53 protein-coding genes and 2 pseudogenes (1 of these 55 cut by a window edge) are annotated in these 56,836 nt (G+C 57.6%); 28 read left to right on the plus strand and 27 right to left on the minus strand.

The window, feature by feature from the left end:
• Complete coding sequence (locus tag FIU93_RS30210; RefSeq protein WP_008188257.1) at nt 1-1,110, minus strand: nucleotidyl transferase AbiEii/AbiGii toxin family protein; 1,110 nt, start codon at nt 1,108-1,110, stop codon at nt 1-3.
• The gene (locus tag FIU93_RS30215; protein WP_040450220.1) at nt 1,091-1,834 is read right to left on the minus strand and encodes a DUF6088 family protein; all 744 of its coding nucleotides are present in this window, start codon (nt 1,832-1,834) and stop codon (nt 1,091-1,093) included. Before FIU93_RS30215 ends, FIU93_RS30210 begins: the two co-directional genes overlap by 20 nt.
• 385 nt (nt 1,835-2,219) lie before the next feature.
• Here FIU93_RS30215 and FIU93_RS30220 point away from each other — a divergent pair, with 385 nt between their 5' ends.
• Complete coding sequence (locus FIU93_RS30220) at nt 2,220-2,885, plus strand: hypothetical protein (protein WP_040450216.1); 666 nt, start codon at nt 2,220-2,222, stop codon at nt 2,883-2,885.
• A gap of 109 nt (nt 2,886-2,994) precedes the next feature.
• Here the strand turns inward: FIU93_RS30220 and FIU93_RS30225 are convergent, their stop codons facing one another.
• The 4 genes from FIU93_RS30225 to FIU93_RS30240 are packed head-to-tail and all read right to left on the minus strand — an operon-like array spanning nt 2,995 to nt 6,698.
• A complete protein-coding gene (locus FIU93_RS30225; protein WP_040450214.1) occupies nt 2,995-3,609 on the minus strand; it encodes a hypothetical protein in 615 nt (204 codons plus the stop codon).
• Nucleotides 3,584-4,768 (minus strand): XRE family transcriptional regulator, encoded by a 1,185-nt coding sequence (locus FIU93_RS30230; protein ID WP_040450211.1) that lies wholly within the window; start codon nt 4,766-4,768, stop codon nt 3,584-3,586. The genes FIU93_RS30225 and FIU93_RS30230 overlap by 26 nt, the downstream gene beginning before the upstream one ends.
• A complete protein-coding gene (locus FIU93_RS30235; protein ID WP_008188380.1) occupies nt 4,765-6,138 on the minus strand; it encodes a 7-cyano-7-deazaguanine synthase in 1,374 nt (457 codons plus the stop codon). Before FIU93_RS30235 ends, FIU93_RS30230 begins: the two co-directional genes overlap by 4 nt.
• Nucleotides 6,135-6,698 carry a hypothetical protein gene (locus FIU93_RS30240; protein ID WP_008188235.1) on the minus strand — a complete coding sequence of 188 codons (564 nt, stop codon included), beginning with the start codon at nt 6,696-6,698 and terminating at the stop codon, nt 6,135-6,137. The genes FIU93_RS30235 and FIU93_RS30240 overlap by 4 nt, the downstream gene beginning before the upstream one ends.
• A gap of 392 nt (nt 6,699-7,090) precedes the next feature.
• Between FIU93_RS30240 and FIU93_RS30245 the strand changes: the two genes are divergently transcribed.
• The 4 genes from FIU93_RS30245 (at nt 7,091) to FIU93_RS30260 (ending at nt 14,393) form a co-directional block, all read left to right on the plus strand.
• The gene (locus tag FIU93_RS30245) at nt 7,091-7,984 is read left to right on the plus strand and encodes a DUF3991 and toprim domain-containing protein (protein WP_008188297.1); all 894 of its coding nucleotides are present in this window, start codon (nt 7,091-7,093) and stop codon (nt 7,982-7,984) included.
• Nucleotides 7,985-8,194: 210 nt separating this feature from the next.
• Nucleotides 8,195-8,791, plus strand: a complete 597-nt coding sequence (locus FIU93_RS30250; RefSeq protein ID WP_040450207.1) for a DUF1419 domain-containing protein — start codon at nt 8,195-8,197, stop codon at nt 8,789-8,791.
• Nucleotides 8,792-8,799: 8 nt separating this feature from the next.
• The gene (locus tag FIU93_RS30255; protein ID WP_008188328.1) at nt 8,800-9,198 is read left to right on the plus strand and encodes a DUF3085 domain-containing protein; all 399 of its coding nucleotides are present in this window, start codon (nt 8,800-8,802) and stop codon (nt 9,196-9,198) included.
• A gap of 86 nt (nt 9,199-9,284) precedes the next feature.
• Nucleotides 9,285-14,393 carry an N-6 DNA methylase gene (locus tag FIU93_RS30260; protein WP_008188315.1) on the plus strand — a complete coding sequence of 1,703 codons (5,109 nt, stop codon included), beginning with the start codon at nt 9,285-9,287 and terminating at the stop codon, nt 14,391-14,393.
• A gap of 11 nt (nt 14,394-14,404) precedes the next feature.
• Here FIU93_RS30260 and FIU93_RS30265 read toward each other — a convergent pair whose 3' ends face one another.
• Together FIU93_RS30265 and FIU93_RS30270 are read right to left on the minus strand one after the other, a co-directional pair.
• Nucleotides 14,405-14,902 (minus strand): RES family NAD+ phosphorylase, encoded by a 498-nt coding sequence (locus FIU93_RS30265; RefSeq protein WP_008188376.1) that lies wholly within the window; start codon nt 14,900-14,902, stop codon nt 14,405-14,407.
• A gap of 5 nt (nt 14,903-14,907) precedes the next feature.
• On the minus strand, nt 14,908-15,258 hold the full coding sequence (locus FIU93_RS30270; protein ID WP_008188369.1) for an antitoxin Xre/MbcA/ParS toxin-binding domain-containing protein: 351 nt from the start codon (nt 15,256-15,258) through the stop codon (nt 14,908-14,910).
• Nucleotides 15,259-15,672: 414 nt separating this feature from the next.
• Here FIU93_RS30270 and FIU93_RS30275 point away from each other — a divergent pair, with 414 nt between their 5' ends.
• The 10 genes and pseudogenes from FIU93_RS30275 (at nt 15,673) to FIU93_RS30320 (ending at nt 23,593) form a co-directional block, all read left to right on the plus strand.
• A complete protein-coding gene (locus FIU93_RS30275) occupies nt 15,673-17,358 on the plus strand; it encodes a ParB/RepB/Spo0J family partition protein (RefSeq protein WP_134853285.1) in 1,686 nt (561 codons plus the stop codon).
• Between the two features lie 87 nt (nt 17,359-17,445).
• Nucleotides 17,446-17,919, plus strand: a complete 474-nt coding sequence (locus FIU93_RS30280; RefSeq protein WP_134853284.1) for a hypothetical protein — start codon at nt 17,446-17,448, stop codon at nt 17,917-17,919.
• Between the two features lie 26 nt (nt 17,920-17,945).
• Nucleotides 17,946-18,790, plus strand: a pseudogene (locus tag FIU93_RS31820) (hypothetical protein).
• Nucleotides 18,787-19,125, plus strand: coding sequence for a hypothetical protein (locus FIU93_RS30290; protein WP_134853288.1), 339 nt, complete (start codon nt 18,787-18,789; stop codon nt 19,123-19,125). Before FIU93_RS31820 ends, FIU93_RS30290 begins: the two are co-directional and overlap by 4 nt.
• 357 nt (nt 19,126-19,482) lie before the next feature.
• Entirely contained in the window at nt 19,483-20,070 is a 588-nt protein-coding gene (locus FIU93_RS30295; RefSeq protein ID WP_008188348.1) for a hypothetical protein, read from the plus strand.
• Between the two features lie 109 nt (nt 20,071-20,179).
• On the plus strand, nt 20,180-20,446 hold the full coding sequence (locus FIU93_RS30300; RefSeq protein WP_040450280.1) for a type II toxin-antitoxin system prevent-host-death family antitoxin: 267 nt from the start codon (nt 20,180-20,182) through the stop codon (nt 20,444-20,446).
• Entirely contained in the window at nt 20,409-20,834 is a 426-nt protein-coding gene (locus tag FIU93_RS30305; protein WP_286202354.1) for a hypothetical protein, read from the plus strand. Before FIU93_RS30300 ends, FIU93_RS30305 begins: the two co-directional genes overlap by 38 nt.
• A 331-nt stretch (nt 20,835-21,165) precedes the next feature.
• On the plus strand, nt 21,166-21,351 hold the full coding sequence (locus FIU93_RS30310) for a hypothetical protein (RefSeq protein WP_008188323.1): 186 nt from the start codon (nt 21,166-21,168) through the stop codon (nt 21,349-21,351).
• Nucleotides 21,352-21,622: 271 nt separating this feature from the next.
• Nucleotides 21,623-22,552 carry a zincin-like metallopeptidase domain-containing protein gene (locus FIU93_RS30315; protein WP_008188246.1) on the plus strand — a complete coding sequence of 310 codons (930 nt, stop codon included), beginning with the start codon at nt 21,623-21,625 and terminating at the stop codon, nt 22,550-22,552.
• Nucleotides 22,553-23,275: 723 nt separating this feature from the next.
• On the plus strand, nt 23,276-23,593 hold the full coding sequence (locus FIU93_RS30320) for a DUF736 domain-containing protein (protein WP_040450317.1): 318 nt from the start codon (nt 23,276-23,278) through the stop codon (nt 23,591-23,593).
• 88 nt (nt 23,594-23,681) lie between these two features.
• On the opposite strand, the gene FIU93_RS30325 is transcribed toward FIU93_RS30320, so the two are convergent.
• Nucleotides 23,682-23,942 carry a WGR domain-containing protein gene (locus tag FIU93_RS30325; protein WP_040450275.1) on the minus strand — a complete coding sequence of 87 codons (261 nt, stop codon included), beginning with the start codon at nt 23,940-23,942 and terminating at the stop codon, nt 23,682-23,684.
• A gap of 363 nt (nt 23,943-24,305) precedes the next feature.
• Here FIU93_RS30325 and FIU93_RS31540 point away from each other — a divergent pair, with 363 nt between their 5' ends.
• On the plus strand, nt 24,306-24,470 hold the full coding sequence (locus tag FIU93_RS31540; RefSeq protein ID WP_167579045.1) for a hypothetical protein: 165 nt from the start codon (nt 24,306-24,308) through the stop codon (nt 24,468-24,470).
• Nucleotides 24,471-24,633: 163 nt separating this feature from the next.
• Here FIU93_RS31540 and traG read toward each other — a convergent pair whose 3' ends face one another.
• From traG to FIU93_RS30340, 3 genes are read right to left on the minus strand one after another with little or no spacing between them, the layout of a single operon-like run.
• Nucleotides 24,634-26,553, minus strand: a complete 1,920-nt coding sequence (gene traG / locus FIU93_RS30330; protein ID WP_152508011.1) for a Ti-type conjugative transfer system protein TraG — start codon at nt 26,551-26,553, stop codon at nt 24,634-24,636.
• Entirely contained in the window at nt 26,474-26,734 is a 261-nt protein-coding gene (gene traD / locus FIU93_RS30335) for a conjugal transfer protein TraD (RefSeq protein ID WP_008188337.1), read from the minus strand. Before traD ends, traG begins: the two co-directional genes overlap by 80 nt.
• Before the next feature lie 43 nt (nt 26,735-26,777).
• Nucleotides 26,778-27,029, minus strand: coding sequence for a TraC family protein (locus FIU93_RS30340; RefSeq protein ID WP_081450445.1), 252 nt, complete (start codon nt 27,027-27,029; stop codon nt 26,778-26,780).
• A 629-nt stretch (nt 27,030-27,658) separates the two neighbouring features.
• On the opposite strand from FIU93_RS30340, the gene traA reads away from it, so the two are divergent.
• The 5 genes from traA to FIU93_RS30365 are packed head-to-tail and all read left to right on the plus strand — an operon-like array spanning nt 27,659 to nt 33,745.
• A complete protein-coding gene (gene traA, locus FIU93_RS30345; RefSeq protein WP_152508012.1) occupies nt 27,659-31,036 on the plus strand; it encodes a Ti-type conjugative transfer relaxase TraA in 3,378 nt (1,125 codons plus the stop codon).
• On the plus strand, nt 31,036-31,590 hold the full coding sequence (traF, locus tag FIU93_RS30350; protein ID WP_077294863.1) for a conjugative transfer signal peptidase TraF: 555 nt from the start codon (nt 31,036-31,038) through the stop codon (nt 31,588-31,590). The genes traA and traF overlap by 1 nt, the downstream gene beginning before the upstream one ends.
• Nucleotides 31,511-32,749, plus strand: coding sequence for a conjugal transfer protein TraB (locus FIU93_RS30355; RefSeq protein WP_077294757.1), 1,239 nt, complete (start codon nt 31,511-31,513; stop codon nt 32,747-32,749). The genes traF and FIU93_RS30355 overlap by 80 nt, the downstream gene beginning before the upstream one ends.
• A gap of 4 nt (nt 32,750-32,753) precedes the next feature.
• Entirely contained in the window at nt 32,754-33,380 is a 627-nt protein-coding gene (locus FIU93_RS30360; protein WP_062492152.1) for a TraH family protein, read from the plus strand.
• Complete coding sequence (locus FIU93_RS30365) at nt 33,377-33,745, plus strand: thermonuclease family protein (RefSeq protein ID WP_062492154.1); 369 nt, start codon at nt 33,377-33,379, stop codon at nt 33,743-33,745. Before FIU93_RS30360 ends, FIU93_RS30365 begins: the two co-directional genes overlap by 4 nt.
• Here the strand turns inward: FIU93_RS30365 and FIU93_RS30370 are convergent.
• The 4 genes from FIU93_RS30370 to FIU93_RS30385 all read right to left on the minus strand — a co-directional run bounded on the left by FIU93_RS30370 (nt 33,742) and on the right by FIU93_RS30385 (nt 38,072).
• Complete coding sequence (locus FIU93_RS30370) at nt 33,742-33,966, minus strand: helix-turn-helix transcriptional regulator (protein WP_062492156.1); 225 nt, start codon at nt 33,964-33,966, stop codon at nt 33,742-33,744. The genes FIU93_RS30365 and FIU93_RS30370 overlap by 4 nt on opposite strands.
• Nucleotides 33,967-34,280: 314 nt before the next feature.
• Nucleotides 34,281-34,997 (minus strand): hypothetical protein, encoded by a 717-nt coding sequence (locus FIU93_RS30375; RefSeq protein WP_152508014.1) that lies wholly within the window; start codon nt 34,995-34,997, stop codon nt 34,281-34,283.
• Entirely contained in the window at nt 34,998-37,850 is a 2,853-nt protein-coding gene (locus tag FIU93_RS30380; RefSeq protein WP_209171745.1) for an N-6 DNA methylase, read from the minus strand.
• A gap of 27 nt (nt 37,851-37,877) precedes the next feature.
• Nucleotides 37,878-38,072 carry a hypothetical protein gene (locus tag FIU93_RS30385; RefSeq protein ID WP_062492162.1) on the minus strand — a complete coding sequence of 65 codons (195 nt, stop codon included), beginning with the start codon at nt 38,070-38,072 and terminating at the stop codon, nt 37,878-37,880.
• Between the two features lie 596 nt (nt 38,073-38,668).
• Between FIU93_RS30385 and FIU93_RS30390 the strand changes: the two genes are divergently transcribed.
• The 4 genes from FIU93_RS30390 (at nt 38,669) to FIU93_RS30405 (ending at nt 42,288) form a co-directional block, all read left to right on the plus strand.
• Complete coding sequence (locus tag FIU93_RS30390) at nt 38,669-39,631, plus strand: radical SAM protein (RefSeq protein WP_088665295.1); 963 nt, start codon at nt 38,669-38,671, stop codon at nt 39,629-39,631.
• Nucleotides 39,628-40,212, plus strand: coding sequence for a 3'-5' exonuclease (locus tag FIU93_RS30395; protein WP_062492232.1), 585 nt, complete (start codon nt 39,628-39,630; stop codon nt 40,210-40,212). Before FIU93_RS30390 ends, FIU93_RS30395 begins: the two co-directional genes overlap by 4 nt.
• Nucleotides 40,209-40,793, plus strand: a complete 585-nt coding sequence (locus tag FIU93_RS30400; RefSeq protein ID WP_152508015.1) for an AAA family ATPase — start codon at nt 40,209-40,211, stop codon at nt 40,791-40,793. Before FIU93_RS30395 ends, FIU93_RS30400 begins: the two co-directional genes overlap by 4 nt.
• A 64-nt stretch (nt 40,794-40,857) precedes the next feature.
• Entirely contained in the window at nt 40,858-42,288 is a 1,431-nt protein-coding gene (locus tag FIU93_RS30405; protein WP_062492166.1) for an HD domain-containing protein, read from the plus strand.
• A 367-nt stretch (nt 42,289-42,655) separates the two neighbouring features.
• Here FIU93_RS30405 and FIU93_RS30410 read toward each other — a convergent pair whose 3' ends face one another.
• The 4 genes from FIU93_RS30410 to FIU93_RS30425 form a co-directional block, all read right to left on the minus strand.
• Complete coding sequence (locus tag FIU93_RS30410) at nt 42,656-43,501, minus strand: DUF1194 domain-containing protein (protein ID WP_152508016.1); 846 nt, start codon at nt 43,499-43,501, stop codon at nt 42,656-42,658.
• 27 nt (nt 43,502-43,528) lie between these two features.
• Nucleotides 43,529-43,909, minus strand: coding sequence for a YkvA family protein (locus FIU93_RS30415; protein WP_152508017.1), 381 nt, complete (start codon nt 43,907-43,909; stop codon nt 43,529-43,531).
• Between the two features lie 341 nt (nt 43,910-44,250).
• Nucleotides 44,251-45,675 carry an ISNCY family transposase gene (locus FIU93_RS30420; RefSeq protein ID WP_152508018.1) on the minus strand — a complete coding sequence of 475 codons (1,425 nt, stop codon included), beginning with the start codon at nt 45,673-45,675 and terminating at the stop codon, nt 44,251-44,253.
• Nucleotides 45,676-45,857: 182 nt separating this feature from the next.
• Complete coding sequence (locus FIU93_RS30425) at nt 45,858-46,853, minus strand: IS30 family transposase (RefSeq protein WP_077294751.1); 996 nt, start codon at nt 46,851-46,853, stop codon at nt 45,858-45,860.
• Between the two features lie 426 nt (nt 46,854-47,279).
• Here FIU93_RS30425 and FIU93_RS30430 point away from each other — a divergent pair.
• The 3 genes and pseudogenes from FIU93_RS30430 (at nt 47,280) to FIU93_RS30440 (ending at nt 51,335) form a co-directional block, all read left to right on the plus strand.
• Nucleotides 47,280-48,195: pseudogene (locus tag FIU93_RS30430) on the plus strand (DMT family transporter).
• A gap of 688 nt (nt 48,196-48,883) precedes the next feature.
• Nucleotides 48,884-50,668, plus strand: coding sequence for a HAMP domain-containing methyl-accepting chemotaxis protein (locus FIU93_RS30435; RefSeq protein ID WP_152508019.1), 1,785 nt, complete (start codon nt 48,884-48,886; stop codon nt 50,666-50,668).
• A gap of 187 nt (nt 50,669-50,855) precedes the next feature.
• Nucleotides 50,856-51,335: a hypothetical protein gene (locus tag FIU93_RS30440; protein WP_152508020.1), complete on the plus strand. Its 480-nt coding sequence runs from the start codon at nt 50,856-50,858 to the stop codon at nt 51,333-51,335.
• A 285-nt stretch (nt 51,336-51,620) separates the two neighbouring features.
• On the opposite strand, the gene trbI is transcribed toward FIU93_RS30440, so the two are convergent.
• The 7 genes from trbI to trbJ all read right to left on the minus strand — a co-directional run.
• Nucleotides 51,621-52,964, minus strand: a complete 1,344-nt coding sequence (trbI, locus tag FIU93_RS30445; RefSeq protein WP_152508021.1) for an IncP-type conjugal transfer protein TrbI — start codon at nt 52,962-52,964, stop codon at nt 51,621-51,623.
• 12 nt (nt 52,965-52,976) lie between these two features.
• Complete coding sequence (locus FIU93_RS30450; RefSeq protein WP_209171762.1) at nt 52,977-53,441, minus strand: conjugal transfer protein TrbH; 465 nt, start codon at nt 53,439-53,441, stop codon at nt 52,977-52,979.
• Nucleotides 53,442-53,443: 2 nt separating this feature from the next.
• On the minus strand, nt 53,444-54,241 hold the full coding sequence (trbG, locus tag FIU93_RS30455; RefSeq protein ID WP_228866879.1) for a P-type conjugative transfer protein TrbG: 798 nt from the start codon (nt 54,239-54,241) through the stop codon (nt 53,444-53,446).
• A 65-nt stretch (nt 54,242-54,306) separates the two neighbouring features.
• Complete coding sequence (trbF, locus tag FIU93_RS30460; protein WP_062492203.1) at nt 54,307-54,969, minus strand: conjugal transfer protein TrbF; 663 nt, start codon at nt 54,967-54,969, stop codon at nt 54,307-54,309.
• 15 nt (nt 54,970-54,984) lie between these two features.
• The gene (gene trbL, locus FIU93_RS30465) at nt 54,985-56,202 is read right to left on the minus strand and encodes a P-type conjugative transfer protein TrbL (protein ID WP_152508024.1); all 1,218 of its coding nucleotides are present in this window, start codon (nt 56,200-56,202) and stop codon (nt 54,985-54,987) included.
• 20 nt (nt 56,203-56,222) lie between these two features.
• Nucleotides 56,223-56,465 (minus strand): hypothetical protein, encoded by a 243-nt coding sequence (locus FIU93_RS30470; RefSeq protein ID WP_152508025.1) that lies wholly within the window; start codon nt 56,463-56,465, stop codon nt 56,223-56,225.
• 4 nt (nt 56,466-56,469) lie between these two features.
• Nucleotides 56,470-56,836, minus strand: partial view of a P-type conjugative transfer protein TrbJ gene (gene trbJ, locus FIU93_RS30475; protein WP_152508026.1) — the end only. The gene runs 428 nt beyond the window's last position; 367 of the gene's 795 nt are visible here — the last part of the coding sequence; its start codon lies off the right edge, out of view — the gene reads right to left on this strand; the stop codon is at nt 56,470-56,472.

A 56,836-nucleotide genomic window follows, 5' to 3' on the forward strand; every position in this document is an offset into this window, starting at 1 on the left:
CTAATGACTTTCTTTGCCTTGCCTATCGTTGATGAAGTTTTCCAGTTGTTCAATACTGACCATGACTTCTTCAAACTTTGGCGGTGTACCGAATATCATGGCCGACATTCGTTCATAGTCGGCCTCCAGTTTCTTACGCATCTCCTCTGTCGGCATCAGGCGGTACGAGCCCGGTTCCGCCCGTTCGTATCGGTGATCAGGCGCACGAAACATGAGCTGCTTGTGCTGACGGCATGCTTCGGCCAGATCACGCATTGAGGCTGTCTTCTCGCCGTATTCCGAATGCCGCCAAATCTGGTGGACGTCATAGTAGTGCCGGGAATAGCGATTGAGATCAGGAACCGGTCGGCCGGGATCATTATCTGCGGCGCGTTTTTCCGTCATTTCCGTCAAGGCGTGCAGGATCAGCACCTTTTCCCAGAAGGTGCGTTCCGGCTTTACCGTCGTCACGCCACCAAATTTGAGATCTGCACCATTTGGGAGTTCGTCTGCCACATAAGGGACTATCTCACGCGCTTCGACAGGAACGGGGTCGGGTCGGGCGCCGCCCTCTATACGTACTGCGGCTTGGACATAGCCCTCTCCGGATCCAAATGCACTGTCATAGCCGACCACCAGGACATCGAGTGCATCCTTGTTCCGATAAGGATCGAAGCCAAATTCAACGGAGAAATGACCAGTTCTTCCTGACAGTTCCTCGACGGTTGCTATCTCTTTCAGCATCTGATCGCGGAGCGTTCCCGAGATGTATTTGCGGGCCGCTTCGTCGACCTCCTCGGCGAGGGCCTTTTGCTGTTTGGTGATGGAGGGCAGTGCGGCGATGTCCGTCTCGAGCGGGACATTGAGGTCGCCTTTGAATATTCCGATATCGATGTCTTCGGAGAACCGCCTAATAAGCCCATATGCCTTGCTCAGGCTGGTGCCGCCCTTGAAATAGAGATGCACCGGGTCGTTCTTGCGCCGGTTGAACAGGAAATCGAGAACCCAGCAAACATAGAGGTCTTTCTCAACATTTTCGGCGCGTGTTTCCAGTTTGGCTGCGACCGCCGAAAAGAGGGCTTGGCGTTCATCGGTACTCGAGCCGAGGATTTCAGCGAAGGCCTTCTGCATGTGCCCCCGTCGTATCAGATGGCTGCGATGCGTCGTTCGAGTTTTCGTCGGTCGACAGTGTTCGCGTGATTTTTTCGATTACCGGGTACATCCAAGCGGAAACAGCTTGGATATTCTGATTTAGGTCTTGAACAATTGCGTCGCGCTCCGGAGCGCTTGAGAGCCGTCGGACAATCCCGTTGACGGCCGCATCCAGGCTCGTGCGATCGTCGCGAAACCATGACAAAGCCTGAACCACGCGCATGGCCGGCCGTCCGGCCCAGAAAGCTGTCTTGGCGGAGATCCGCTTGAAGTCGAGTTTGTAGACGATAGGTTCTTTCGCGTTCGGGTCTCCAGTGTTGGCGACGATTTCGATCGTCCTTGGGTAGGTGTCGGCATAAATCGTGCTTCGGGCCGGGACTGCCGTCGTCAGCCCCAAATCGTTGGCCGCCGTCATTCCATCGACGAGGACCCGCAGCTTGTCGCGCCGCGCGATTGCATCGACAAATGATGCGATCGAAGGGAACACCATCTTGCCAGTTAGTTTGCTTGTGGTCGGCTTGTCATAGAGGCCTCGACACGGGCGCCGGATATCTCCACTTTTGGCCAACCGTTGCAGGGCCTTCTCGATCCCGTTCGGACTTGCAATGTCTAGGAAGTCTGCTCGCGACCACACCCCAGCGGGGGCACCCGCTGCGATACGCGCGTGAACGCGGTTAAGTGTGTCGGACGTGGGGTTAGGCATTGGATTCCCTCATTGAGTGACCGAAGATTATATACAAATTTTGGTCAGTAGCAACTCCAAGCATGCATGCGACCAAAGTTTCTATATAAATTTTGGTCAGTGCCAACGAGGTCGACCTAATACGGCTTCACGCGTGCAACCTGACAAGAGCTCCTAAAAAATTTTCACCGCGTCATCGCGTACCTTGCGGCATTCCTCCAGATTGCGATTCGAACCGCCATGGCTTATATTTCCGACTCGGAGCCGATCGCCAGGGCTGCAAGCGACCCAAAAGGCGGCAGTGAATTCGATTTGAAAACCTGAACGGCAACCATTCAGCCGGCGCAGGGTGTTCATGAAGCGCTTGCGACCACCCCTCACAGACGCCGGTGAGAAATGGATTGTCATGTCTATCCAAAAAGAATGCGCAGACCGTCTGCGCGAGACCTATCGCAACCTGACCGGATCCAAACTGAAATCCGGCCACGCCCATGAACTCGTTGCTGCTTATTTCGGCTACGGGACCGCGGCAGCGCTTCAAGCCGAAGTCGAATATCCAGTCGAAGCCATAGAGGCTGCAGCGGTTCTTATTCCCGACCTCGCTCTGATGGGCCGACGGCAAAGTGAGCTCAATCAGGTCCCCACCGATCTTCAACCCGTCGACGACCTTGCAAAGGAAATCACCGCATACTTGGTCGATGAGGGTTATTTCTCCGGCAAGGTCTGGCACGCTAGAGACCTCAGCGACGAGATTAACTCCTATGTCATGGAAGACCCGATGCTCATCGAGGATGCACTGTCGGGAGAGATTGCTTCGACGAATGCCTATTTCGATGAGCTCTATATCGATGAAGTCGTGGTCGACGTCACGGACGACGCCTTTGTTGCTACGCTCACTGGTTCATTGAACGGAGAGCAGGACCAGGATCGGGTTTTCCACGGAGACAAGATAAACTTCACCAGCACTATGACGATGTATCGGATTGCGGCCCGCATCGCGTACCAAGAGCCGGACTTCGAGACAGGTGGAAGCGTCGACGACTCAATGTATTATGAAGACGACCCGGCTTAAAGGTCAGGTAGAGGGATCGTGTTGTTGTTTTTGATCCCTATTCACCAAGCTCTGGCCTGTGCGACTTGGTTTCAAAAATGGCAGCGGTGTTGCTGCGCTCTGCGTTACCCTACGAGGCCGCCCGTGCTGTGCGCGGCAAGCTGAGGCAAGAGGCGGCGTTCGATGCGCCGATCAGCCCTACGACTTTGTCGATATGCTCAGGCGGAACCCGCATACGCGCACCTTGCAAGGCAGCAATGATCGCTTCGATCTGTCTTTGGCGTCCGAGCACCGCTTCAGTGAAGCTGTCCGTCAGCAGCTCTGCCGTGGAAACGACCGGCAAAGACCCGAAGCGCGAGGCGCAGATTTTCCGCGCCTTCCGCTCGTCGATCATCGCTATTCCGTTCATCTGGACGGCACAGGCGATCGTCGCCGCCTCTCCGTCATCAAGCGTCATCGCAGCCGAGCCGCTGATCAGAGTTTCGTAAATCGCAAGCCCTGCCGCGTCGAGGGCGGCGCCGCCGACTACTCCGGCGTCTACAAGAGCCTTCAACCGTTCTTCGTCTTTGTGGCCGTTACGCGAACCGTGACGCAGTTCCGCACGAACATTGCCCGTGACGGCAAAAGGGGACGGAACGGCACCCAGTATCGCGGCGGCACAATCCGTAGCGTTGAGATTTATAACAACGCTTGCATCAATCACGATCGTTCGCGGGGCCTTAGTAAGGAAGCTTGACAAGCTCATTGGCCTCGCTTTCCTCGTTTTCGACTCCGTCCAGCAGCTCCCGTACCTCATGGCGATCGAGCTTGAGAAGGCGCGCTAGCTGCCCTTCGCTATAGAAGCCGCGCTTCCACGCTTCGCGCGCGAGCAGCGCCAGCCGCGGCGGCACCGCCCCTTGTGCTTCAAGAAGACTGCTGCCGCGGACAGGAAGTTCCCCCAGCACTTGACGCGCCTGCTCGTCGGTGATCCCGCCATTGGCCTGAAACCAGTCCCAGGTGCCGTGCTTGGCAATCCTCAATTCTTCAAGCCTGCGAACAATGGCCTCACGGGCGACCCCGAAGGCGCTTGCCAAAAGGATTATGTGCCGGCGCGTGAGATGGCTTTGTCCGGCAGTGATTTCAGCAAAGCGTTGTCTCACCGCCCGTGCAGGAGTGACGAAGCAACGTCCGAAATGGTCTGCATAGCGCTCTTCTCGGGAGTGCGGTACTTCGCCTTCCGTTAGGATCTCTGGTTGCCGTCTTGCCGAGTTGAAATGACCGAGTTCGTGAGCGCCGGTTTGAATGATGCGACCGACCGGATGAGCGGCATTGAGTAGCATGCACGCGCCCACTGCCTCGTTATAGGCGAACAGCCCCGAAATCTTCCCGTCCAGAGGCCGGACATAGACCCTTATGCCAAGCTGGAGATCAAGCAACGATACAATATCGAGAACCGGTCCCGCCCCGAGCCCCATCCAGTCACGAAGGTCCTGCGCGTCCTGCTCCGCCTGCTGCCGGACATCGCCCGGCAAGATAGGCCGTTCGGGAGGGTAGTTACGCACACGCTTGATGCCGAGCGCGTTTTCAAGTTCGACTTCGGCGCTGACCAGATCGTTAAGAAGGCCGGCCGCGCGCTCGGCAGCGTCGTCCGCACTTTGGGCAAGCTTGCGGAACCTCGGCACCATATCCAGATGGACGGCTTCCTGCCGGAGGATAGCATTCGCGGAAGTTCCGTAATGCGAACAGAGCTCTTGCAGCTCGTTCGTCTTAATACGGCGCTGTCCCCGTTCGATGGCAACGATAGTCGTGCGCGCAACACAGATTTTTTCGGCAGCGGCAGCCTGCGTTAGTCCGGCGGCCTCGCGCGCGATGCGCAGCCGCTCCCCGATTTCACTGTCTGGCAGGCTTTCTATCATTGCGCTCATAGGCCTGCCCGTACCCACTGCCTGACAAAAGAATTACTTCCCATCGAACGAACGAACTCCTTCCATTCACCGGTATGTTCCGACAGCATCCGCGTCAGAGATTCTTTAGTTTGCTCTTTGCCCAGCCCGAGTGCCGGCCCGAGCAAGGCGGCATGGCGGCGAACGACGGGGAGGCCATCTTTGGACGCCAAGTCGGCCAAATGATCCAAGTGCAAGACACCCGCAATCGCATACTGGCGGTAGGCGGGAGTCATCCTCGTAAAGTCGCGGTCGACGGCCTCATCCAGACTGGCAGCCGTCAAATCAGTGCAGACATAGGCGTCGTCTGCCTCGGTTAGACCGGCCGCGTGGACGCTTAGCCGCCGCAACATACAGGCAGCGCAAACCCCGCATTGACGCCTCTTGCCGTTGACCGAACACCAGCGGTTGCTTCTCCAGCACGACCGCGTCGTATGCCAGTTGCTTCCTTCGGGAAGGGTAGCGAACGACCGCAAGGTTTCCCCTTTCGTGTTCCACAACCGCGGGAAAACGTAGCGGATTTCCTTCCCGAAAAGCGCTTTCAGCAGCCGCTCCATCCTTTGCGTGAACCGCGGATGGTTCCGGTAGTCCGGATAGGCATGAACGACGGGAGCGATGGCTGGTCCAATGGCACCCTGCCCGCTTTCGGGGATGATGATTTCGCTCGCGCCGGACAGATACGCCGCAATGCCACTTATCAGAGCAAACTTGAACCCGCGACTCCGCGCGCTGGCTTCCCTGTTTGGCATATTGCAGGGAACGTCATAGGGAACCATGGTAAAGGGTTCGCGCCGGTTCTTCTTGTCCGGCCGCCCGATATCGTTGCTGCCCACGCGGACGCGCACGAGCTTTGGTCCCAGCCCCGAACCGATCAGCCCCGCTACGGCGCGTGAATCCATTCCGTCGCTGAACGCCATTATCGCTTCGGTCGCCACGGGCAGATTCAGGTAGGCACTTTGCGGGGACGGCGCCGCCTTGGCTCGGGCGACAAACTCGACCGACCAGTAATCGCCCGTCAGGAAGCCCGCAGTATCAAGCAAGGCCTCCGACAGCTCGCTTTCATTCCATCGATCGGGGTCATGGACAGGAATACGCAGCGAAATTCGGCGCGCCCATCCCCTCGGGGGTCGCTTCAATATCCTGTCGCCATATTCGATCGCCGCCGCGACGACCATGGCGTCATAGATGAGGGGCTCCCAGCTTGCGAAAGCATAGGTCTCAAGGGCTTCGGTAGAAAACTCGAAATCCCGCCCGAGATCGAAGGGAACCCAGCCACAGGACGCAGCGCCCCCGCTTTCGACGACTTCGATCGACCTTTCAGGAATCCAGATTTGAGTGGCACCGGAACTCATAGGGGAGGCCCCTCGTCGAGTCCGGTATGTCTGGGCAGGCGCGAGGCGGGCTTGCGCCCTGCACCGGGTGAAGCCAGATCGCTCGCGAGCGCACTGAAAGCAAAACCGCTGCGGGTCGCATCAAGGCGGTCACGAACGAAGCAAGCGCTTCGCGCACTGGCTTCGCGCAGGTAGTGTTCTTCTACGCCGCGGAAGTGATCGCGGGTATGCTGTTCAAGCGCGTTCGTCAATGCCGTCCGGCAGGCGGCATCGCCGAACAGTCCGTCGCACGCGGCCTCGATCGCGCAGTCGATGAAGGCGTTGCCTAAAGCGGAACCGCGGCAGCCTGATCTGAGCGCTTCTATTTCTGCCAGCCGGTCTTCGGCGAAAAGATAGCCCTGACTTCCGGCACCCAACACCTCGCGAACCGCTTCGACCGGAAGCCCTTGTGCGTCTTTGCGCAATGCATGGGTGACGGCCTCGCGCACGTCTTCGGCCGAAAAAATCGACTTGGCGGCCCTTTCGGCTACGTCCCTCCAGCGCTGCAGCATCGGCAGGCTTCTATGCGGTCCATCGCTCATGGTAAATCTCCATGTCAGAAATATAACGAAAAATATCTGACAATGTCAAATTTTGCTGCAGGCGTTTGATTTGTCACTTAGCGTCGCCCTCCGGGCCGGGCTGTTGGCAAAGCTGAAGCCCGCACGCGGTCTTCCCCCATCCGGGCGTCCATCCCTGACGCTGGCAGTAGGTTGCCCCAGGCGCGAACAGGAAAAGTCCCGTGCCGCTTGCGCGCAGCGGCCGGCAAGGGACGCTGTCGCCGCTTCTGGCGACGAAAATGCCGACCCTGCACAACTCCAGCGCACCATCCACGCCCTTGTCCTGCCTTGCCCTTCGCGGCCTCCGGTTTCACCTCCCGAAATGCTAGGGAACGGAAACCCGAACAAAGGACCGCACGGAACGCGGAAAATGAATGGAAAAAGCAGACCTTAAAGAGCTGAAGGAAAAAGTCGCCTGCGGCGCCGTTCTTGAGTCTTCCGGCTTTGCCGTCGACAGGCAGGAAAGTACACGCAGGGCGGTCAAATATCGCCGCGACGGCAACATCATCATTGTCATTCATGAAGGGAGGGGCTGGTTCGATCCCCTGTCCGAGGCCAAGGGCGACGTGTTTCGCCTCGTCGAACATCTCGACGGTCTCCCGTTTGCTGCGGCCCTTCATGTCGTCACAGACCTCGTCGGTTTTAGGCCGGCTGAGCCCGCCTGGATACGCCAGGCCAGGGAGAAGGCGCCGCACCAGACGGGAACGCAACGCTGGCAAAACCGCCGCAAGCCTTGGTGCGGTTCGTCGTCCTGGCGCTATCTGCACGATGCGCGCGGCATCCCCGAACCGATTCTGAGACGAGCCGTTGCGGACGACCTGCTACGCGATGGTCCGCACGGCAGCATGTGGGCCGGTCATACCGACGAGGCCGGTCACGTCACCGGCTGGGAGGAACGGGGGCCGAGGTGGCGCGGGTTCGCGAGCGGTGGCGCCAAGATCCTGTTCCGGTTGGGGCCGGTTGATGCAACGCGTCTCTGCGTCACCGAGGCGGCGATCGACGCCATGAGTCTAGCGGCAATCGAAGACTTGCGACCCGGATCGCTTTACCTAAGCACCGGCGGAGGCTGGTCGCCTTCGACCGAAGCGGCCCTGCACGGGCTTGCCAGCCGCCCCGACGTTCTCCTGGTCGCGGCCACAGACGCCAACAGCCAGGGCGAGACCTTTGCAGAGCGCCTACGGATCCTCGCGGAAGAGAACGGCTGCAACTGGCAGCGGCTCAGACCACCGTCCGACGACTGGAACGCCTGTTTGAAAGAGAAAGAGTGAGAAAGGAAAACGAGAGGAGAATGAAGAAAAACGGCTGCCGCATGCCCGCTGCCTGCGTCAAGGGTGAAGCTCCGCCCGGCTGACGCCGGCCCTTGACCCAGGTCACCGGAGAGGCGGCGCCAAGAAAGGGTCCGGAAGGGCTGAAGAAGATGGTTATACCGACAGGGTGCACCGCGCTCCAGCCCGTGACAGGCCTTGAAGGAGCCCGCCATGACCTCTCCCATCCGCAAGATCTATTTCGGTGTTACCGACCGCCGTCAGATGTTCCGTCTCTTCGACCGTCACGCCCGGCGACCCGATCGCTGGCAGAAGGATGATAGTGCGCTTTACGCCGGCGAATGGTTCGAGATCGCGCAAGACCAGCACGATTATATGCTCGACATCCTGCCGCCGCTCTGGATGCGCGGTGACATGTTCGCCATGCGCGAATTCCTGACCGGCAGCGTCACCAGCGTCTTCTATAACTTGCACATCAACGGCGCGATGCGGTTCTTCCACGCCTATTGCGATCTGTCCGATCCGCGCTCTCCCTATGCCATGCGCGAGGCTATCGCCCTCCGCGAGCGCTGGCCGGTTAAGGCGATGACCCGCGAGGAGCGGCTCGAACATATCTGGAGTGCCACCCATGACGATTATCGCGGATATGCCGGCGAGGGATTTAGCCCTAAGCATCGCGGCAAGCGCACCGTTTTCGTGCACAGTCAGCCTGGGACGCGGTTTCAGCTGCTCGAAAGCCTGAGCGACGCGCAGATTTCGGAAAAGCTGCCCGTTCAACTGCGCCACCTTCCTGCGCTTGCAGCCGCGTGAGGTGCGCCATGTTCACCTTTGCAATTTCCGCAGTCCGCAAGGTCATTGCGCGCGGTGAAGCAGATGCCGCCGCCAATGGCGGTTTCCGCAATCCCTATTTTGGCGATCGATCAAGCGAGCGCGAAAAGCCAGGGTTCTGGCTGGTAGGCGACGAGGGCGTCTACGTCATGTCGAACGGCAAGCTCACCGAGGGAAAAAGACCGCTCGTCGTCTATGCCGGCGAATGCGATCCGAAGGCCAATTCCGACTGGTGGGACTACAAGCGTCAGCATTTTGGCGGCGACGATGGCGTCGAGTTTATCGATGCCGATCTGCTCATTCCAAGTTTTGACCGGAAACCCGAGGCCACTCATCTCGGCATACAGCTTACCGAGAACGACATCTCGTTCTCGCTGATCACCCGCTAACCCCTTTTTAATCCCGCACGGTTCCCACACTGCCGGTTCGCCTGGCGGTGCGGTCTCGTGCGCCCGCAATCCAGGAGAAACCCACCATGGCTGACCACGATCCCTTCAATCTCGACATGTTCGGTAGCTCGCAGAATGCGCTCTCTTCCGGGCTGGGCTTCGGCGTTACCGCCTTTATCGAAAACCCGGTGATCGAACCGGACGAGACTGCCCGACCGACTGCGACCGCTCCGGTCAAGCGGTCCAAAAGCTGGCAGCTGACTGAGCGACAGTCCTCGGAAGCAACTGAGCGCGGCAGCAATTTTCGTCTTCTTGGAAGCCGCGCATTGGCGAAGGGCTGGAAAGCCCGCGCCCGCGACAATCTCGAGGCGATCCGGCTTGCCACGGCGATCGCGGTCGAGGACCGGCCCGCGAGTAGGGAAGAGCAGGCGCGTCTCATCCGTTTCACCGGCTTCGGTGCCTCCGACCTCGCCAACGCCATCTTCACCCGGCGGGGCGAGGACGGTTTTTGTACTGGCTGGGAAGACCTTGGAGAGGGCTTGCAGGAGGCGGTGAGCGACGCCGATTACGCCTCGCTTGCCCGCTGCACGCAATATGCGCATTTCACGCCCGAGTTTATCGTCCGGGCGATGTGGAAGGGACTGGAACGCCTTGGCTGGCGCGGCGGACGCGTGCTTGAACCGGGGATCGGCACGGGGCTTTTCCCGGCATTGATGCCGGAGGCATTCCGTGAGACCTCGTTCGTCACCGGTGTTGAGCTCGATCCGGTGACCTCGCGGATCGCCCGGCTGCTGCAGCCGGTTTCCCGGATCGTCGAGGGCGATTTCGCGCGCACAGATCTGCCGGCGCATTTCGATCTCGTTATCGGCAATCCGCCCTTTTCCGACCGGACTGTACGCTCCGACCGTGCATACCGTTCAATGGGACTGCGGCTGCATGACTATTTCATTGCGCGGTCAATCGATCTTTTGAAACCCGGCGCGCTCGCCGCGTTCGTCACTTCATCGGGCACGATGGACAAAGCGGATGCGACAGCCCGCGAACATATCGCCAGATCGGCCGATCTGATCGCCGCGATCCGCCTGCCCGAAGGCAGCTTCCGGCAAGATGCGGGAACCGACGTCGTCGTCGATATCCTGTTTTTCCGCAAGCGCAAGCCGGGCGAGCCGGAGGGAGAAGCGGCCGGGCCGGATCTGGCCGAGGTTGTTCCCGCCAGCGAGGACGTTGAGGCCATCCGCGTCAATCGCTGGTTCGCCGAGCATCCCGATCACGTGCTCGGCCACCACGCCATCACGTCCAGTCCCTTCGGAGAGACTTATACCTGCCTTCCCAGTGACGGTGACCTTGAGGCTGATCTCGATGCGGCCATCCTTTCTCTTCCGGAAGCCCTCTATGACGGCGAGCCCGACGCGATCGATTTCGATCTCGAGCTTCACCCGGCAGGTATCGATGTCGCCAGACCCGAGCAGTCCCATGTCCGCGAGGGCAGCTTCTTCTTCGACGCCACGAAAGGCCTGATGCAGGTGATCGACGGCAAACCCGCCTCGGTTCCCCTCCGCAAGGGACGGTCGGGTGAAGGGTTCTCGGAAAAGCAGATCAACATCGTCAAAAAGCTGATCCCGATCCGCGATGCGGTGCGTGCTGTGCTGAAAGCCCAGGAGACCGATCAGCCGTGGCGGGACCTTCAGGTGAAGCTGCGCATCGCCTGGTCGAGCTTCGTGCGCGACTTCGGTCCGATCAATCACACCAGGGTCTCGATCGCCGAGAACCATGAGACCGGCGAAACCCGCGAGACGCATCGCCGGCCCAACCTGCAGCCTTTCCTCGACGATCCGGACTGCTGGCTCGTCGCCTCCATCGAGACCTACGATCTCGACACGGATACGGCCAAGCCCGGTCCGATTTTCTCCGAACGGGTGATTGCACCGCGGGTCGCCCCGGTCATCACCAATGCCGCGGATGCGCTCGCCGTCGTCCTCAACGAGCGCGGCCGTGTCGATCTCGACCATATTGCCGAGTTGCTGCATGAAGACCGCACCACTGTGATTGAGGCGCTTGGCAGCGCGATCTATCGGGACCCGGCAGATGGCTCGTGGCAGACCTCCGACGCCTATCTCTCAGGCCCGGTGCGCGACAAGCTGGCGATGGCGCAAGCTGCAGCCGAACTCGACCCGGCTTTCAAACGCAATGTCGAAGCGCTCGAAGCGGTGCAGCCGGTCGATCTCAGCCCGTCTGGCATCACCGCGCGTCTTGGGGCTCCCTGGATCCCCGCCAGTGACGTCGTCGATTTCGTGAAGGAGACGATGGGAGCGGACATCCGCATTCACCACCTGGCCGAACTCGCCTCCTGGACGGTCGATGCCAGGCAGCTCGACTATCGCGCCGAAGGCACCTCCAAATGGGGCACCAAGCGCCGGCACGCCGGTGAGCTGCTGGACGACGCGCTCAACAGCCGGGTGCCGCAGATCTTCGACACGATCAGGGAGGGGGACAGCGAGCGCCGGGTTTTGAATGTCGTCGACACCGAGGCGGCAAAGGAAAAGCTCGCCAGGATCAAAACCGCGTTCCAGACATGGGTCTGGTCCGATCCGGATCGGACCGACCGGCTGGCACGGGTCTATAACGACACCTTCAACAATATCGCTCCCCGATCCTTCAACGGGGACCATCTCCAGCTCCCGGGCGCCTCCGGCGCCTTTTGTCTTTACGGCCACCAGAAACGCGGTATCTGGCGGATCATCTCAGCCGGCTCGACTTATTTGGCCCACGCCGTCGGTGCCGGCAAGACCATGACGGTGGCGGCCGCCATCATGGAACAGCGCCGGCTTGGCCTGATCTCGAAAGCCATGCTGGTCGTGCCCGGTCATTGCCTGGCGCAAGCCGCCCGTGAATTCCTGGCGCTCTATCCGACGGCCCGCATCCTTGTCGCCGACGAGACGAATTTTTCCAAAGACAAGCGTCATCGCTTCCTGTCGCGCGCCGCGACGGCGACCTGGGACGCGATCATCATCACCCATTCGGCCTTCAAGTTCATCGCGGTCCCCGCCGCCTTCGAAAAGCAGATGATCGAGGATGAGCTTGCGCTCTACGAAGACCTGCTCACCCGGGTCGAGAGCGACGACCGGGTGTCGCGCAAGCGCCTGGAGCGGCTGAAGGAAGGCCTGAAGGACCGGCTGGAATCCCTCGGCTCGGTCAAGGACGACCTCCTGACCATCTCCGAGATTGGGATCGATCAGATCATCGTCGACGAGGCGCAGGAGTTCCGGAAACTCTCCTTTGCGACCAACATGTCCACCCTGAAGGGCGTCGATCCGAACGGCTCGCAGCGCGCCTGGGATCTCTATGTCAAATCCCGCTTCATCGAGACGAAGAACCCGGGCCGGGCGCTCGTGCTGGCGTCCGGCACGCCGATCACCAACACCCTTGGCGAGATGTTCTCGGTGCAGCGGTTCCTTGGGTTCGATGCCTTGAAAGAGCGTGGCCTGCACGAATTCGACGCCTGGGCCTCGACCTTCGGGGATGTCGCAACCGAACTCGAACTGCAACCGTCCGGCAAATACAAACCCGTCTCGCGCTTCGCCACCTTCGTCAATGTGCCGGAACTGATCGCGATGTTCCGCTCCTTCGCCGATGTCGTGCTCCCGGCCGACCTGAAGCAGTATGTGAAAATTCCAGCGATTTCGAGGGGCAAGCGCCAGATCATCACCGCCAAGCCGACAGAGTATTTCAAGCTCTACCAGCAGGTCCTCGAGGCGCGGATCTTGGCGATCGAGAAGCGCGAGGGTCCGGCGCAGCCCGGCGATGATATTCTGCTCTCCGTCATCACCGATGGGCGCCATGCTGCCATCGATCTCAGGCTGGTCGATTTCGGCGAGGAGAATGAGCCCGACAACAAGCTCAACAAGCTGATCGAGAACAGCTTCCGCATCTGGAAGGAAACTGGCGACAACACCTATCTCACCCGCGAGGGCAAGACTTTCGATTTGCCCGGCGCGGCGCAGATGATCTTCTCTGACCTTGGCACGATCAACGTCGAGAAAACACGCGGCTTTTCCGCCTATCGCTGGATCCGTGACGAGCTGATCCGGCGCGGAGTTCCCGCCTCCGAAATCGCCTTCATGCAGGATTACAAGAAGACGGAGGCCAAGCAGCGGCTCTTTGCCGACGTCAATGCCGGCAAGGTCCGCTTCCTGATCGGCTCGTCAGAGACGATGGGGACCGGCGTTAATGCGCAATTGCGCCTGAAGGCGCTCCACCATCTCGACGTGCCATGGCTCCCCTCCCAGATCGAGCAGCGCGAGGGCCGCATCGAGCGGCAGGGCAACCAGCATGACGAGATCGATATCTTCGCCTATGCGACCGAAGGCTCGATGGACGCGCAGATGTGGCAGAACAACGAGCGCAAGGCCCGCTTCATCGCCGCAGCCCTTTCCGGCGACACCTCCGTGCGCCGGCTCGAAGATTTGGGCGAGGGGCAGGCCAACCAGTTCGCCATGGCGAAGGCCATCGCATCGGGCGATCAGCGCCTGATGCTGAAGGCGGGACTGGAAGCCGACATCGCCCGGCTTGAGCGTCTGCGCGCCGCGCATCGCGACGATCAATTCGCGGTTCGCCGCCAGGTCCGCAATGCCGAGCGCGACATCGAGCACGATACGCGGCGGATCGCCGAGATCGGCAAGGACATCGAACGCAGGATCCCGACCAGTGGCGATGCTTTCGCTATCACCGTTGGCGGACAATCCTTCACCGAGCGCAAGCCCGCCGGCCGTGCTCTCATGAAGGAAATCATGACCCTCGTGCATCTGCGGGAGGAGGGCGAGACAACCATTGCAAGGATCGGCGGTTTCGACCTGGTCTTCTCCGGCCAGCGTTTGGGTCAGGACGATTTCCGCTATGACGTAACGCTTGTGCGCACTGGCGCGGAGACCGGGATCGATCTTGCTCTGACTGTCACGCCGCTCGGCGCGGTCTCGCGCGTAGAGCACGTGCTTTCCGGTTTCGAGGAGGAGCGGGCGCAATACCGCTTCCGTCTCGACGATGCAAAGCGCCGGCTTGCTTCCTATCAGTCTCGTCAGGGCGGGGAATTCGGCTTCGAAGAGGAACTCGCCGAAAAACGCCGGCAGCTTACGGAGATTGAGAGAAACCTCGCCGATGACGTTGCAACGGTGGCGTTACCCACCGAGCAGGCGGCGTGAAGCAATGGTCCCTAACGCAGTCGATCCTCGTCATCGATCAACTCCAGGCAACAAGATGCGGAGGTCCCCCATTTCCAGAGCACCAGGTTCATGTCACCGGGACCGGCCCCCTTGGCAAAGCTGCGAACGAGCAGCCCATTGTAGCCGGCAGTGACCAGATCGCTCGCAAAGCGCTGGGTCCGTGCTTGTCCCCTGGTCTTCATTTGGTCGCGCCAGGCCGGATCGGCCAGGGCGACCTCATTGAGTCCTACGGCTTCAAGGGCCGCTCGGTCGGTTGTATCGAAGACCATCTCGATCTCTGCGCGGTAGCAGACGAGCGTGGTCGGCTGCAGATCGCCAACCTGATTGGCTTCCCGCAAGGCCGTCAGCACCGATGTCGATGTGTAGAGCGCGGGTACGCCTTTAGGGTTGAACCGGCCGCCATAAAGTGCGGCTCCCCGCCCGGACATCGGTTCACGCGCATAGACCGGATTGAGCGCCCGGTAGAGTTTTCCGGAATAGCTGACCATCGCTCTCAAGCGTAAACGCCGGCGTCGACCGCGTCGATGAAGTCAAGAACCTCCTCGGCGCGGCCTTCCCGCACCAGCTGCATGGCCGTCCGCCCCGAAAATCCGGACAGCGGCTCTGAGCGAAACCAGGCATAAGCCATCAGGGCAGAACCGAAACGCGGCTCTACCTTGTTGACGATCTCAACCATCTCACGCAACCGCCGCTGGGTCTTGTCGGATCGCACCCGATCCTTGCGCTGTACCGCATCCTTGCCGAGACCGACGGTTCGCGCGATTTCCTCGCTGGTCGTACGAAAGGCCTTGGCGATCTTGTTCGGCGCAAACAGCCCGTGATCCGAATAGGCTGCGAGATCCATGATGTTGCTCCACGTAAATGCCGCTGATTTAGTCGCAATATAGCGTCATTATGAGCGTCATTCAATAGAAGTCCAGAATCCTTAGGGGCAAAACAGATCCTCTGTTGCCTGCCCCTTGCACTCAATTTCGAAAACCCCGCAGGCGAAGGAAGAGGAGAGAGGGGGAAGAAAGGAAGGCGACCGGTCACAGATCGGTCGAACTGGTGACGCTTGCGCTCAACCGCGCCGCTCGCAATCCCGGCCCGTCGTCCTGCGCAGGGCTGTCAGCCCCGCTCGCCTTTCCAGGCAGGGATGCTCGGCCGCAGTTGCACCGGCCCGCCCGCTCAGCGGTCCGGGGGATGTCTTCAGGAAGAAGACCAGAAAGGGAGTCGGCGTGGTGCCGGGTCCACTTTAGATCCCGAAAAGGAGCTTCCCATGCATATCATGAAGATCGATCCCCGTGCGCTCAAGGACAATCCCGACGATGCCCGCCGCTCGAAATCGAGCCCGCAGGCCGATGCCCTGATGGTGGCCACGATCAAGGCCGTCGGCATCATCCAGCCGCCGGTGGTCTCACCTGAGACCGACGGTGGCAACAGCTTCATAATTCAGGCCGGTCACCGCCGCACCAGAGGCGCGATCGCCGCCGAACTCGACGAAATCGAGGTGCTCGTAGACGACGCGGCCGAGGACGGCGGTGCCATGCGCTCCATGGTCGAGAATATCGCCCGGGAACCGCTCAATCCCGTCGATCAATGGCGCGCCATCGAGCGCCTGTTCGCGCTCGCTTGGAGCGAGGAAGGCATTGCGGCAGCGCTTTCGCTTCCCGTTCGCCAGATCAAGAAACTCCGGCTTCTCGCGAATGTGCTGCCCGCGATGCTCGACCAGATGGCCAGGGGCGATATGCCAGACGAGCGGCAGCTCAGGACCATCGCGTCGGCCTCGCTTGCCGAACAAAAGCAAGTCTGGAAAGCGCATAAGCCGAAGCGAAACGAGACAACCTCCTGGTGGTCGGTCGCCAACGGTCTTTCCAAGACCCGCATGTATGCCCGTGACGCCAGTTTCGACGATGAGCTTGCGACGGCTTACGGCATCGCCTGGGTGGAGGACCTGTTCGCTCCGGCCGACGAAGACAGCCGCTACACGACGGACGTCGAGGCATTTCTCGGCGCCCAGCAGGAATGGATGACCAACAATCTGCCGAAAGGCGGCATCATCACCGAAGTCAACGGCTGGAACGGACCGGAACTCCCGAAGAAGGCCGAGCGCGTTTATGGAAAGCCGAAGAAGTCCGACCAGACTGCCATGTATCTCGACCGCGATGGCAAGGTGCAGTCAGTGGTCTATCGGATGCCCGAGCCGAAAGCGGTCACCGGAAAACAGTCGAGCGACAAGACGGAGGAGGGTAGTGCCGCTCTGCCGGCGCAGCGCCCGGATGTTACCCAGAAGGGCCAGGACATGATCGGCGACTTCCGCACCGACGCGCTCCACGAGGCGCTCGGCCGCGCACCGATCGAGGACGATACGCTGATGGCGCTGCTCGTCATCGCCTTTGCCGGCAACAATGTCCGCGTCGATACGGGAGCGGGCAATTCCATCTCCTTCCGCAGCAGAATAGCACCCCTTGCAGCCTCTCTCGTCGATGAAACCGGCAAGTTCTCTTTCGACATGGATAGGCTCAGGGTCGCGGTGCGATCGATCCTGATCGAGGTGCTGTCGTGCCGACGCAACATGTCGAACAGCGGCATTGTCTCCCGCATCGCCGGCGACGTCGTTGGTGCCGACAACTTCCTGCCCAACATGGGGACGGAGGATTTTCTCCTGTGCTTGTCACGTCAGGCGCTCGAGGCGGCTTGCGCGGACACCTCGGTTCTCCCGCGCAACAAGGTACGCGACACCCGTGCCGCCCTCGTCGAGCATTTCAAGGAAGCGAGCTTTGTCCATGCGTCCGCACTGTTTGCGCCGGACGCGAATGAACTTGCCGACTGGAAGGCACGCAACGAGATCGGCGAGGATCAGGACGAGGACGCCGGCGACATGGAAGGCTCGAACGACGAGACGGAGGCAAGCGACACCGGCCCGAACGCCGTCCCTGAGGCTTATCTCGAAGCCGCCGAATAGCGGCTCTTTTTCCTTTCCGATGCACTTCGCGCCGCCGGCACCGTCCGGCGGCGTTTTCGTTTCCAATCAATTCAAGAGGAGGACGACATGTCCGCTCAGTCCATTTTCGACCATGCCCCGCTTGGTGCGATCATCCACTTCTCCGACGGCACGCCCCGTCCGCCCGAACGGCACCGCCGTAAACTTCAGGGGTGGGAGCGCAACAACAACACCGGCCGGCTGGTGAAGAAACAGGCCGGCGCCATTGTTGGCAAGACGCTCATACCGGCCAGCTTCACGCTTCATGCCGGGGACTTCGGTAGCAAGGCTGTCGTGGTGCTCCGGGTCTTTCGAACGTTCTCGGTTAATAGCGCTCTCGACTTCTCGGTCATCAAACGGCCCGTAGCCGGTTCGATCCTCGTGCTTGACCGCCCCGGCGACGCCGGCGAACTGGTTCATGTCGCGGAAGACCGGCAAGCGGCCGACGAATGGCTTTCGCGTCACGGCTATCCCAACGCCGTGCTGCACGAAATGACCGTTGATGAAGCCGCCGCCGATCGCGGCGAGGGGAGGGCGGCATGACCTTCCCTCAGTCAGAACCCGATACGATGGTGCTGCCGGAAGTTCAATTTGCCACCGGCGCTGAAGGGTTTCCCGTTGCGCGCGTCGGCGATACTGCTTTCGCCATGTTGCCCGGCCGCGGTGATACGCACTTTCTGGCCACGGCCTGGCGCGTGCACCGGCCGCTCGACGAACTCGGTCGCAATGATTTCTATGGGCATGGCGGAGAGCTTGCCGGCGAGGAGGCCTTCCGCGCCAAGGTGCTCGAACAGGCCGAGCACGCCCGCGAAGAGCTTGCCCTCGGACGCCGGGAGGTCCGCTGCCACGGGAACACTCCATGGGGACCGTCGCAGGGTGCGACGGTCTTCGCCGAGGGACTGGTCTGCCATTCGACCGCCGGTCATGGAGGTTTCCATCTTTCCTCCGAACGCAACGCGAAGGTCGACCGGCGGCTTCGCCGGCCTGGCGGCTGGTACGAGGAAGATGCCGAATGGGCGATTGTCGCACTTGCCTTTCCGCACCTCTTCACCAGCTTTGAGCGACGGAGCGCCGAGCAGACCATGAAAGACAGCTGGCCGGATGCCTGGGAAGCGATTTTCGGCACTGTGCTAGAACCCGGTCAGTCCTTTGAGAAGGATCGGCGTGCGTTTCATGCCCGGCATGCTGGCGACTGGATCGTCATTTCCGCTATCAGGTCGGAGCAGCACGGCGGTTTTGTGGAGGTCATCGCTACTCTCGGCGGCGCGCGAGGGCCAAAGACTGAAAAAGCCGGTTTCTCGTTCCGTCCACCGAATACGAGATCGGCCGTTTCGGTTTCGTCGTCGATCCGGCCCGGCACGATGCATACGACGGCCCTTCGAGCTTCATTGGGTGGAGGCCGAGTTCGCCATGAACCGTTTGCTACTTCTCCGGCGAATGGAAACCGCGCGCCGCCAGACAAAGGCACATCTCGACCTGATCGAGCGCCAGATCGCGGCCCGAGCCGAGCGCATGGCGATCAGCGCCAGGGCCAAGGCAAGATCGCATCCACGTGGACGCTCCCGCTGGACACGGTCCGACGACGTCTTGTTTCGGGAGTATCTGGACCAGCTCAGTTTCGAGCGGCGCGGCGAGATCGATGCCCTCACCCGAAAACTCTCCCGGCAGGAGCGGGCGATCGCAGCCGTCAGGGCGAAGGTCACGATTGAGGGGTCTGGTACCAGAGCCGATACGCAATCCGCATTGTGACGGAATGGGCGTTTGTGGGGGCACCGCTCATTTCCTTCACGATGGGTGCCGGTGGAATGCCACCCCTGCCGGCCTCCCTTCGGTTCTGGACGCGGTCGTAAACCGGCGGCCGGAGCCTTCAAGGCCGCTGACGCGCCGCAGTGCGGCCGCACGCCCCATCCTCGTCAAACCTGTCCCGCGGAACTGTGCGAGGGCTTGATAAGCCCTGCTGGCCCGCTGGACAGGTTCGCTCGTCTAAGGTTCGAGCGGACCTTGATGCCTCCGTCTTTGCGCCGGCTTCTATTGCCCACGCCCGAAGGGAGGGCCGGCAGGGGCCGGCTTGAGCCTTCGGTCCAACGTCGAAGGAAAGGATCTCCCATGTCCAGCAACGCCCGTCCCTCCCGTCAATCCGGCAAGGTCGTCCAGCTCCGCAAGGGTGCAACCCTCGAAATGGTCCGGCACACCTGTCCCGACAGTGCCCAGGCCTCGCTTATCTCCGAAAGCTTCGGTCTTCCCAACATCGACAGCGACGGCATCCGCGAGCTCCACCATCAGATGATCATCGGTACCGCGGACTCCCTCAATGAAGGCCTCGGCAACCGGGCCATGCAGATCCATCTCCAGCGAATTGTCGGATCCTATGTTGGCTCCGCCCACGGCGCTGGCCAGTTCTATTCCAAGGCCGTGACAGAGGCACGCGACGCAACAGCCAAAGGTGCCAATGACATGCGTGACGAAGACCAGGGCGGTCCCGTCGGTTTCGACGGCGCCGCTCAGCGCAAACGCGAGTTCGCTGCCGATATGGGCCTTCAGGCCCATGCGCTCCGCTGCGCGGCCGAAGGTGTCGTGGCGGCCTATGAAGATGTCGTCGGCGAGGCCTGGAAGCCCTTCCAGCGCCAGGTCGAAAATCCCGGCCAGTCCGTCGACCGGAAGGCGGCTGAATTGCAGATGGCGGCGTTTGGGTGATGTTCCAGGGCGGGGCTTTTGCTCCGCCCACTTTCCTGTCTGAATCACGGGTTCAAATTGACAAAACAACGTAAAATACGTATTTTACGTAAAGAGATGGAGCTCTGCGATGAAACAGTACACTTTCTCTGACATGAACCGATCCTCGGGCGAAATCCTCGAAGCGGCGATGATCGAGCCGGTCGTGCTCACCAAGCACGGCAAGGAGAAGCTTTTTGTTCTTTCCGCCCGTGACTATCACCGCATGCGCGGTGAGCCGAGCCCGACGAAGTCCTATTCCCTGCATGATATGCCGGACGATGTCCATGAGGAGCTGATGTCGGGACTAGGAGCCATTCTTGAACCTGTCAAAGACGATGCCAGGGACGATGTTTAAGCAGGGTGACGTTGCCGAATTCCACTATCTGTGGCATCGCGAAGCGGAAAGGGGCGAGGAATCCGGCCGGATTCCTCGCCCTGTATGTGTCGTCATCAAGGCGCCCGGCAACCCCGACGTCGTGTTTCTCTTTCTCTTTACCTCCAAGCAGCCTTTGGACGGCCAACTTGCGCTAAGCGTTCCTGAAATTGAGTGTCGGCGCATTGGCGTTGCATCTCCGTGCTGGGTCATTCTCGACGAGTTCAATCGCGTCGAGATGGACAAGGACTATGACTTTGTTTCCACCGAGCCTATCGGCTCGGTCAGCGCGGCGTTCCTCCGAGAGATTGCCGCGACCATCAAGCAAGCAGCCCAAGCTTCTGCCATCAAGGCCGTGAAGCGGACCTGACTTCGCTTCGAGCGCTCCCGGGCGGCAAGACCACCGTTCTTCAAGGCCTCCCACTTTTCGCTGCGGTTGGAGAGGATGGCTGATTATCCACTTCAGTCGTTGCCAGGATGCGTGCAGCAACAGGCTCATTTCACAGAAGCAATCCAATCCCGCTCTTTTGAGAGATGGCATTCCTGGTGCGGCGCGGACTTCCACGATCAACCCGTAAAGGGTCCGCTAGCGAGCTGCGGCCGCTTGGCTTTGGCCTGCCCGGTGATCGCGTCCGCTAAGCCGCACACTGACGGAGCCATCAAGAGCGGGAATTGGCCCGCTCCAACGATGGAGCCCTCAAATGCAGCACGATCTTTCCCTCGCCCAGAAGCACGCCTGGAACCTCGCCCGCACCCTCATGACTCCGATCGTCCTCTTTAAATCCGGCGGTGAATACGGCGTCCTCCCCGCAGACGAGATCGAAGACGCCGATGTCGAAGTGCTCTTCGAGTACGACCCCTATAGCGGCGGCCACTCCATCCACTGACTACTCATCTGATCCATGATGGCGGCGCCTGGCGCCGCCTTTTCTGCGGCGCGACCGCCCCGACCGTGGCCCGTCCTGGGAAAGTCCGGGCGGAGCCGGCAGCAGCTGCAACGGCGTTGCCGTCCTCCTCTTCGTTCCGGCCCTGCGCCACCCCGCCGCGCTTCGCGCACCGAGGCCCGGCTTGGGTGCAGCTCCTGCCTCCGCGCTCCGCCGTTTCGGACCCCGTGACGGACCGCGATCGGCGCGGTCCTGAATTCCGGAAGTTTGAAAAATGAAGAGAAAAGAGAAAAACCCGCGCGCCGACATCTACGAACGGATCACGGAGAAAATCGTCGCCGATCTTGAGAAGGGAGCCCGCCCTTGGATCAAACCCTGGAGCTGGGGAAGGCTCGAAGGCCGGATCACACGGCCGCTCAGACATACCGGCGAGCCATACACGGGCATCAACGTTCTGCTGCTCTGGTCGGAAAGCCTGGCCCGCGGCTTTGAAGCGCCGCTCTGGATGACATACCGGCAGGCAAGCCAGATCGGCGCGCAGGTCCGCAAGGGCGAAACCGGCGCAACCGTCGTCTATGCTAGCCGGTTCACCAAGACCGAAACGGATTCCCGCGGCGATGAGGTCGAACGCGATATCCCGTTTCTGAAGACGTACACAGTTTTCAACTGCGATCAGATCGATGCGCTTCCGGAACACTATTACCACCGGCCGGAGAAGGTCATCGATCCGGTCGAACGGATCGAGCACGCGGACCGGTTCTTCGCCAACACCGGTGCGATCATCCGCCACGGCGGATCGAAAGCCTTCTACGCACCGGCAAGCGATCACATCCAGATGCCGCCCTTCGAGACGTTCCGGGACGCTGCATCCTACGTCGCGGTCCTCAGCCACGAGCATGTCCACTGGACTGCACCAGAAAGCAGGGTCGGACGCGATCTGTCACGTTACCACAGGGACTGCACCGAACGAGCACGCGAAGAGCTCGTGGCCGAACTCGGAAGCTGTTTCCTCTGCGCCGATCTCGGCATCGTGCCGGAGCTCGAGCCCCGGCCGGATCACGCCAGCTACCTTCAGTCCTGGCTCAAGGTCCTCAAGGATGACAAGCGGGCGATCTTTCAGGCGGCGGCCCATGCGCAGCGCGCGGTGACCTATCTGCACGCACTTCAGCCCGCTCATGTCAGCGAAGAGCGTGAGGCAGCCTGATACATTCCCTAATCTATGCCGCCGCGGAGGGCGAAAAGCCCTCCGTCAATCACCCGTGCCTGCTATCGCCAGGTGCCGGCGTGCAATCAACAACGCTGCCTTGATGGCGGCGCACGGCGCAGTCGGGCCGATGTCCTCGTGCTGGTCCAGGTCTGCAGGAGATCACTGCACCAACATTCGACTGAAACGGAACGGGCAAAGAGAGAGCCGGTGTCAGAGGCACCGACGCAATGTGCACCATTTCCCGGTTTCCTTCGCTGGCTTGAGCCTTCCAGACCGGCGGTCGGACGCACACCTACGACGCAAGAATTGCCGGTCTGTTCGCAGCTTGAGGATCGCCAATCCCCCGAACCAGTGCTAACGCCAATCACACACTCATATTCTCGTCTCGTGTTCCGCCGTGGATCGCTGGCCCGGACGCGAGGTTTGCAGGTCTTCACCTCCTATCAAATGTCACATACGCGCCGCCCAAAGCGGTCTCGATTGAGGCATGTCTGACCGGAACCCGGCTTCGCCTCGCTCGGCTGGACGCAACGGCGGCTAGAAACTTTCTTCCCCTTCGAACTGGTGTTCGAATTCCTCGCGGGTAGCCAAGAAAGTGTCTTTCCGCCGTCCTGCATTTCATTTCGGTTCCGCAGGAATGCGCGCCGATCGTTCCCGGTCTCTTCGACAGCCATCGAGGCCGCGAAGGGCGTGGCCCGAAACATCGAAGGAATGAAGACAATGGCAAACATCGGCACATTCATCACCACGAAGAACGGCTTCACCGGTCAGATCAAGACGCTGGCCCTCAACGTCAAGGCTCGCCTCGAGCGCGTCGAAAACCCCTCCGAAAACGGCCCGCAATTCCGCATCTACTCCGGTTCAGTTGAGCTTGGAGCCGGATGGCAGAAGCAGGCGAAAGACACCGAGCGCGACTACATCTCGGTCAAGCTGGACGACCCGAGCTTCCCCGCCCCGATCTACGCCACCCTCATCGAGGTGGAAGGTCAGGAAGGCCTGCAGCTCATCTGGTCTCGCCCGATTGGCAACCGCGACTAAGCGGCCATCACGAAGGCCTCGCCACAAGCGGGGCCTTCGATCGCTGTTTCCCGATCGCAACGCATCTGCCACCCGATCGGCGAAGTAGCTATTCGACGCTCTCGACTGTCTCCCGATATCCCCGGCGCTTTTTGGATCGCTCTATCCGCACCAGGGCATTGGTGGCATCGGCCGGCCAGTCAAATGTTTCCATCATCGTCTGTCCCCGGGTTCCGATACGCCCCCAATCGCGAATGAGCGAAGCGCCGCCAAACAGCGTTGGCTGAACGGTGAGGCAATAGAACCGCCGCATGTTCCGGGCCTGGTCAATGCGGCGAAGATGGACCGGCTCGCGTTGTTGTGACTGCATGGGAAGAGTTTCGCTGACGAGGCTGGCTCCGTCCAATGACTTCTATGAATCGATAACCCTCAATCGATTCACGACCTTCATCCGTGTTTTCCTTTTCGAAAGCTGAGAAGGTAGCCGCGCATCGAGCGCGGCAGCCTTCTTTTGTAGCCGAAACCGGGTGAGGCCTGGTCTGCTCAGATCGACCGAGTGTAGTGCGGCGGCAAGTCTGCCCCAAGGACGCGCGGTCCCCCCAATTTTCCGGCTGTACCAGAAAATCGGCACCCCCGCACGCCGCCGCCGGCGGTCGCTTGCGCGATCCTTGACCCAGCCTCACCACCACACCTTCGGGCGTCATCTTTCGAAGACACTCAAAGGGAGATGACGATGCACCATGAAATCCAGATTGAAGAACTTCGCGCAGAACTCCGCAATGCTGCCGATGCCGGCGAGCGTCGCCAGATATCGGCAGAGCTGGAGATCTTGAGAGCAGAGCTTGCGGTCATTGCGGCGGATCAAGACAAAACAATCGAAAGCGCGCCGCCCTTATAAGGCGGCCGTTTCTTGTGTTCGCGATGCAAAGCCCTGGCCCGGATCGACCGGGCCAAGGCTTGCTTGACGACCGGCAATTTGCATTCCCGCTTTCACCGTTGTCTTTCCTGGTGAAGATCTACCTGTGCAGCAATTGGCCTCGACCAGGCGGGTTCCCGCATCCTTACCGTCGCTCTGTTCCGAAACGCGACGCCGCCACTTTTTCAGTCATCTCTTTCCGTCGGAAGAACATCGCCCGGCCGCATCGCAACGGCTCATTTCCACTGGTAAACACAATCTGCTCATCGGACCGCATCTGCAGAACTTCATGCGGCTGTATGAGAGGACGCTGAGAGAGCTGACGGGAGCGGTTCCGCGAAACTTGCCCGCCACGTAAGGACCGGCTCACCTGGTCAACCTCGATTGTCGTCATGCCACATCGCTCGGAAATATAACGCGCCGTGTCCGGATCGTTGATTGCGGCGAAGGACACCCAGGAGGCGGATTCGAACCACTTGGATGTGGCATCCTTGCCGCCGAAGGCCTCCCGCATCTGGCCGAGCGACTGGAACAGCATCAGAAGCGAGATTCCATATTTGCGGCCGGCATCGCGTGCCGTTTCGATGATGCGCATGTAGCCGAGCCGTGCGGCCTCATCGAGCAGGAAAAGAACCCGGCCGTTGATGTCTCCATCGCGATTGTAAACGGCTTTGATGAACGCGCCGATGATCACGCGCGCCATGCCAGGATGATTTTCCAGGGTGGAAAGATCGATGTTGAGGAAGATGGTTGTCCGGCCGTTGGCAATGATGTCGGTTTTGAAGGTGTTGCCGGAGACGAGCGCGGCATAGGTCTCGTAGGAGAGCCAGTGGGTTTCCTTGGCGGCAGTCGCATAGACTCCGGAGAACGTTTGCGGCGTCATGTTGATGAAGGGTCCGACGAGTTCTTTGACGAACTCGTTCGGCGCCGTGTCGTGAATGTCGGCCAGGAACTCTTTCAGGTTTTCTTCCGGTTTGGTGAGAATGCTGCGCACCGTGCGCAGTGATCGTTTTCCGGAGGTATTCTCCAGATCGGAAAAGACGACATGTGCAATCACGCTGGTGATGAGCTGTTCCGCATTGGTGCGGAAGAAGTCGTCCGCTCCGGAGGCTATCCGCGGCTTCTCCGACATGAGCCAGGCCGCAACCGTTGCCATGTCCTCTTCCATCGAGGAGCCGAATTGACCGATCCAGTCGAGGACATTGAACCCGACTTGTTGGTTTTTCGGATCGAGGCAAATGACCTTCTGGCCCATCGAACTACGGCTTTCCGATACCATCGGCGCGATTTCGGTCGAGGGATCGAGGACGATCATCGACCCGGGATATTGGAGGCAGGTGGGAATGACGACGGACGTTGTCTTGTATCCGCCTGAGCCGGCAAAGACGATGCCGTGTGTGGAACCAATGCCCTGGTCGAAAGCGACGAGGGGCGCCTTGCCGCCCTTGCCCCAGGTGTTGTTGTGGCGCGGATCGAAATTGATTTCTGCAACGCTATCCTGATCGACCCGATAGCGTTCTCCAATGACGATACCGCCGTCTTCGGGAAACAACTTTGCGGCGGTCTTACCGTCCATCCAATCGCTTTCGCCATGGATGCTTCGGCGGCCGGAAACCCGTTTCGGCCGGTTGTCGCCGAAGGCATTGTTGCCTTTCAGCCCGACCTTCAGACCGAACAGACCGACAAAGAGCGCCCCGACCGCACCACCGATCGAATAGAGATCGGCGTACTGCAGAACCGATCCAGGCTGAACTTGCTCTGAGAAAGCATCGAGCCGCAGCGCCTCCAGGAGCGCGGCAATAGCAAAAACCAGCAGGCCACCGGTCAGCACGCCGAAGCCAGCCCATTTGATGTCGAGACTGCCGCGCGCCGAGAAGAGAACGATGAGCCCCAGGCCGGCCGAGACAAGAAAGGGAAGGGTGAGCCCGATCCGGCCGAGCAACAGATAGGCTTTCTGCGTCGTGGCGATGGAAGCCAGCCAGGTTTCAATCCCGGTGAGGCCCCATAGTGCCATTAGCATGAGGGCTATCGGGATCAGGAACAGCAGCGCCCTTTTGAGTGTCATTCTTGAATGCGGCCTTTCCGATTACGCGCCATCTGTCGCGCTCATTCATGTCGCCAAGGCGGTTCGAAGCATCCATGAGAATGCCGAGTAGGATGGCCTTGTCTGTCTTGCGAAGTCCGGCTTTGACGATGAGGCCGCCAAGCTGGATTTTTTCGCGTGCGTCTTTCTTGCGGTCCAGCAATCGCGTTCGCCTTCTCCGGTTTTCGAGCGTTCTGAACTGCCCTTCAATTCTGCGGAGCTGCAGCGTGATTTTGTGAAGCGGCCGGCTTTTGAAATCGGGCGGCGAGGTCGTTCAAGGCTTTGGCGAGTTCGGCCTCATCGATGTCGAGTTCGGCGAGACCGCTCTCCATGACGAGCTTGGCGACCCGCTCAGACTGCTTTTTGAGCACCTGTCTTTTCTTCTGCTGGAGCTTGGCGATCTGAGCTTCGATGTCGTCGATCTGCTCGGAGGCGGTTTTGGAAGTGCGCGGAGCCATCAGATGTTCCTTGTTTTGAAATGGGTTGTTTAAAGGCAATGGCTTCGCTCATAGCGTGTCATATTCCTCAAGTCGAGCTTGGTTGCAAAACTTGTCGTGGATACAACCAAGAAGGAGTCCGCTGAATAGAAGCGAAAAGGCCTTACGACTGACTTATGCGCTGATTGAAGATCCGGTTTTCCAGCCCGTGAGGGCCGCAGTCCGGTTTTGAGGAAAACCGGACGGAGCAGGCGAAGGCTTGAACGCGCTCCCCATAAAGCGCTGAAGAGAAAGCCGAAGCCTGTGGTAAACCGGGTCTGGGCGGTGGAGGATTTGCCACATCACCTGCTCGGCAGAACAGCAAAGATCAGAATTTTTGAAAAAGGCAGGACGGCGCTTCCAGCGCCCTATCGCCGCCAACGGCGATAGCTCTCAGGCGGAAACGATTTTCAATCGTTGAGTGTAGAGCGCACTTATAGGATTGTGGATACAATCCCGGTATGCTAAGCGTCAAGTGTCTTCGCAACTCTGTCGCGAAGTTTGACGCCAGGCCCTTGAAATGAATTTCAGAGGCTTGGCTGTTCGCTTCGCTCGCTTCAACCCGCCACCGTTCGCCCCCATCATCGCCGCCCGCAGGTTCAGCGCCCTCCATGGCCATCTATCATTTCCATGTTCAGGTGATCTCCCGGAGCGAAGGCCGGTCGAGTGTCGCGGCGGCGGCATACCGGCATCGTACCCAGATGACGGTATCGAACGATCTGGACCACAAGAAATTCAACTACGCCCATAAGGACGGCGATCTGGTTCATGAGGAACTGGCGCTGCCGGATCAGACGCCACAGTGGTTCCGGACACTGATCGACGGGCGGAGTGTCGCCGGCGCGAGCGAGGCTCTTTGGAATGCGGTCGAGGCGCATGAGACCCGCGCCAATGCGCAGCTTGCCCGCGAGATCGTGTTCGCGCTGCCGTCGGAATTGAGCCGCGAAGAGAACGTTGCCCTCGTCCAAGGCTATGTCCGCGAAGCCTTCACATCGAGAGGCATGATTGCGGATTGGGTCTATCACGACAAAGAAAACAATCCGCATGTCCATGTCATGCTGACGATGGCTCCTTTGACGGAGGCGGGGTTCGGGTCGAAGTGGGAAACGCTTCTCGATGCGAAAGGAGAACCGGTTCGGGCGGGAGGTCAGAAGAACGGCAAGATCCAGTACAAGGCATGGGCTGGCGACAAGGAAACGCTGAAACAGTGGCGGGAGCTTTGGGCCACGCATGCAAACAAGAGTTTGGAGCAAGCCGGCCAGGAAACGCGGATCGATCACCGCAGCTATGAGGCTCAGGGGATCGAGCTTCGCCCGACATCCAAGATCGGAGTTCAGGCTCGCAACATTGCCAAAGAAGCCAAAGCCCAAGGACGTGAAGCCGATCTGGAACGAGCGGTCTGGCATGCGGAAAGTTGCCTGGAGAACGTTCGGCGTATCAAACGCCGCCCGGAAATTGTCATTGATGCGATCACACGCGAGAAGAGCGTTTTCGATGAGCGGGACATTGCAAAATACCTTCATCGCTATGTGGACGATCCGGGTAAGTTCCAGGACCTGCTGGCGCGCGTTCTGAATTCCCCGGATGTCGTGAAGCTCGCCGTCGAAGCGGTTGATCCGGAAACCTGCGAAATGGAACCGGCGAAGCTCACCAGCCGGGAGATGATGCGGCTCGAATCGGAGATGGCGCGGCGGGCCGATCACCTTGTTTCCGCTTCCTCCCATGGCGTCGATGAGCGGTCTCGCGCCGCGGTCCTTTCCAAGATCCAGCAGCTTTCCGATGAACAGCGTGTTGCGATTGAGCGCATCACGGCCGATGAGCGAATGGCGTCCGTTGTCGGCCGGGCAGGGGCGGGCAAGACCACGATGATGAAAGCCGCCCGTCAGGTCTGGGAGTCGAACGGCTATCATGTCGCCGGCGCCGCCCTGGCGGGCAAGGCGGCCGAGGGGCTGGAGAAGGAAGCTGGAATCGCATCGCGCACCCTGGCGTCCTGGCAATTGTCGTGGGCGCGGGGTGAGGGGCTTCCGGATAGAAAGACCGTGTTTGTGATTGATGAGGCGGGCATGGTCGATAGTCGGCAGATGTGCGTCTTTGTCGAGACGATCGCGAAGGCCGGAGCCAAGCTCATTCTGATCGGGGACGCGGAGCAGCTGCAGCCGATCGAAGCCGGTGCCGCGTTTCGGTCCCTGACGGGCCGAACGGGCTACGCGGAACTTGGCACGATCTACCGTCAGCGCGAACAGTGGATGCGCGATGCGTCCATGGATCTTGCACGGGGCGATGTCGCCAAAGCGATCAACGCGTATCGCGCCAACGGTCACGTTGTCAGCATGCCGCTCAAGGATCAGGTCATCAAAGGCATGATCGATGACTGGTCGGCCGACTACGATCCCTCGAAGTCGATGCTGATGCTTGCCCATCTTCGAGCTGATGTTTTTGAGCTCAACAAGTTGGCACGCGCCACGCTCATTGAACGCGGTCTGATTGAGGAAGGGCACAAGTTCCGTACCGAGGACGGCGAACGGTTCTTTGCTGCTGGCGATCAGATCGTGTTCCTGAAGAACGACCGAGACCTAAACGTCAAGAACGGCATGATCGGCCGCGTGGTCGAAGCGGGTGAGGGGCGCATTGTTGCAGAGATCGGGGCTGTTGGTGGTAGTGGGGGATCGGATCAAACCCGGCGCGTCGAGGTCAACCAGAAGACCTATCGCAATGTCGATCACGGCTATGCGACGACGATCCACAAATCTCAAGGCGCGACCGTCGACAAGGTCAAGGTTCTGGCAACGCTTTCGCTGGACCGGCATCTGACCTATGTCGCGATGACCAGGCACCGGGAAGACGTGAAGCTCTATCACGGAGCGTTGTCGTTTGCGAAGAATGGCGGCCTGGTCGAGGTTCTTTCCAAGAAAGGTGCCAAGGATACGACGCTCGATTATGCGGGCTCGGAACTCTATGCCCAGGCGCTCAGCTACGCGGGCAGTCGGGGTCTCTACGGACTTCGGGTTGCGAAGGCCATGGTGCAGAACCAGCGCCGTTGGTTTGGCGAGCAAAGGGCGAAGCTCTTGGCGCTCGGCGAGCGGCTTGCCGTGCTCGGCGCAAAGCTTGGCATTGGTTCACGCGGTCTTGCCACAAACGCACTTACCGTCCAAACAGAGCCACGCGAACAGGCGGCCCCGCTGCAGCCCTGGATCAAAGGCGTTGAGGAATGGGCACTATCCGTCACTGAGACTGTGGAGGCCAAATTGCAGTCCGATGCAACGTTGACAGCCCATTGGGTTGAAATCCAGAACCGCGCCCGTCTCGTCTATGAGCAGCCGGACGAGGCCGTAAAGTCGATGCGGATCGATGACATCGTGAAATCGAGTGGCGCTGAGCAGGTGTCCGCCCGCGATAAGCTCGCTGAAGAATTGGCGAATGCGCCCGAACAGTTCGGATCGCTACGCGGCAAGACGGGAATGCTTGCGGGCAAGTCCGCTCGCGAAGCTCGCGAGCAGGCGTTGAACAACGTTCCGCAGCTCAGCGACGATGTGAAAAACTACATCCGTCTCAGGGCCGAGATCGGAGACTTGCGCACGGTGGAGTTGGAACGGGAGCGGGATCTGTCGCGCGTCGATGTGCCGGCGCTGTCGCCGGCGGCCGATGGCGTCTTGTCGCGGATCCGCGATGCCATCGACCGCAACGACCTGAATGCGGGCCTGTCCTTCCTTCTGGCGGACAAGATGGTCGAGGCCGAGCTCGGTGAAGTCGCCGCGAAGCTGGACCAGAGGTTCGGCGAGAGAACGTTCATGGCCGGTCTCAAACCGGAGGGGCCTGCCTTTGAAAAGGCCGCCGCCCGGGTTGCCGATGAAGATCGGAGCAAGCTTGCGGATGCATGGCCGAAGTTCAACGCGCTGCAGAAAGTCGATGCAAAGAAGCGTTCCCAGGAGAAAGCTCAAGCGCAGGTGTTGAAAAAGGAACAGGTCAAAGATCAGGGCATGACCCGGTGATAGAGAAGGCGCGGCGACGGGGCAAGCGGAAAGCCTTGGCAATCCTGTCGCTGGCCGGATTAGCGATTGGCGGCATTGCCGCCGCCGGTTTTCTCGGCGGCTACCGGATCAACACCACACCGAGTTTCCCACTCGGACTTTGGCGGATCGAGGAACTGTCCAGGGAAGCTCGCCGGGGGGACACCTTGTTCATCTGTCCGCCGGCGAATTCGCCGGCGATCGAACTGGCGCGCGATCGGCTCTATCTTCCTGCAGGTTTGTGCAACGGCGGCATGGCACCGCTCATCAAAACCGTTGTGGCCTTGCCGGGACAGACCGTCACCATCGAGGGCAATCAGGTTGCCGTCGATGGCGAGCTCCTGGCGCATTCTTCCATCCAGGCGAAGGACGAGCAGGGGCGTCCATTGACCGCCTATGCCGGGGGTATCGTTCCGGCGGGCGATATCTTTGTTCATTCCGATTACGTGGCTTCTTATGATTCAAGATATTTTGGCCCCATCCCGGCGAGCGGCATTCTCGGCCTGGCGCGAGAAGTGCTCACCTTCCAGCCCTAAATTCGCGCGGGGTCTGCTTTGCGTCCTGGGAGGCATTGCGACCGGCACAATCGGCTGGTCCGGCAACGTGCTTCTGCTGCCGGCCGGAATGCTGTTTCCGGCTTTCTGGGCCTATTCTCCGTCCCGATCCGTGGCGGCGCTGGTGGCAGCGGCGCACTTCCTCGGAGCCTCACGAGGCTTGCCGCAGGGCGCGTCCATATTCTTCGGATCCCAATATGCTATCGGAATCGGCCTTTGGTTCGCAGCGTCTCTCGTCTTTGTCGCCGTCTATTCCGCGCTGTGGTCGGGCCGATCCGGTTGGCCGCGAATGCTGCGGTATCTAATCGCAAGCGTTCTGATGAGCTTGCCACCCTTCGGAATCATGGGTTGGGCCAGCCCGATCACTGCGGCCGGCGTGCTCTTTCCGGGATGGAGCTGGTTCGGACTGGCAGCGACCGCGATCCTGTTGCTCATGATGACCACAAGCCTTTGGAGGATCGCGGTCCCGATTGTCGCCGGATGTGCTGCTTGGTCCGCCGCATTCTGGACGGACCCGAACGTAATTGAGGGTTGGACCGGCATCAACACCACTTTCCGCTATGAAGGGGCTGGACAGCACGCCGGTTATGAGCAGCAGCAGGAAACAATCGCCATGGTTCGCAAGGCGGCCGGGCAGGGGGCTAAGGTAGCGGTCCTGCCCGAGAGCGCTTTAGGACTATGGACTCCGACGACGGAACGGCTCTGGACAGATGCTTTGTCGGATCTGTCAGTGACCGTGATCGGGGGCGCCGCGGCCATTCAAAAGAGCGGCTATGACACGGTGATGGTGGAGATCGCGAAGTCGGACACGCGGATCCTCTATCGCGAACGCATGCCGGTCCCGGTTTCCATGTGGCAGCCTTGGCGCCGGCTCACAGGAGACGGCGGCGGAGCCAACGCCTACATATTCTACAATCCAGTTATGCCTGTCGCGGGCTATCGCGCAGCGCCGTTGATCTGCTACGAGCAGTTGATTATCTGGCCTGTCCTGCAATCCATGGCTTTGAACGCCGATATCATCGTGGCGATCGCCAACGGCTGGTGGACCGGCGGAAGCAACATTACCGCTATTCAGCGTGCCAGCGTCACAGCCTGGGCAAAGCTGTTCGATGTTCCGCTGGTGATCGCATTCAACGAGTGAAGCCATGATAGATGCCGCCCTGATAGAACAGTGTGCCGACCCTTCCTTGACCCCTGCCATCGTTGAAGAGTTCATTGCGGCGGCAGGATCAGAAGATCCGTTGAACGTGACCGTTCGTGCCGGATCGAAGACGTTTCTGGTGCCGAAGGTCAAATCACCCGAAGAAGCGATGAAGCTGGTTCAGGATCACCTCGGCAAAGCCGTCGTGCGCGTCGGGCTCACGCAATACCCCGTTGGAATTGGCGTCACCGACAAGTCCCAGGTCACCGCGGATGTGTTCGACACCTGCAACAACATCAAAATCGGGACCGCGCTGTTCGCCCGCGTCTATCGGGTCGTGACGAAGTGGTACGGCACGCCGGTTCAAGAGGCGTTCGAAGATGCCATCGAGGCATACCAGACCGGGTATTTCGACGGTGAGTATGTGTTCACGGCAAAAGACCCAGGAGAGAGCGTTGATCTGGCTGCTCCGGACCCGGCCGCCTCAGTGGAGGGAGCGCCGGCGCCAGAGGCTGACAATGCGAGTCCGGACCCCAGGAATGAACTCCGGCAACAGCTATGGGCGCAGGATCCAAACAAGGCGGACATTGGCGTTGATCTGTCCGGAATAGGGGACTTCAACAGAGAATGACCAGCCACATCGTTGTTGCCGTGTATCTCTGTGCTGCGACATGCCAGCCACAGCAATTGCGCGTTTGGGACGGTGACAGTTTCCTGATCGGCATGAAGCACGGCTCGGAGCGTGTGCGGGTTCTCGGCCTGGATACCGCCGAGATCGACGGAAAATGTTCCTATGAAATCCAGATGGCAAAGAAGGCCAAGCGCCGGCTCGCCGAGTTGGCGAACGGACAACGCATTCAGATCCTCCGAAATGGCAAGGACAAGTATGGCCGCACCCTCGCAAGGGTCTTGGTCAACGGCAACGACGTAAGCCAAATTCTCATCAACGAGGGGCTTGCCCGGCCGTGGCACGGACATCGCGAGCCGTGGTGCTAATCTTTCGGCTTCTTGATCCGTCGAAGAAACTCCATCGGATCCACGTTGAGCGCCAATGAAATCTGATAGATTGTAATAACGGTTGGGTTCCGTTTTCCGCGTTCCAGGCTGCTCAGATATTGCTGGCTGATGCCACTGATCGCCGCAATTTCCTTTTGCGTCATATTCCGCTCATCTCTTAGGCGGGTGAGATTTTTTCCGACGAGGCGGCGCATGTCCATGCGCTTTTGATTGGCAGCTTACAAAATTAGAGTTTATCAACTTCTCTATTCGTCAAACATGGGGATTGACGGGCGACCGTATTAAGAGACTTTTGCGCCTGCGTCGCCATTATTCACGTCATCATGTCGGCTTTCCGCAAATCTGTTTATTAAATGGCCTAGTTTTCAAGTTTCGTGCGAAATGTATTTGAACAACTTCGTCACGAATATACATAGATGGCAAACGAAATGTTTTTGATATTTTCAGCCACCGCTCCTATACTTATCCGCTAGTTGATTCACGTCTATTCGATGGTGAAATTGACCCGAGACGTTCACATCTCGACCCACAAATGACGAAGCTCAATTCTGTTTAGGTTGAGTTCTCGTTCGTGTTCGGATGATAGGACGGCGATACGCAGATTGGTGTCGTGGCTGACTAGATTCAGACGATCATCAAGACTCCAACCGGAAATACCAACACGAGATAGGGCGCGAATCCAGAAATCGAGTCGGTTGATCCAAGACACTATGCCGCCCGTCTGCACATAAGCGATCATGACTGCCTGTTCGTGCGCCGCGCCGTGCAATCCCGCCTTGAAGCGCTGTACGCCACCAGTGCTGCCGTTCGCAACGCGCAAATACTCACGCTTGTCTCGGTTCTTGCCCTTTGGTGTGGGAAGTCGTTTGCATTCAATTGGAAGAAGCGTATCAAAATCGTCATGCCGGCGTCCTTCAATCCAGATGACCTCTCCCGCTGGCGCTGCAACGAGATCAATTCGGCGCGAAAGCTTCGTTTCGTCGGGCTCTTCGATGCGGAACTGGAGAACGTCCCAGCCGGGAGATTTTCGGGTGGTGCCGTTAAGGTGAGCGCAGAGTTGCGAGGTTAGTTGTGTTTCAGAATCCGCAGTTGGTCGACCACCACGATCCCGCCAGCTCGGCAATTCTTCCAGAATGAAAGTTATCAGTTGATGAAGCCAAGTCTTCGGACGATGTAGGTCGGGTGATAACCCCCCACTCTGAACATTAACTCCGTCAGAATCCGCCAGCATTCAAAATCCTTGCGCCCGAAGATCGGCCAATACGTCGTCGCTATCGCGCAATGCCACCGAACGTAGCCAGTAACGAAGACGATCCGGCTTCAGAAGGAAAATAAAATGCCCGTCATATATTCTTGCGATGCGTGTAATGGAAACCGACGTGCCCTTTTGTTCCCTTAGTAGAACATCAATCTTGTCGTGCAGCGTATCTTCGCCGTCCCAATCGATCACCCCAGTCCCAAACACGAAGGGCTGGCAGACGATTCCTGACCAGCGCCGCGGTGTCAGCGATATCAGCGGCTTTTCTTGATAAACTGTGTTGATCTGCTTGCAGAACAAACGTGCGAAGTCGTCAAGTACCTGGCAGGCATCCTCGCGTAAAAGACAAGACTCGTTGCCCTTGCGAACGAATTCTCGATACTGGTGGACGATATCCTCGGCAACAATTCGCTCATTGTCGCTGAGGTCGAGATCGCCATCCTCAGGAAATGGCAAAGCAAGCACATCAGCTCCGGCAATATTAGTCGCCTTCTGGGTGAAGAGCTTCGTGCTGATCCCAGCTGCATAGGCGCGCAACGCGATCGACTCAGTTTTGAGCCAGCGTGCAACTACCTCTAGATCGTCGCGGCCAGCCTTGGCGAATCCGACGATCTGGTTCTTAAAGGTGAGATACTCTTCAGACCAAATCGCATTTGGCAAATCTTCATGTTCGCGGACCAAGAGCATAGGCGGAGTGAAGAGTTCGGCCGAGCGAGGGCCCTCAATCGGCTTGTCTGGCACTACAGTGATTTGGCTTTTGTCGATGCCGGTCACGGAAAGAGCGGTCGAGGGCAGAAGTGGCTTGCCGATCAGGTGATCAGAGGGCCGGGATACACCCTTCTGGCCCTCAACGAACCCCTCGCGAACATGCCACCCTCGTTCAGCGGCATGCTGCTTAAGCGTACGATATTGCTTGAGCCTTTTGACGAGGCTGTAAGCGCGCGCCCCGCCCAAGAGACCCGAACGCCAAATTTCAGGTCCGGGTTCCGCGAGAACGTCACTGCGCGGTAGCCAATGCAAATCATAATAATCGATATCGAAACCTTGTTCGGCATCGGCACGACCAGCGCGACGAAAAACAGCGTGCAAGATTCTGCGGTTATTGGGTGGTTCAGCCGCATCCGCAACGACGGCGACAATTTTAGTGTCTGCGCCACCTTTGCTAAACAATCCACGAATCGACACAAAATCGAGGATTTCGCGCACATCCCAACGTGAAAAAAAGGCAGTGCGAACAGGTGCGGAGCTGGCGTTGTAGATCAGGTTATACTGTTGAAGCATGGAGAGCGTACCCCCAGGAACGAGAAGTTCCATGGCTTCATGCAAGAACAGGTACGCAATCTGCTTGTCTGCCCCAGTACCGATAGCTTCTGTGAAGCGCTGATAGCTTCGGATTGCACCTTGCGTCTTGAGGGCGGATACGAAGGGTGGATTACCAACAACGACGCCGATAGGGCCAACAATGCGTTTTTTCTCCTTTGCTTCAAAAAAGCAGGATTCTATTAGTGTACGGTCGTTTAGCTTTGGGAAAAGCTGAACACTTGCGCGGATATCTTCAGGCTCCAGCGCGTCGCATAGCGCCAGGCACAAGCTGAATGCTGCTAGCTCGATCGCGCCACCTTCGACATCAACCCCGCGAAGGCGTTCGACTAATGCGCGTAACACATGGACACCAGGTTTAGCCCAGCCGTTTCGGCTTCTCCAGTGCAGCACGAGGCGCTTGTAAGCCTCGACCAAGAAAATACCAGAGCCACATGCAGGATCGAGGATGAGTTCGTCTCGGTCGATCACCCGGTCAAGTCGTTGCCAGCTCAATGCCTCATCAAGCATGAGGCGGACAAGCGAAGGAGGTGTATAGACGGAGCTATCGGTGTCGGAAACGAATAGCTGATAGATATGGCTGATAACCTCGACGGGTAAATCGCGGAAAGAGTAGAGCGCCCAGAGGTTGAGCTGCCCTCCTGCTTCAACCCGCGCCTCTATCAGCGTGCTGAAACCTTGAAGTTCCGTGCTGTTCTCAAGTGCGGCGCGGTCCTCGTCGTGAATTCTGAAAATGTGGCCGTTGAAGCGCATTTCAAGAGATCGAAGAAGTTGTACAAGCGCAGGACCGTCCTCAAGAACATGAAAAAATCTCGTGGCACCTTCAGTAAATTGCCCGAAAAAGTCGGCTGGGAGAACGCCGCGTTCTTCCAGATAAGCAATGAGGAGTGAAAGGATAAGAAGGCGGCGTCGAAGCCCTGCGTTCAGTAGACCACTACTCTTCAGTCTAGAATGGAGGCCACTAACGGCATCGACAAGCAGGCGATGTGCCGATTTCGACGCGGATAGAAGTAGCTTGCAAGCTGCTGGATCATCCCAAAGCGTGCTGTTTCGCAGTCTTTCTGCGTCCCACCAAGCTTCTTTTGCAACTATACGTGAAGCGAGTCCCAGTGTTTTAACTGGTTTGCAGACTAGATCTCCCGAAGCCGAAATGAAATCGGCCTTGTGGGCGCATCGGAAGAGCTGCACCAGGCCTGGTATCCGCCGATAAAGGAGTGGAACGCCGCCCCAACTCCAGATTCGTTTGTGCAACTCCGCAAACGCCGGATTATTAGCAGGCCCATCATCGACGAATAAGAACGCTTGCGGTGCCCCCGGCCTGCCTTGTTTCCCCGCTTCGAAAAACACCGCGTAGGCGCCATATGAGGCGGCCTTCTCCATGGTCACAACTTCTTCGGGCGGACGGCCATCAGGCAAATATCCTGCGACCCGAACTAGACCATCAATCTGGACACTGCTGACATCCAGATGCTCAATCCAAGCCGTTTTCGCGCCGCTGACGGACATACTATATTCCGCTTTTGATCGGCTGCATCAGGACTTACGATTGTCTTTGCTGAGTTCAAATCCTTCACGAAGCAAGTCAACCATCGTCATACCCTGGGCAACGGCATAACCTTTAAATGCCTTCTTGAAGTCGGCCGGAACCTTGAAATTCAGAGTTTCGAGCTTCTCTATGGAGTGACGGCTTGTAGAATTCAGCGCGTCCTTCGTTGTGTTGATCGCCATGACCACTTTCCTCTGCTCACCGCAAGCAGAGGAACGAATAACAGAATTCTGTATGGCCAGCAATCGGGCAATACAGAATGGCTGAAACAGCAGCGGAACTCTTTGTCGCGTCTGGATGGATGTGATTAAGGCGCGTAGCGGCCCTCTTCCTCAAAGCAGTCGCACCACATGTCGCGCTAAAACGTGTCACATGACAATCTCCGTGACGATACTGTTCATGATCTACTAGTTTGCTCGCTAGCTGGTCCGTGTCTGGCGGTGAGAATATCCCGTTTGGATACATGCTTCTCTGCGTGGTCGATGCGAGGTCGCTTCGAAGGAACATCGCAGCATAGAGTGATGGTGGTTGATGTTTCCTCGCGGCTAACTTGTGTTTTCCTGTGTTGCAGTTCACTGTCCGACTGTGGGTTTGGGAGGTACACGTGACAAAAGCAGAATTCTTAAATTTGAAGTCCGTGCGCCCTGCGCCGGATGATCTACCTCGAAGCCTTCGGAATTTCATTGACTATCGAAAGTCGGGCTTAAGTCTCAATCACATCGTCGGGTGTCCTCTGGATTGTGGCTACTGCGTACGCCACTTGTTCGAGAATTTTTCGATGAAGCGACCCCACCTCATCGTCGATGACGAAATCGCCGTGCAGGAACTCATCGGCCATTGGGCGTTTCGTGCTCACACGACTCCGATTCAGATTTTCAACCGAGCTACGGACCCCTTCCTGCCTGGTGTGAAGACGCATCTTTTCAAGACCCTCGAAGCTCTGGATAGGCGAGGGCTCAGCAATCCAGTCCTGGTTATCACCCGATGGCGAATTGATCGATCAGACGTTGAGCGTCTTGAAGCTCTCAAGAACCTGCAACTGACGATCTTGGTCACCTGGTCAGGGATCCATGACGAACGTGTGGAGCCAGTACCGTCGGCGATAGCCGCAGGAAGCTTGGAAGTGCTGGCTAAATCGGCGTCTCGTGTGAAGAAGATCCTCTACTGGCGCCCGATTATCTCGGGTCTAAATGATACGATCGACCACTTCGCGTCTGCACGCCGGCTTTCTGAGTTAGCGGATGCGACGGTTTTCACGGGCCTCTTTTACCGGAAAGAAATCCAGGCCTATTTTCGAGAAGCCGGGGTGCCTGACCTTTACACGGATTTGGCCCGACGAAAGATTTTACCACGTGATACCGAAAGTCGAATTTTGGCCCATTTCGAAGGGCGCCCGATCTTCCGCAAAACGTCATGCGGGGTCGCCTTCGCCCACGGGACACCAGATTTTAATGGTCATTTCGGCATCAGCGAAATTTGTAGCATCTGTCCCGAGGGCCAACGTGAGATCTGCAGTAAGCATCACCATAAACCTGACACTGAGGCTGTTCGAAGCCTCGCTCGTAGCGTCTCGCTGGCGGACCTAAATGGAATCGAGATTTCTGATCGTCGGATCGTAGTCAGTGGCAGCACCGAAGCGCAACGCTACTTCATGCAGCATACATTAAATTTCCAAGTCCACGACCGGGCGCAGCCGCATAGGCAGCATCGGCATGGGCGTGCGGAGATCGGATGGGAATGATTTGGGAAAAGACCTGGGTCGTCGACGTGGAAGGCAACGGAGCTACCCCTCCAGAGATTGTCGAGATCGCGTTGCTGGAACTCGTTGAACTCCGTCCCACCGGCCGAGAATTTCACTGGCTGATCAAGCCTGAGCAGCCAATCGCCGCGGTCGTGACTAGGATTCACGGCCTCTCCGACGATGTCGTAGCCGGTGCGCCGAGTATCGACGACATTGCTGACGACGTCGTCACATGGACTGACGGATGTGTGATCGTCGGTCACAACGTCCGGGTAGAGCTTGATGCTATAAGCCGATCGATTCCAGGATGGCAGCCATCCGCTGCAATCGATACTTTGAAGCTCGCGCGTTCCCTCCGCCCGGGCCTTTCCTCATACAGTTTGGAAAACCTCGGCGCCGCTCTCAAGTTGACGACCGAGGCAAAGCGGCAAACAGGCTTGAAACACCATTCCGCTCAATTTGACGTTGCGCTGACGGCCTTGTTGTTCGTTGAACTTCTAGGGCCGCTCGATCGCGCCGATCGTGATCTCCGTGTACGGGAAGCCGATATACTTTTCAAATCGCAGGAGAGCTTTTTGTGAGCGCGAGGAAAGTTAAAATCGGAATAGCCGGCACACATTCGACCGGAAAGTCAACTTTCCTGGAGCAACTGGACGCTCGCCTATCGACCGAAGGGGTGACCATCGGTCGGGTAGATGACCTCGCTACGGCGGCACGGGACCGCGGCTTTCCGATCCTAACCCAGCACAATTTCGAAAGCACACTATGGATCATGGCGGAGGGCATGAGGCAGGAAGCTGAAGCTGCCTTGCACTGCGAGGTCGTTCTTGTCGATCGTCCTGTTTTTGACGCGTTAGGCTATCTTTATGCCGCCCTCGAAATTTCGGACCGGTCTCTACCTGATCGTCAGCTCAACGAACTTCGCTCGATCGCTCTTGCTCATGCGGGTGACTATGATCTGCTTGTCATGACAGAACTCGATCCTGCAATTGGACTTGGTGAAGGACGGGATGGAAATCAGGAGTTTCGGGTCGCAGCCGCTAACAAGATCCGCGCGATCGCCGACGAGGCGGCTTTCGAATCTCTCATCCTGACCTCCACGAATAGCAATGAAGTCTTGGATCAAGTTCTCAAAAGCATCCGCACGCGCTTGGCAGAATAGGCGTGGCATGTTCGCCTAATGCAGTTGGTTACTACAATTCCGGAAATATCATGTTGGGGGGAAAATGCCGGAAATTTTGAACAAGGTTATCAAGGATCCGATCCACGGGTTTATCGATTTTTATGGAGAACGCGAAAATGAGCTCAAAAACTTGCTCTCTGATCCGTTCTTCCAGCGCCTGCGTCGTGTCAAGCAACTCGGCTTTTCCGATTACGTCTTTCCCTCGGCCGCTCACTCTCGCTTCTCACATTCACTTGGCGTTTACAAAATTGCAAAACGAATGCTGATGGTTATAGAGCCCGAAGGGGCTGACGGGAAATGGTCGCCCAAGGCCGAAGCTTGCCTGGCAGCCGCGTTGCTGCATGACGTCGGCCACGGCATGTTTAGCCACGCTTTCGAGAAGGCCATGGAATTCTTTCTGGCGCGCAACTCGCTCGAAGGCGAACGCGCGGAGAGCTTCGAAGCTGCCGTCGATCATGAGTCTGTTAGCCGAAAGATTATCACCGACTCTTCGATCGGCACGGCGCTAACTAAGTTTGGTGGTTCTGAATTTCCCGGCATGGTCCGTGACATCATTAAGAAGAAGGATGAAAACTGCGTCTATACGTCCATCGTTTCAAGTCAGCTTGACGCCGACAGGCTCGATTACGCGAAAAGGGACGCCTACTTCGCCGGTGTGTCCTCTGGAGGAATCGACCTTGATTGGCTCTTACGGAATTTTAAGCCAGGTCAGAACGGTGATGCTCAATTTCTCTATGTCGATAGCAAGGCCTATATCTCGCTCGAACAGTTCACAGTCACGTTGTTCCAGCTCTATCCAACCATCTATCTGCACAAGAAGACAAGGGGTCTGGAGTTCATGTTCGCCCAGCTCTTGAGCAAGGTTTTTCAGCTGATCGACTCAAATGAGGTGACAGCCACAGGTCTTTCGGAGAACCACCCATTTATTCGATTTTTTCGTGAGCCGGACAATCTCGACCACGCGCACCTTCTCGACGATACGCTCTTTTGGGGATCCCTCCATCTATTGCGCGAAGCGACTGATCCTTCTGTTAGCGACGTCGCGACGCGACTCTCGGACCGCCGGATTTTGCCAATGGTCGATATCTGGAAGGTAGCCGACGAAGCACTTGCCGCACGCGTCGGAACCAGCAAACTGACTGCACTATCACGCGTTCAGCTGATCGAAGGAATCTGTAAGGCTGTTGCCGAGAAGCTGCAGGCAGATTCCTCAATCTGGAGCGATAGCTGCTATTACGACACGTATAATCGGCCAATCTATAAGACGAGAGGTGTCGTCGGCGGCCATCCCCAGCAGATCAATGTGAGCGTCGGAGGCAAGATCTTAGATATTGCCTCCATCTCTCCTGTCGTCGCAAGCGCCGCATCTTTCAACATCCATCGCATTTACTATGACGATAAAAAGTCCCCGAAAGTGGATAACTTGAAGAGAGCAATTAGGGAGTTGATCGAGGCAGAGCTGAAAAACTTGTAAAGCCAGGCTCGGCTGTTGAACCGCTGACAAGTTCCTCCCGAGAAATACTTTGATCGGTCAGCAGGCGTGTTTCAGGCTCTGTAGGCGATGTCTTCATTTAAAAGAATGCGCGACGTTGAATGTAACGTTATAACTGTCAAAGCTGTTTAGAAACGCGACGTCGCTAGCCCGATAGAAATGCGACAGTCAGACTTTGCCGCTCGCTGAAGCGGCCAGCCCCCGATCCGACCGGCTGGGCCGGGTTGCAAGGGAGGTGAGGGGGCGGGTGATTGAGGACCTATTCGGACTTTGTCAGCCCGAACTCGTAATGCGGGCCATCTTGAAAGATTTTGAAGGTGCATAGCATCTTGGAATGAACGATTTGAGTTCATTCGTAGAATTCTCTTTGCCCAACTCTGCAATCGGCTGAAGTCCAATCTGATGCCGAAACGGTCACTAAATGTGGTCCGGCCGAAGCGACTTCCAAAATGAGCTTGCGCTTAATCCCTGCAACGAGACCGTCCGTGTTGCGAACTGGAAAGGCGAATGCGCCAGGACCGCCAATAACACAGCTCTCAAAATAGCGCATGAGTTCCACCTCACCGGATATCTCCGACGGAGCGGGATTGAGAAGCAAAGGCAGCGCGTTGATCGTAATCCCCTCAGCGATCACGGCGTCACGAGTTGGCACGATGTATGGCCCAGTAGTATTCGGCCCGTCGCCGGAAACATCGATGACTTTGCGCATGGCCTGATAGGACGATTTCGAGAGGAGCGATGCCGAAAAAAGCAATGCTTTGGAAATGGAAGTGTCGGTTCCTCCTGTCAGCGGCTTGGCCGCAAGGTCATCTGCGAAGCGCTGCGCTGTTTCCGAATTGTCGATTATCTGCCATGGCATAGTGAGAACTTGAAAGTCGGGTCCGGCCCATTCCACATAGGCAACGGCAATCCTGCCGGTCGCTCCAAGTTGGATCGCTGTTACAAAAAGCGGGTCTTTAATCGCAGCGACATATCCCGAGCGCTGGATTTCGAGCTCTTCACGGCTCATCGAACTCGATACGTCCACCGCCAAAACCAATTGCACATCCACCGGAATTGGTTCTGATTGAGCCCTCTGTGACTGGACAGACAGGACTGCACCTAGGGCAACGGTTAATGCGGCTGTTCGCGCCTGATAGAGGCGGTGTTTTTGCTTTTCTTTTCTGGCGGCTGTTCCTCTGGCGCGGTCGGTCATAGCGATGCTCCAAGCTGTGTCTGAATGCTATGTGGAAAAGTAACCGTGCAAGAACCAAATCGTAAGAGCAAATGCCACAACCCAGCATGCGATGATAATCGCGGCAGCGATACGGCTAACCGGTCGTTCGGCGGCAGCGGCTGCTAGTTCCCGGTGCTCCGCCATGATCTCGGGTGGAATGAGCTTAATGACGAAATAAATACCGAGCGGCAGAAGCACGACATCATCCAGGTAACCAAGTACGGGTATGAAGTCGGGGATTAGGTCAATGGGGGAAAGGGCATAGCCAGCAACGACAATGGCGAGGGCCTTCGCGTACCACGGAACACGCGGATCTCGGCTCGCGCTGCAAAGAGCAGCGACGTCGCGCTTTATGATCCGTGCCCAATCGCGAAGGTTCCAGCTCATTCGGTATTCTTGCTCGCCTGTGCTTTCTGAACGAGCGCATCCATATTATTCAGATAGCTGATTATGCGTTCATCATCCATATTGCGAGTTGACCAATATCTCAACTGCGCGCCGACTGGACTAACGAGGACGATCAGGACCAGTGCAAGACTTTCGAAGCTTATTCATAGCAAAGACGATCCAGCTGAAACTGAATGAAAATCTCAACGAAGATACCAGGCCGTCCCGTTTTCTGCGCCCGGCTGGGGCGGTTGTCCACCTGTGCTCAATACAGAAAATAGTGCATTGCAATATCCAGCTGCGCGTAGCATCACTTAGAGGATGGGACCGATATTGGCCGATCACTCCGCCGCTTCTATCCTCGCCAGCGCCTTCTTCCTTCTAGCATTCACTTCCGGATCATTCATGAAATCCGATCGGCGTCCGGGCTTGCGGCCACGCTTCTGATAGCCGTTGCTCACGCTGCCGTCCGGGATGCCGAACATGTGGTCCTTCTGACCGGCACGAGAGGGGCCATGCCGACGCCGGTGCTGCTCCCGGCCTTCCTGCATCTCGGCCACAACCGACAGAATGTCGTCCAACCGCTTGTTCTCAACAACCCTGGTTCTGTGAATTGACCGCAAGGTATCGAATGTTCTGTACGGGAGAAGGGTGCCCTCGTGCATGATCTCCAGGCGGCCGTCGGGATAGTCGCAGACGATCACCTTCTGGCGGGGCAGTATCTTGGCGTAATCCGTCGGATCCAGAATGAAAATCACCTTCTCATAGCGTAGCGTCAGAGCCTGTGACACCGTGCGGATCTCCTTCCGGCACATGGCGCCATCCAGGTTCTCATGATCGGCCAAGGGGCGATGCATGTCCTTCGGATTGCGCGGCTCCTTGCCAAAACGGTGGTTAAAATCCGCGATGAATTCCGGAGCGAAAGCGTTGGCCTCTTCAAGCGTGTTGATACCGCGCAAACGCAATTCCTTCACCAGCCGGTCCTGAAGAGTTCTGTTGGCGCGCTCGACCCGGCCTTTGGCTTGCGGGGTGTTGGCGCAGACGATGTCGATGTTAAGCTCGTAAAGAGCGCGGCCAAATTGCGTTAGCCCGCTGGTCCGGTCCATCTCGGACGCATGTGTGGTCCGGAAAACCCCGTGTTTGTCGCTGTAGAATGCAAGCGGCTTTCCCCATTGTTCCAGATAGGCCTTAGTTGCCAGGAGGTAGTCGAAGGTGTTCTCGGATAACGCAAAACGCAGATGTAGCAGCTTGCCGGTCGCGTCGTCGATGTAGACGAGCAAGGCACATTTGGGGCCGCGGTTCTCGAGCCACCAGTGATGCGAACCATCGATCTGGACGAGTTCACCGAGGCAATCGCGCCGGCCGCGCGGCTGAAAGATCCGCTGCTTGCGTTCGCGCCGCGACTTCCAAATACCAGCTTCCGTCATCCATTGGCGCAAGGTCTCTTTGCCGACGGCAATCTGATGAAGCTCAAGCAGCTTCTCACGGGCCAGGGTTGGACCGAAGTCGTGATAATGCTCGCGCACCAGGTCGAGGACGGCATTGCGAAACTCGTCGCTGTGACGGCGGTTGCTGGGACGGCCACGCTTGCCGGAAACAAGACCAGCGGCACCGTCACGCTCGTAAGCCTGCAAGAGCCGATGGACCTGGCTCCGGCTGAGGCTCAGAAGCCTGGCAGCGTCAACGATACTCAATCTTCGATCGCGGATCTTCTGGATGGCTTCCAGCCGGTTTAGTTCATGTTGCGACATGGTGATCAAAGACATTGCAGCTCCGTCAGCGCTTAGGCGTGCCGAAGCCAGTCTTCCTTCCAACGTTGATATTGACCAGCGTCAGACGGACGGGAGGTGTCGCATCTCTAACTGGCCCAAGTGTCGCATTACTAAATGGCTTGTGAGCGATACTTGAAGTGCGACTTCTGCGGATTGCAAGGGTAGGGGGCGTTCACTCATTGCGCCAGCATCTTCTCCCTGAAGACTTCGGCCGGCGTCTTCCAACCAAGGCATTTCCGGGGCGTCGCATTGAGCCGGTCACAGATCCCTTTCAACTCAAGATCGGTGACCCGGCTCATATTGAGTTTGCGGGGAAGCCATCGTCGGGCACGTCGGTTGGTGTTTTCCACGGTGCCTTTCTGCCAGGGGGCAGATGGATCACAGAACCAGGTTTGTGTACCGATTTCCGCTTGAAGATGCGGCCAGGCCACAAACTCGGTTCCTCGATCGAACGTGATGGATTTTCGGGAACGGATTGGCAGGTGGCGGATCGCATCGATGACCTTGCCAAGCACCAAATGTGTTCTTCTGTTGTCATTCTTTAAAAGCAAGGTGAACCGGGTGACGCGTTCCACCAGGGACGTAACGTTGCCAGAACCAAAGTGCTGTTTGAACAGCATTAAATCACCTTCCCAGTGCCCGAACTCCTGCCGATGTGCCACGGCATCTGGCCGGAACAAGATGCTGACGTCACGATGGAATTTGGGTGGCAGGCGCTTTCTCGCTCGTCTGGGCTTTCGAGACTTTCGATGTGTCGGCAAGTACCACCACAGCTCCTGGGCAAGGCCTTCCTTCGAATAGATATAACGGTAGATCGTTTCCTGGCAGACCCGGTGGGAGGCGCCTTCGTATCTCATGCGTCCGGCAATCTGTTCCGGCGTCCAGCCATCCTTGATGCGATCGGTCACAAGATGACGCAGATCCGAATGCTTGATCAGTTTTCGTTTTCGTGACCGACGCGTGGCGCATTCCTGGTGGGCCGCCACAGCAAAATAGCCGACGATGTCCGGCAACTGTTCATCTTGAAAATGGTTGCGTTTCAATTCTCGAAAAATCGTTGATCGGTGCCGCCCAAGGATCTTCGCCATTCGGCAAGGTGACACTTTCGCCTGGCGCCAGCGTTCAATCTTGCGGCGCTCCTCCAGCGTCAGGTGGCTGTATTTTGATCCCATGACACAATCCTCCTGTTTGATAACCTATTGGTTTCAAACAGAAGTCGCACTTGGGAATAGCGCGCACCCTGCTATAGGGGCTGCACCGATAATAGTAATTATGGAATATTTTTGACTATTTGGTCAATTTCCTACTGCTGGATTGGCTCGCCAAACGGGACGACAGGGCCGTGAACGGCCAGGCCCCCCAAAAAACCTAACTACACAAGCCGCTGTTCGCTCTTCGACGCTTTCGGCCCAAACCTGTCTTCCATGCATTGCTTGAATGCTACAGGGCAGCTTTCTCATATCTGCCGTTCGTTATCTTGCAGCAACCTCTGCTCGGGCCACCGCAGGCAACATCCGGCGTCAATGTCGCATAAGAGAGATCAGAACTCCGGCCGGCATGCTAACTTGCGGGGGCAAGACCTATTTGAATGGCCCAAAATGACATCCATATCGACGCGCGCTCATAGTGCGGATGCCCACAAGCACGGTGTGCTTTTCGTCTTTGCGGCCGGGGTTCTGTGGTCGACAGTCGGCATTGGTATTCGCATGATCGACGATGCCGTTGTGTGGCAGATTCTGCTGTATAGGTCGATCAGCATGTCGCTGTTTCTTTACATTCTTATTCGAATGCGGTCGGGCGAAAGCCCCTTTGTTCAAATCCGCCGAATTGGTTCCCCCGTTGTTGTCGCAGGGCTTTCACTGGTTGCGGCCTATAGCGGTGGGATCTACTCAATTCAGAACACGTCAGTCGCGAATGCCATGCTGCTTTTTGCGACAGCACCGTTTATGGCAGCTGTTCTGGGATGGATCGTTCTGCGTGAACGTGTGCGCTTTGCAACCTGGATTGCGATTGTTGTTGCCATTGGAGGGATCGCGATCATGGTTGCCGACAAATCCGGCAGCGTCGCCCTTAAGGGCAGTCTGGCGGCCCTTGGATCGGCGTTCGGTTTCGCTGCCTTCACCGTGGCGTTACGATGGGGCCGAACAGGTGAGATGCTGCCGGCGGTCTTCCTTTCGGGCCTCTTCGCGTTCGCCATCACCCTGGCGATCTGCTTTGGCCTCGGGCTCTCCGTCGTTTTGAGCCCGAATGACGGCTTCATTTCCATGGGAATGGGGGGGGCAAGTCGGTGCCGGTCTGATCCTCTACACGCTGGGCTCACGTAGCCTCCCGGCAGCAGAGCTTGCCTTGTTGTCTCTGGCTGAAGTCCTGCTCGGTCCTCTTTGGGTTTGGCTCTTTCTGGGCGAAACGGCGAGCGTCAACACTCTGATCGGCGGCCTGGTTCTCCTCGTGGCCATCGCTGGGAACGCCTTGTCAGGCAAGCGACGAAAACCTCCGCCTATCACCGCTCCATAGCGACAGCGGGAATCGGGGCCTGACGGCACGCACAGGTATCACCCAACGCTGGCACTTTCTCGCCGTTTGCCCGGGCAAGCTTCCAATGGCCGTGCATCACGATCAGGGTTTCGTGGGCTTGGATTGGTTGGATCCAAAGCGCCGGTGACTTTTCCCATCTCCGGCAAGGCGTTGATGGCAATTTGAACTGTAATTCCGCCTTCAGACTAAATGTTAAGAAAGCAATAACAAAGAAAGTATGCATATTGTCGAAAAATGTTAAAAAGTTGACATTTTACGCAATTCCTATCGAAAGAGCATTGGCGACTAGAGAAAAGTCGTGCAAAAACTCTACCAAATCACACAATTATTGGTTGCAATCAACTTTATATTGAAATCCAAAGATTAAATACGATAAAACTGCCACGCTTTTTTTGTGATAACGGCGGCTTATTTGATTTTTACTGACAAAATTCACCTAAAGTAATTTTTCATTAATTTCACTTGGTGTATTTGATTGTTTATGGGCATTTTTTGAGATCAGGGAGGCTTGGGGTCAATACGCTCCTTTTCAGCTTTCCCTTGGAGCATCTCAGAGATTGATATTTAGTAACCGAGCAAAATATTGAAGGCGGCTGCAAATAAACGGCCTTCAACGTCAAGTGAAACCGGTCTAGTCGAATTACTTTTCATTCGGTGAGAGGACACAATGAGCATTACGGCAAATCAACCAAGCGGAAACCAGGCATCCAGCAGGTCTTTCGGCATTGGAACCAAGATCTTATCTGTGGTGGGCATATGTCTAGTCGGATTAGTCCTTGTGGCGGCAATCGGTCTTTGGCAGCTGAACCAGATCGGCTTGCTCATCAACAATGTTGCCAACAAAGACATCCCGCTTACCAGTGCGGTAACTCAAATCACTACCCACCAGTTGGACCAATCCATCAATCTGGAGCGAGCCTTTCGGGCCGGAGTGATGATGAAGGAGCACGCAAAAGCCCGCGCAGATTTTGACAAGGCACGCATGACTTTTCTGAAATACGCCGAGATGGTTGATCGCGAAATTCTGGAAGCTCAGGACCTGGCGATGACCGCTGAACAAGCCTCGCACTCCGAAAAGCTGAAGTCCGAATTTCAAATGGTTTATGAGGCATTCGATCAAATAGGCGCTGAGCACAAGGCATATGACAAGCATGCTCTTGAAGCCTTCGAACTGGTCGAGGCTGGAGAGATAGACCTTGCGCTTGCGCTGCTGCCAGGGATTGAAAAAGAAGAAAACAACTTGAACCATGAGCTTGAAGCCCTGGTGCAGGAACTGCAATCGTTCACCTTGGACGCGGCGCGCGAGGCGCTTGAAGCTGAAAAAACAGCGTTAAAAGCCATTCTAGCTATAGCGGTTTTTGTCTTCGTGGCCGCGCTCGGCATCGCCTCCTTCGTTATTCGAAAAGCCATCACGCGACCGCTGAATGAAGTTGTCCTAGGCATAAACGCCTTGACGGCGGGTGACTTCACAATGGACGTCAAAGTCCATGCCAAGGATGAAATTGGAGCCGTGGCGACAGCCTATCAAACGTTCCGGGAAACGATGATCCGCTCAAAGGAACTGGAAGAAGAGCAACGGCGCCAAAGCCAGATTGAGCAAGACCGTCAGAAAAGGATGACCGACGCCTCCAGCCGATTTGCCGCAAATATTGGCACCATCGTGGAAACGGTGTCCTCAGCGTCAACCGAACTGCAAACCACGGCCCAGTCGATGTCCAGCATCGCAGAAGAAACCAGCAGCCAGGCAACATCCGTGGCAGCCGCCACCGAGGAGGCCACGACGAACGTGGCGACGGTTTCCTCTGCAACCGAGGAACTTTCTAGCTCAATCGGAGAAATCAACTCTCGTATTTCTCAAGCAACTGACATTTCCAAACAAGCCGTAGACGAAGTGTCAAAGACCGAGGGGCAAATCGGTCAGCTTGCCGAGACCGCTGAAAAGATCGGCGAAGTGATCTCAATGATCTCGGACATTGCGGAGCAGACGAACCTCTTGGCACTGAACGCGACAATCGAATCTGCCCGGGCAGGCGAAGCTGGCAAAGGGTTCGCAGTGGTCGCAAGCGAGGTGAAGGTCCTGGCCGGTCAAACAGCGAAGGCGACCGAAAATATTGCCGGCCTCATTAAAGAAATTCAGGACCAGACTAACACTTCTGTGGCTTCCGTCACTGATATCGGCCGTATCATTTCGCAGATCAACGAAACGTCGATTGAAATTGCTGCTGCGATGGATCAGCAGGACATGGCAACACGGGAAATCGCCCAAAACGTCACGGAAGCGGCAGCAGGAACGCAGGCCGTATCTGAAAACATTGCCGGGGTCACTCAAGCATCACAGGAAACCGGGGCCGCAGCGAGCCAGGTGACAATGGCAGCAGGGGAACTTTCAAATCAATCGTCCCGACTTAAGATAGAGGTAGACGGCTTTCTCGCAGAGATTCAGTCGGCCTAAATCGACGAGGCGCATGTAAGCTAAAACGACTCCGGGCCAAGAAATAGAATTCTGAATATAATCATTGGCGAAACCAGTTTCAGCATAATGAACAATTAGACCCCAAATGTTTATCTGGAGTTTGGACAAATAAATGTCATTTCTTTAATTAAGAAACACAAAAAAATTCTACTCAATTGAAGCCGGCATGAATTCCAGATTGTTTAGGCAGGTAGAAATGGGCAGGAAAAAACTCAACATCATGATTATTGACGGTAACAACGAGGACCTCAAACTCCTTTGCAACGAGATACCTCGCTATTCCGAACGTCACAGGTTCGAATTCAGAACGCGTGTAGCCTCGCATGGGAAAGCCGGTCTGCAAATCGTTTCGTCCTTGCTGGGAACTCCAGATCAGATAGACATAATTCTTTTTGACATAAGCACGACACGACAAGAGGATTTAGATGCTCTTGAACGCTTAAGTAGCATCGCTTTAACCGAAAAAATGTTCGTTTTTCTTATGTCAAATAATCTTGACGATGATATACTATGCATAGCCAAAGCAAACAGAGCCATTGCCATCGAGAAAAAGCCAAATTCTCAATATAAAATCGACCTTGTAATTGACCGAATGGTGAGTGTCTGTACGGAAATTACTACAGAATCCTATGTTTTAGATTGTTAGCGTGGCGCTTAATCTTTTCGGCAAAGTCGAGGGGCTGCTTTTCCTTAACGTTTTCTTGGCTAGGCCGTGTGGGCAAAGAGCAGGCTGTGTAATCAAAATTGCATTAATAGTTGCACCCAGTGCAAGCGTGCCATTTTTTGGCGTCCGCTTGGCGTCTGACCTGAGACCCGAGTTTCTTCCGGCTTAGCGCGGAGTCCTTCGGTTGAGTGGAGTGCGACCCAACATGCCCTCAGCCATCGGAACATCTCTTTCCTAATTCAATCGCCTTCCTGTGTTTCAGCATAGTCAGCCATACGATCCCGGAAAGATGATGTCCTGATCGACCAGAATATTGAAATTGTATCCCGGCCGGATCTGAAGTGTCGGCTGGACATCGAGGTTCTTGTTGATAGTCCGCTCCACCACCCGGCCGAACACTTCCGCGAAGTTGCGGCGGGCGGCATCTGAGGCCGTGTCCTGGGTGGAAAGCGTAGAGCTCTCCGGAACAGCCATATCAATTCCAGTTCCGATAATTGCGAGAAGCGCTGCGGACCCAAAGGTGCGCAGGTAATGGTTGTTCACCTTGTCCTTGAAACCGCCATAACCTTCGCCGTCAACGCCCCCCATGGAGCCGATCTGCAAGGTAGCTCCATTTGGGAAGATGATATCTGTCCAGACGACGAGCACGCGCTTCTGACCGAACGACACATCGGAATCATACCGGCCGAACAGTTTGGTTCCTTGAGGGATCAAAAGCAGATGGCCGGTTGCGCTATCATAGACGTTCTGTCTGACCTGGCCGGTGATACGGCCGGGAAGGTCCGAATTGATGCCTGTGATGAGCGTTGCCGGGATCACCGAGCCACGCTTCAATTCATAGGGTGACTGCTGCGGAACAACGCGGTTCGCCAGATATCCGGCTTCCGAGATGTCCTGATTGAAGAAGTCCTGTTTGCCGAATTGTCCGTTTGGATCCGCATTGGCAGACCCGCCTTGCGCCGCCTGCAGGGCAGCGGACAGAAGATCCGGAGAAGACGGGCTGCGCGTAAAGGCCCCGTTTCCTGTCTGATTGCCCTGGATGGTCTGCGATCCTTGCCCCTGCCCCTCCAGGTCATCGATATTCACGACGATTGGACTGTCATAAGCCGCGTCAATTGATTGCAGCCGCTTCATCCGTTGCCGCTGCAACTCCTGCATTTCCTGCTCTTCGTTGCGGCGCTTCATCCTTTCGCGCCAATCTATCTCCGTTTCCTGCGGTTCGATTACAGCGTCCGGTGAGGCGGGTCGCTGCTGAAACGGATTGCTATACGGCTTCTGCGCTTGCACGATTTCCGGTTTGGCAACTTCAACTGGTTCCGGCCGAACCGGCGTTATTGGTTGCCCTGGGGGATCGATCACGCCGTTGCTGATGCCGGCCTTGAGCTGATCCGCAAAACCGCTCGCCGGCGATCCACCTCCATCCTCAACAACGCTGCCGCCGGACGTGATGCCACGGGTCGCAAGGCCATAGATGATCACGACGCCGAAAACGACAACGAGTCCGATGAATAGAAATATCGGCAGCCGGTTTAAGCGACGAATCTTGGGAGCCTCATCGTCGGCGCGAATGTCGTCGCCCGCCAGATGCACATTGGAATCCGAATTGCTCATGAGTGCACGCCTCTAGACTGTTCTGGTCAAAACGGAAACCGGACTTGTCGGAGACGCGCCGGTTGCCGTTGCCTGATAAGTCCTCGCCAGCTCGATGGTTGGCGTGGTGAGGCGAACGAAGATCTGCCCGGCATCGGAATCGACCGTGTAAGCAAGGGGAATGATCGTGTCGCCCGATGGCTGTTGGTCGGCCTCGGCGACCGCGTAACCCCATCCGCGCAGAGAGCTTTCGAGGGCAAGGCCGAACTGGGAATTGTCAGCCTTGAGGAATATGGTTCCCGTTCCAGCTCCGACATGTTCAGAGAGTTTTGCAACCATGTCGCCGGCGACGATGCTTGCAGCGGAAGGCGACAGATTGGCAGCGTCAACGCTTGTAGTCGGGTTGAACCAGCCACTTTGCGTCATGCAGCCGGCCATGGGAGTGACCAGCGCCGAAATGCCGATGGCTTTCAGAATTGAGCGGCGAGTGTGCAACATGATCAGCCTCCCCTATTGATGCGAACTTTTTGCTGGCTGTAACCAACACCGGACACGAGCACCGCCTGGTCGATCGTGTAGTCCACGATCATGAGGGTGCCCTTCAGGCGATAGTTGACGATCTGGTTCTGTCCCCCGGAGGTGATGTAAAGAACCGGTGCATCCCCGGACGCCATTCCTGAGGGAAACTGGATGTAAGTTTTGGTGCCGTCCGAATAGACACGTGTCGGCCGCCAGCGGGCTTGCCCGTGAACGTGGTATTTGAAGTCCAGGTTTTCGGCAGGGACGCCGGCGCCGGGGATGATGCTTGCTTCAAGCTGGCGATTGGCCGCTTCGAATTTGGCCTGTATGTCTTCAGGGTAATCGAAGCCCACCCGGGCCATGTAACGGTGACTGTCGCTTTGAAGTTTGATCTGATAGGTGCGCCTCGATGTCGTCACCACCATGGATGTGACAAGCCCGGGTTCAGTCGGCTTGATGATCAAGTGAACTGAATTTCCCCCCGGTCCCCCCGATGTTGCCGGATCCACCTTCCAGCGAACCGTATCCCCGACCATGACGTTGCGAACGGCTTCCCCAGGCTGCAGCTCCACGTCGCAGACCTGCAGGGGAGCGCAAACCACTGTTGGCTGGACCTGGCCGTAGAGATAGATCACCTTGCCGTCCGGACCTTTGGTAATGACGCCGCGGCCGTTGCGCCAGTCGCTTGAAAGCCCGAGGGCGCGCAGCTCCTTTGCCGTGTAGTCGGCAGCCAAAGCTTGAACAGGTAGGACGGTGCCAGCGGCCGCAGCCACGAACATGCACACGCCCGCGTGCAGTCTGATTTTCTGGAACATAACTTTCACTCTCTGAGCGTGTGATTTGCTTACAATTGCGCGGTCCAATCGAAGTCCTTGAGATAAAGACCGATTGGATTTAGCCTGATGATAGCTTCATCCTGTGGTGGCGATAGAGTCACGGCCGCAACTCCGCGCCAGCGCTTCGTCTGAAGCTCTTTGCCCTTCCTGTCCCGTTCGATCTCGGTCCAGTCGATCTGATAGGATTGATTGGAGAGGGGCACGATGCTCGTCACCTCGACTGACACGGTGCGGGATTGCGCCCGATCGAACGGAGAGTTCGTCCGGTAGAAGTTGTTGACCTTTTGGGTGGCAACGTCCGTCTGCCGCAGCATCGCGTAAACTCGGTCGATGTATCCTTTGGCGACAACCGTGTCCGGCGTAACAGAGCGGAAATTAGTGATCCAGGCTCCGAGCATGGAACGGACAACGCGCTCATCGGCGTATTCAATCTGAGCAGGGAAGCCACCGATCGCGGGTGTGCCGAGCTTGTCCACCTCTACGATATAAGGAACGAGCTTGACTTGCGTGCTCTGGTAGAGCGCGAACCCAAAGCCGATGATCGCCATCGCCATAGCGAGCAGGCCGATACCCTGCCAAACGCGAGCGGTGCGTACGTATGATCCGTAGCGCTCGTTCCATTCCATCCGAGCGGCAAGATAGGGATTATCGATTGGAGTATGTTTTGCCATCTAGGTGCCTATTGCTCAGGAGGATTTGGGCGAAGACCCGCCGCCAGTTGGTTTGTTTGGAAGGGATTGCTTCAGCTTGTGATTGGCGAGACCTAGCGTTGAAGACCCGTGAGCGCTCGGCGCTCCGGTCAACTTGTCCGCGGCTGCGGAGGCTAGGGCTTTTCCGCCTGTGCCAAATGCAGCCGCAACACTGCGGGCTGGCGAGTGCCCGGCATCGGACGCTGCTCTCCCAGCTTGATAAGAACTCGACGCCAATCCGGCCGCGCCGATCCCGGCTCCGGCAATTCCCCCCGCCACGCTGGCAGTTTGCCGGAATGCCGCGCCAGCGTAGTAGGATGTCCCTTGTCCGGATCTAATGACTTCCATACCGCTGCCGGCAGACACTCCTTGAACCACGCCCTGGACGATGTTCGGAACGAAGATTGAAAGCGCGAACATCGCCAACGCAATAGCTGCCAGCATGCCGGGACCAGATGCGGTTGTCGTCATGGTCGGATCCGCCGCCAGGTTCGTCAAAAGACTTGAACCGGTCTTGGCGATGATGCTGAGGGCCATCAATTTCATGCCGATGCTGAACGCGTAGATCAGATAGCGAACGGCAAAGTCTTTAGTGTAGGACGAGCCGCCCAAACCGAGCATGATCATGCCGGCGATAAGCCCGATGTACATTTCTACGATGACAGAGAGCAAAACTGCCGCAAACAACGCCATGCAAAGGAGAACGATGAGGCCGGAGCCGGCAAGCATCAATGCTTGAGCAATGGCAGTCCAATCCAGATTTTGAATTTGCTCATTCAGGATGCCGTTGACCTGCAAACCTGTATCGAAGAGGTCGGCAGGGGAGAGTTTACCCGAGACACTTCCGCTTCCGATCCCCCAAAGGCTATCAACGATGTCCTTTGCTAGCTGTGGGCCTTGGGTCAGCACGAATGCGAAAAAGCCGATAAAAATGATCCGTTTGACCAATTCTGTCGCCCAGACCTCCAGAGAGGCTGCGTTCACGCCTAGCCAGACAGCCGCCAAGCCGATCTCGATCGTGGCAAGCAGCCAGAAGAGAGATGTTGCGCCGCTAATGAGCGTGGACTCCCAGCTCTTTGCGGCGTTTGCCAAACTGTTTTGAACAGTATCCAGCGCCCCGCCGCTCTGGGCAAATCCAGTCGAGGCGAATATGCTTGCGAACACCATTCCCAAAACGAGTGTTCCCAAAAGTGGTCCGAACTTTCCCCTGGCCATAGTCACAGCCCCCTACTTACTTACCACTGAGGTTTGAAATCCTGCCCGCTGCCCGGTTCAATATCGGGCGCCTTGAAGAATTCTTTGGCGGCCTTCTGGGAAGCTTCACGCTTTGCTTTTGCTTCCTCCGCCAACTCAACTTGGCGTCTCAGCAGTTCGGTAACTTCGGGATCGGTTTTCGGTACGATCACGTATGTTGCGCCCGCACCGGCAACAGCCGCGAGAAGCGCGATCAACACAACGATAGGAAGTTTGAATGTCATATGTTTACCACTGAGGTTTGAAGTCTTGCCCGTTCCCAGAAGAGACGTTCGGGTTTTTGAAGAACTGATCTGAGGCTGCTTTGGTGTGATCGCGTGCCGTCTGTTCAGACTGGTACCAGGTCCCCATCATGGTCATCTGCTGTGAGACAAGACCGCGAAGCTTCTGCATCTGTTCAACTTGCTGAGCGGCAATCTCGTGGCCAACCTGCAGGGCCTGCTTTTGTCCCTCGGCCGACTGAGAATGCTGCCGTAGCTGGCGCATGGTGTCCTCTTCGGTCGCGAATTGATCGGAGGTGTATCCGGCCGCCTTCAGCGTCGAGGAGATCGTGTCCCGGTTCGTATCCGACCAGCCTTGATACATGGTCGAGAAC

The sequence above is a fragment of the Labrenzia sp. THAF35 genome, from assembly GCF_009363595.1.
Classification (GTDB): Bacteria; Pseudomonadota; Alphaproteobacteria; order Rhizobiales; family Stappiaceae; genus Roseibium; species Roseibium algicola.

Coding starts and splice junctions, on each gene's coding strand:
- FIU93_RS30210 (WP_008188257.1), bottom strand. CDS start 1,110: ATGCAGAAGGCCTTCGCTGAAATCCTCGGCTCGAGTACCGATGAACGC.
- FIU93_RS30215 (WP_040450220.1), bottom strand. CDS start 1,834: ATGCCTAACCCCACGTCCGACACACTTAACCGCGTTCACGCGCGTATC.
- FIU93_RS30220 (WP_040450216.1), top strand. CDS start 2,220: ATGTCTATCCAAAAAGAATGCGCAGACCGTCTGCGCGAGACCTATCGC.
- FIU93_RS30225 (WP_040450214.1), bottom strand. CDS start 3,609: ATGAGCTTGTCAAGCTTCCTTACTAAGGCCCCGCGAACGATCGTGATT.
- FIU93_RS30230 (WP_040450211.1), bottom strand. CDS start 4,768: ATGAGCGCAATGATAGAAAGCCTGCCAGACAGTGAAATCGGGGAGCGG.
- FIU93_RS30235 (WP_008188380.1), bottom strand. CDS start 6,138: ATGAGTTCCGGTGCCACTCAAATCTGGATTCCTGAAAGGTCGATCGAA.
- FIU93_RS30240 (WP_008188235.1), bottom strand. CDS start 6,698: ATGAGCGATGGACCGCATAGAAGCCTGCCGATGCTGCAGCGCTGGAGG.
- FIU93_RS30245 (WP_008188297.1), top strand. CDS start 7,091: ATGGAAAAAGCAGACCTTAAAGAGCTGAAGGAAAAAGTCGCCTGCGGC.
- FIU93_RS30250 (WP_040450207.1), top strand. CDS start 8,195: ATGACCTCTCCCATCCGCAAGATCTATTTCGGTGTTACCGACCGCCGT.
- FIU93_RS30255 (WP_008188328.1), top strand. CDS start 8,800: ATGTTCACCTTTGCAATTTCCGCAGTCCGCAAGGTCATTGCGCGCGGT.
- FIU93_RS30260 (WP_008188315.1), top strand. CDS start 9,285: ATGGCTGACCACGATCCCTTCAATCTCGACATGTTCGGTAGCTCGCAG.
- FIU93_RS30265 (WP_008188376.1), bottom strand. CDS start 14,902: ATGGTCAGCTATTCCGGAAAACTCTACCGGGCGCTCAATCCGGTCTAT.
- FIU93_RS30270 (WP_008188369.1), bottom strand. CDS start 15,258: ATGGATCTCGCAGCCTATTCGGATCACGGGCTGTTTGCGCCGAACAAG.
- FIU93_RS30275 (WP_134853285.1), top strand. CDS start 15,673: ATGCATATCATGAAGATCGATCCCCGTGCGCTCAAGGACAATCCCGAC.
- FIU93_RS30280 (WP_134853284.1), top strand. CDS start 17,446: ATGTCCGCTCAGTCCATTTTCGACCATGCCCCGCTTGGTGCGATCATC.
- FIU93_RS30290 (WP_134853288.1), top strand. CDS start 18,787: ATGAACCGTTTGCTACTTCTCCGGCGAATGGAAACCGCGCGCCGCCAG.
- FIU93_RS30295 (WP_008188348.1), top strand. CDS start 19,483: ATGTCCAGCAACGCCCGTCCCTCCCGTCAATCCGGCAAGGTCGTCCAG.
- FIU93_RS30300 (WP_040450280.1), top strand. CDS start 20,180: ATGAAACAGTACACTTTCTCTGACATGAACCGATCCTCGGGCGAAATC.
- FIU93_RS30310 (WP_008188323.1), top strand. CDS start 21,166: ATGCAGCACGATCTTTCCCTCGCCCAGAAGCACGCCTGGAACCTCGCC.
- FIU93_RS30315 (WP_008188246.1), top strand. CDS start 21,623: ATGAAGAGAAAAGAGAAAAACCCGCGCGCCGACATCTACGAACGGATC.
- FIU93_RS30320 (WP_040450317.1), top strand. CDS start 23,276: ATGGCAAACATCGGCACATTCATCACCACGAAGAACGGCTTCACCGGT.
- FIU93_RS30325 (WP_040450275.1), bottom strand. CDS start 23,942: ATGCAGTCACAACAACGCGAGCCGGTCCATCTTCGCCGCATTGACCAG.
- FIU93_RS31540 (WP_167579045.1), top strand. CDS start 24,306: ATGCACCATGAAATCCAGATTGAAGAACTTCGCGCAGAACTCCGCAAT.
- traG (WP_152508011.1), bottom strand. CDS start 26,553: ATGACACTCAAAAGGGCGCTGCTGTTCCTGATCCCGATAGCCCTCATG.
- FIU93_RS30340 (WP_081450445.1), bottom strand. CDS start 27,029: ATGGCTCCGCGCACTTCCAAAACCGCCTCCGAGCAGATCGACGACATC.
- traA (WP_152508012.1), top strand. CDS start 27,659: ATGGCCATCTATCATTTCCATGTTCAGGTGATCTCCCGGAGCGAAGGC.
- FIU93_RS30355 (WP_077294757.1), top strand. CDS start 31,511: ATGATTCAAGATATTTTGGCCCCATCCCGGCGAGCGGCATTCTCGGCC.
- FIU93_RS30360 (WP_062492152.1), top strand. CDS start 32,754: ATGATAGATGCCGCCCTGATAGAACAGTGTGCCGACCCTTCCTTGACC.
- FIU93_RS30365 (WP_062492154.1), top strand. CDS start 33,377: ATGACCAGCCACATCGTTGTTGCCGTGTATCTCTGTGCTGCGACATGC.
- FIU93_RS30370 (WP_062492156.1), bottom strand. CDS start 33,966: ATGGACATGCGCCGCCTCGTCGGAAAAAATCTCACCCGCCTAAGAGAT.
- FIU93_RS30375 (WP_152508014.1), bottom strand. CDS start 34,997: ATGCTGGCGGATTCTGACGGAGTTAATGTTCAGAGTGGGGGGTTATCA.
- FIU93_RS30380 (WP_209171745.1), bottom strand. CDS start 37,850: ATGTCCGTCAGCGGCGCGAAAACGGCTTGGATTGAGCATCTGGATGTC.
- FIU93_RS30385 (WP_062492162.1), bottom strand. CDS start 38,072: ATGGCGATCAACACAACGAAGGACGCGCTGAATTCTACAAGCCGTCAC.
- FIU93_RS30390 (WP_088665295.1), top strand. CDS start 38,669: ATGAAGCGACCCCACCTCATCGTCGATGACGAAATCGCCGTGCAGGAA.
- FIU93_RS30395 (WP_062492232.1), top strand. CDS start 39,628: ATGATTTGGGAAAAGACCTGGGTCGTCGACGTGGAAGGCAACGGAGCT.
- FIU93_RS30405 (WP_062492166.1), top strand. CDS start 40,858: ATGCCGGAAATTTTGAACAAGGTTATCAAGGATCCGATCCACGGGTTT.
- FIU93_RS30410 (WP_152508016.1), bottom strand. CDS start 43,501: ATGACCGACCGCGCCAGAGGAACAGCCGCCAGAAAAGAAAAGCAAAAA.
- FIU93_RS30415 (WP_152508017.1), bottom strand. CDS start 43,909: ATGAGCTGGAACCTTCGCGATTGGGCACGGATCATAAAGCGCGACGTC.
- FIU93_RS30420 (WP_152508018.1), bottom strand. CDS start 45,675: ATGTCTTTGATCACCATGTCGCAACATGAACTAAACCGGCTGGAAGCC.
- FIU93_RS30425 (WP_077294751.1), bottom strand. CDS start 46,853: ATGGGATCAAAATACAGCCACCTGACGCTGGAGGAGCGCCGCAAGATT.
- FIU93_RS30435 (WP_152508019.1), top strand. CDS start 48,884: ATGAGCATTACGGCAAATCAACCAAGCGGAAACCAGGCATCCAGCAGG.
- FIU93_RS30440 (WP_152508020.1), top strand. CDS start 50,856: ATGAATTCCAGATTGTTTAGGCAGGTAGAAATGGGCAGGAAAAAACTC.
- trbI (WP_152508021.1), bottom strand. CDS start 52,964: ATGAGCAATTCGGATTCCAATGTGCATCTGGCGGGCGACGACATTCGC.
- FIU93_RS30450 (WP_209171762.1), bottom strand. CDS start 53,441: ATGTTGCACACTCGCCGCTCAATTCTGAAAGCCATCGGCATTTCGGCG.
- trbG (WP_228866879.1), bottom strand. CDS start 54,241: ATGTTCGTGGCTGCGGCCGCTGGCACCGTCCTACCTGTTCAAGCTTTG.
- trbF (WP_062492203.1), bottom strand. CDS start 54,969: ATGGCAAAACATACTCCAATCGATAATCCCTATCTTGCCGCTCGGATG.
- trbL (WP_152508024.1), bottom strand. CDS start 56,202: ATGGCCAGGGGAAAGTTCGGACCACTTTTGGGAACACTCGTTTTGGGA.
- FIU93_RS30470 (WP_152508025.1), bottom strand. CDS start 56,465: ATGACATTCAAACTTCCTATCGTTGTGTTGATCGCGCTTCTCGCGGCT.